The following is a 55,510-nucleotide window of genomic DNA, read 5'->3' as shown; positions in this document are numbered from 1 at the left end:
TGCCGGACTCCCTCACCCAAACACCGTTTTCGTGCGTCCATCCCCGTGGACATGCGCTATTCCAGCCCACCATGCACCGAAATGGACTACGAAATTCTCGTACCACTCCAAAGTTGAAGACCTCAGAACTTAGGTCGGTGATATCAATCGCCAACACAGCACTAGGTGTTTAGTCCTGGCATTTGATGGAGCGGAGCGAGTTTGAAGCGTTTGGGTGAGATAGCCCCCTGAATCTCCGGACACAGTCCATCGCTTATCTTCGAGATAGGCATAGGACTGTGCATATGATTAGGCATACAGAGACGATTGAGGTCATCATCCGAGACCAGCGCAGGCGGCGCTGGTCGGCTGCCGAGAAGGCTGCCTTGGTTCGCAAGACGTATGAACCGGGCATGAGCGTCTCGCTCGTGGCCTGCCAGGAGGGCGTGTCGGCGAGCTTGCTATTCACTTGGCGGCGATTGGATCGCGAAGGCGCACTGGTGGCCGTGAGCGCCGGCGAAGCGGTTGTGCCGGCTTCGGAACTCGCCGCAGCTCGCGCCGAGATCGCCAAGCTGCAACGTGTGCTGGGCAAAAAGACCTTGGAGAACGAGATCCTCAAGGAAGCCGTGGAGCTCGCCGCAGCAAAAAAGTGGATTGCGCGCTCGCCGTTGTTGCCTGGGGACGACCAATGAAGTCGGTCTGCTCGGTGCTGGGCGTGGCGCGCTCGAATCTGCATGTGCGGCATCACCGCTCTGGCGACTGGCAAGACAGCCGCAGAGGCCGCACTCCGACCCAGGATGAGCTCTTGCTGGCCGAGCTGCGGCGCCACATTGCCGAGTTGCCCAGCTATGGCTATCGCCGCGCCGGTGCGCTGCTCAATCGAGAGCGATGTTCGCAAGGTCAACAGGCGCTGAACCACAAGCGCATCTACCGAGTCATGGCGCTGCATCGACTGCTGTTGCCCAAGGTGCCCAAGCGACGGCATTCGAGCCGCATTCACGATGGCCAGGTCAGTGTGCCGATGAGCAACATGCGCTGGTGCTCTGACGGCTTTGAGATCAAGTGCGATTCGGGCGCGTGCCAGCTCCGTTCCTACTGCGCTCGGACAATGGACTGGTCTTCACCAGCAGCAGCTTCACGGCCCTGAGCAGAATGGCTTGGTCGAGCGGGTGATTCGTACGCTCAAGGAGCAATGCGTGCATCGGCACCGGTTCGAATCGCTGCAGCATGCCAGCCGCCTGATTGGAGATTGGATCCACTTTTACAACCACCGGCGCCCGCACCAGGCGCTGAACATGAGAACACCCGCTGAGGCATTTGCATTTGCGGCCTGACCTGTGCAGGTTCTGCTGGGTCAATATAGGATCTTCTTGCGCTTGCGTTTCCTTCTATCTTTGGGATTGGACTCCAGAGTCAGACGCTACTCAAATCCGGGGGGACGTCGGTTTGCAAAACTTAGTAATAGAGCGAGAAAATCATTGTAAATCATTGAGTTACACGAATTCCAGCATGTACCAAAAGTACAAAACTCAATGAGAAAAGTACAAAAATCGACACAAAACTCAGTGAGAAAAGAACAAAACTCAAGAAGAATCGACAGCCTGCGCCGCCAAAAACCAACAAAAGCTGTGGGAACTTTGTCTTTAGCACTCTCTCTAACGGAGTGCTAATATGAAGATCATGGAAGAAAGGAAACCTGCAATGAAAACTGCCTCCGGCGCCATTGCTACTGCCCTGGCGCCCGCGAACCCCTGGGCGCTGGTACCTCCGCTGGGCAACCTGGATGCCTATATCTCGGCGGTCAATCGTATGCCAATGCTCACCCTTGAGGAAGAGCAGGACTACGCTCGCAAGCTCAAAGAACACAATGATCTGGACGCCGCCGGGCGTCTGGTGATGTCCCACCTGCGTCTGGTTGTCTCCATCTCGCGCCAGTACCTGGGCTATGGCCTGCCTCACGGCGACCTGATTCAGGAAGGCAATGTGGGCCTGATGAAGGCTGTCAAACGCTTCGATCCCGATCAAGGCGTGCGTCTGGTCAGCTACGCCATGCACTGGATCAAGGCCGAGATCCACGAATACATCCTGAAGAACTGGCGCATGGTCAAGGTCGCGACGACCAAGGCCCAGCGCAAGCTGTTCTTCAATCTGCGCTCGATGAAGCAGGACCTGAAGTCCGATGCCGCCATGGCCGACGACGATCTGGCCCTGCGCGAGACCCTGACTTCGAACGAAATTGACGCGGTCGCTGCAAAGCTCAACGTCAAGCGTGAAGAGGTCATTGAGATGGAGACCCGTCTGGCCGGTGGCGATGTGCTGCTGGACCCCTCTCCCAGTGATGATGGAGAACAGGCCTTCGGCCCTATCGCCTACTTGGCTGATGCCAGTCACGAACCTACAGCCATGCTCGAATCGCGCCAGCGCGATCATCTGGCAACCGATGGCTTGGTCATGGCTCTGGAAGGCCTGGATGACCGCAGCCGCCGCATCGTTGAAGAGCGCTGGCTCAAGGTCAATGACGACGGCTCTGGCGGCATGACGCTGCATGAGCTGGCTGCCGAATACGGTGTGAGCGCCGAGCGCATTCGCCAAATTGAGGTAGCCGCCATGAAAAAGATGAAAAAAGCGCTGGCCGAGTTTGCGTAAACGCCAACATGCGCTCCAAGCCTTTAAAAGGCTGAAATGCTGAACCTCAAACCCGGATAATTTCCGGGTTTTTTATTTTTCGGCATTGATGCATGTTCTCATGCACACCGATCGCCTATCAAGAATTCAAAAGAGACCTGCCATGCCTATTCGCACTTCGCGCATCTTGAAGAACCTGTCCCGCTGCAGCTTGGTTGCAGCAGGAGTCGCCATGGTGGCGACAGCAATGGCTCCGGCCGTCCTGGCAGCCGACAACTGGCCCGACAAGCCCCTGCACCTGATCGTGGGCTTCCCCGCAGGCTCCTCGCCCGATCTGACGGCCCGCGCGTTGGCCGAGCCATTGGAGAAGAAGCTGGGTCAGACCATCATCGTGGAAAACCGCGTGGGTGCTGGCGGCAATATCGCCGGCGAATATGTCGCCAAGGCTGATGGCTACACCTTCAGCGTGATGATCAACGGCAATATGACCATTGCCAAGATGCTCAACCCTGCCGTGCGCTATGACCCCATCAAGGACCTGCAGCCCGTGAGCCTGATCGGCGTGGCTCCGCTGGTGCTGGTGGCCCCAGCGTCGGCCCCACAAGGCAAGGCCTTTATGGAAGCGGCCGCCAAGGCTGGCGACAAATGGAGCTATGGCTCGCCCGGTGTCGGCACCGTGGGTCATCTGGGCATGGAGTTGCTCAAGAGCCGCTCGGCCATCAAGGCCGTGCATGTGCCCTATACCGGCTACCCCCAGGTGTTCAACGGCATTCAGGGCGGGGACTTGAAGCTGTCCATGCTCCCTCCGGCACTGGCAATGACACAGATTCAGGCCGGCAAGTTGCACGGCATCGGAGTGACCTCTGCAGCACGCAGCCCGCTGGCTCCCGGCCTTCCCAGCCTCAAAGAGCTCGGCGTCAACAACTTTGATCTGGAAATCTGGAACGCAGTGGCTGCACCCAGGTCCATGCCCAAGGCCCATGTGGACAAGCTGGCGGCCGCCGTCAGCGAGATCGTGCGTACGCCCGAGATGCGCCAGAAGCTGTCCATGCAAGGCTGGCAAGCCGTGGGCAGCTCGCCCGAAGGCCTGAGCAACCGCATCCAGCAGGATGTGAAGGCACTGGGCACCATCATTCGCGAGCAGGGCATCACGGCGCAGTAAAAGCCGCCCCCTGAGCCGCTTTGCGTCTTCCTCAGAGGGGGACGACGGCCTTTGCTACGGGGCAGCCCTTGCTGGTCATCTCCCGGTTGGGACATCTCCAGTTTTCCGACATCCCGTGCTCTGAGCGCTACTCCGGGTATCGGTTGAAGCTACTGCGGCGTCCTTTATCATGCGCCCGACAGGCATGGGTTTACGCTATGCCGTTGGGCGCATTGTTGTATCTAGGGCAGCGCCACCGCTTTTGGAGCCTTCATGGACGCTGGTACCTGGTTCACGCAACTCAATGCCTGGCAAGTCATGGCATTGGGCCTGGTTTTTTTCGGGGGGATTTATCTGCTGGGCGGTCTGCTCATGGGTGCTCTGACGGCAACTCTTGCCCGTGCCGGTATCGGCAGGCCGCTGGATATACGTCCGCTCAAGCCCGACCAGTTGCAACGTGAATGGCGCCAGTCCTTTCATTCCATACTGATCTTCGGCATAGGCATGATCGTTCCCTGGGGCTTTCTGCAACTGGGTTGGGCCCAGCTCTCGCCCACAGCCAGTGCTGGACGCATCGCTGTGGAGATCTTTGCGCTGCTGATCTGGAACGATGTGCACTTCTGGATCAACCACCGCCTGCTGCACACACGCCGCCTGGTGCGCTATCACGGCGACCATCATCGTTCCGTGGTGACCACGCCCTGGTCCACCTACAGCTTTCACCCCATCGAGGCGCTGATGCTGGGCAACATCATCTTGCTGCCCATGCTGGTGCATGACTTCTATTTCTGGTCGTTGGCCTCTGTGCCGGTGTTGAGCCTGATCCTGAATCTGATCGGCCATTCCAACTACGATTTTTTCCCCTCAGTCCCCGATACCCATCCACTGGCCGCCAGCCGCCGTCACCATCTGCACCACGCGCGCCCGGCAGGCAACTATGGCTTTGCGCTGTCCTTCATGGACCGGCTCATGCGCACGCGGGCCGCAGACAACACCCCCAAAAGCTCCACTCACTGAATGAGCAGGCACCCAGGCCAGCGCCGGTATCCAGTCCTGCGCCACTGGCGGGACTGGCAATCCGTCTTCTACATGCTCCTGCTGCCGCTGCTCGTGTGGTGGCAATGGAGGCATGGCTTCAGCTTCATTCTCTACAGCATCGAGCTGTTTCTGACCTTGGGCGTAGGCGTGATTCACCACAACCACACCCATGTGCGCATGTGGTGGGGGCGCTGGACCAACCGCTTCACCGATTACTGGCTGACCCTGCTTCAAGGCCACCCCACCTTTGTGTTCTGGCCCGCCCATGTGGCCAATCACCATCGATTTCGCCATGGACCGCGCGATCTGGCTCGCACCTACCGGCCTGAGTGGGGCGGCGACACCAACCATCTGTGGGGCTATCTGCTTCATCCGGTGCAGGCGGCTTTCGTGCTGTATCCGCTGTTCTTTCGCTGGCTGAACAACCTGCGCCGTCGCTGGCCTGGAGCCTTTCGCTACTGCATGGGGCAATACGCGTTGTGGCTGGGCAGCTGGAGCTTTTTTCTCTGGCTGGACTGGCAAAAGGCGTTGATCTTCATCATCGTTCCCCAGTTGCACGGTCTGCACTGGCTGCTGGCCACCAACTATCTGCAGCATGCCCACGCCGATGGCCGACCACTGACCAGAGCGCAGCGCAATACTCCGGGTATCGAGCTGAACTACGCGCGCAACTTTGAAGGCCTGGTCAACCCCCTGCTTTTTAATATTGGCCTGCACACCGCGCACCATGAATGCCCACATGCCCACTGGTCCGACCTGAGCGGGCTGCACGAGCGCATTTACCGCCAACGGGTCACACCTTCATTGAACGAGGGTGGCCTGCTGCCTTATATGGGACGCGTGTTTGTATTGGGTCTGGTCTGGCCCGCGGCAAGAACCCAGCCGCAGATGCCACCCGACTCTGTGAAGTAAAAACCTGTTGAGGATCTATGCCTGTTGCCTATTCCAACGTCTATCTGCAATCTGCCGGCATGTTTCTGCCTGGTGCCCCAGTGGACAATGCTGGCATGGATGCGTTTGTCGCACCGCTGAGCCGCATCTCCGAGCGTATCAAGCGCCGCATCCTGGCCGAGAACGGCATCCAGACTCGCCACTACGCCATCAATGGCGAAGGCCAGACGGTGTTCAGCAACGCCCGCATGGCAGCTGGCGCGATCGAGGAGACCCTGGCTCTGGCTGGCAAAAAGCTCTCTGATATCGGCTTTCTGTCCAGCGGCTCCTCGGGAGGCGATGCGCTGATGCCCGGCTTTGCCAGCATGATTCAGGGCGAGATGGCCGCCCCGCCCATGGAAACGCTGTCCGTGCACGGCGTCTGCGCCGCCAGCGTGGGCGCCATGCAGGCCGCTGCCATGGCCGTGGAAAGCGGCGCCCATGCGCTGGCCCTGTCGGTGGCCAGCGAAATGCCTTCGCGCCTGTTCAAGCGTTCGCGCTTTGCGGCCCAGGGCTATGACGCCGACTTTGACGCCCACTTTCTACGCTGGATGCTGTCCGACGGCGCGGGCGCCGTGCTGCTGGGCGGCCCCAAGGCCTTGCCCCAGGCCAACGGACTGCGCCTCAAGCTCAAGTGGACGCACCAGCGCAGCTTTGCCGGCGACTACCCCGTGTGCATGCAACTGGGCCTGACGGCCGATCGCGGCACAAGCCATCTGGACTTCCCCGCCTGGAGCGATGCCGAGGCCGCAGGCGCTCTGGCGCTGCGCCAGGACATTCGCCTGCTGCCGCATCTGTTCGATGTCTGCATTCACGAATATGCAGCCCTTGCCCACCAGGGCTGGGTGCCCGAACGCGGCATAGACCACTTTCTCTGCCACTACTCGTCGGAGCGCTTCATCCCCGTTGTCGACGAGCTGCTGGGCAAGGCCCAGCTCAGCATTGCACGCGAGCGCTGGTGGAGCAATCTGGCCTGGCGCGGCAACACGGGTGCAGCCTCCATCTTCATCATGCTGTCGGAGTTTCTGCAAAAGCAGGGCCAGCGCCTGAAAGCAGGCGACACCGTGCTCTGCTTCATCCCCGAGTCGGGCCGCTTTACCGCAGGCTACATGCTATGGGAAGTAGAGCCGGATGCGAGTGCAGAGCAAACGCCAGAGGCCGGTTTCCCTCGGAAATCGGCACAGTCGGCACAGTCAGCAGCGCTGCCGGATGATGCTCTTCCCGATGTATCCACCATCGCCGCACCCCATGACCCGGCCGCTGCGCCATCGCAACTGGCACCACTGCTGACCGAGCTGGCCAGCATCTGGCAGGACTACCGCAGCAATGTCTGGCGCACGCCCCTGCTCCAGCGCATGCGCACGCGCCAGTTGCAGATCACCGACTATCTGCGCTGGATGAGCCACTGGATTCCGCAGGTGCGCGAAGGCAGTCTGTGGATGCGCGAAGGCGCGGCCTCGCTGACCGGTGACTACGCCACGCTCGCCTCACTGATCGACCTGCATGCAGGCGAGGAGCAGAACGACTTCAAGATTCTGCACAGCGACTATCTGAAGGCTGGCGGCACCGAGACAGACATCAACCGCCTGCGCCGCAACCCCGGCGGCGAAGCGCTCAATGCCTATCTGCACAACCTGGCTGCCACGCCCAACCCGATCGGCCTGCTGGGTGCCATCTACATCATCGAAGGCACGGGTCAGCGCATCGTTCCCAGCCTGCTGCCCCTGCTGCGCCAGAGCCTGCCGCTGCCTCCCGATGCCTTCCGCTTTCTCGAATACCACGGCGCCAATGACGAGAACCACCTGGAGCGCTGGCTGCTGGCCGTGCAGATGGCCCTGGAGCTGGACAGTGAAGGCACGGCCCAGCAGGCCATCCTGCAGACCGCACGCAACACGGCAGCCATGTACCTGATGCAGTTCCAACATGTGCTGGCCGAGCGATAACGAGAAACCGCAAGAAGCACCGGGAGGATTCATGAAGAACGAGTTCAACGACCATGTCTGGGACGAGCGCGACCCCAGCCCCTGGCTGGCGCTCTACCTCGACCAGAGCACACCTCTGCCCGATGAGGTCAAGGCCGCCTGGCTGCGCGACTGCAGCAGCAGCTCGCGCCAGTTCTTTCTGCCCGCCATGCGGCCGCTGGCGCGGCTGTCCATGATCATCATTCAGGCGCTGAAGATCTTTCTGCCCAAGCGCTGGTCGCACTCCATGCTGCTGCACCGCCTGCTGGCCTTCGGCATGAAGAAATTTCTCTCGCCAGAGGCCAACTGGCTCATCATGCGCCACTTTCACCTGGGCTCCCAGGTACTGGCCTTCGTCGCTGCCAATGCCCCGACCAAGGTCAGCACCGCGCCCTTGATGCCCATGGAAATTGACGATGTGAAGGACGAGCTGTTTCTCAAGCACGACCTCAACCTCTTCAACTTCGTGATCCGCCTGAACAAGGCACTGCGCGAGAACGGGCAGGAGTTGGTGCCCGTGGCCGAGCCCGACTTCTCCATGATCCGCGAGCCCGATCTCAGGCTCGAAGACATGCCGCGCGGTCGCTTCAACGTCATCGACCTGCAAAGCGCCATCGAGCTGTACACGCCCATCTACCAGTTACTGCTGACCGACAACGACTTCTGGCGCGCCAGCAACTCGCTGCAGCTCGACGAAACCGTTGCCATTTACTGCGCCAAGATCCTGGCATCGCCAGAGCATCTGGTGCTGCTCAACAACAAGCATCCCATGGTGCCGCTATCCACCCTGTATGCGGCCTACCGCCTGGTGCTGCACGGCCTCTCCACCGAGATGCTGCACTCGCTGCTGACACGCATGGCCAACGGCGAGCACCCCATTCCCGCGCGCGAGCTGGCCAAGATGCGCCAGGCTGCCGAGACGGTGACGGATCAGACCGCCGCACAAAGCTGAACCATGGATTCACGAAGCAACCGCATCACAGGCGTTCGCATCGACGAGCAGACCATCTGGCTGACACTCGCGGACGGACGTGAACTGGCCGAGCCCATTCAGCGGCATATCCGCCTCGAAAAAGCCACACCCGGGCAAAGGCTGCACTGGGTTCTGAGCGACGAGGATCACGGTCTGAACTGGCCGGCGCTGTGGCCGCCATCGCCCGCAGGCATGGTCAGCGTCTGGGAGCTGGATCAGGACAGTCTCTACAACCAGGCCATGGGCGCGCTGCTCGCCGCCCAATGGGACGTCACCCGGATATCCCCGGTCCAGCATGAGCTGGTGGCTCTATGGCGCATGGAAGCCGATATCAACAACGGCGGCTTTCTGCAGTTTCTGGGCAACTGGGGAGTGGAAAACCATCAGCTCACCCTGCAGGCTCTGCAGGCCATAGGCGCGCCCGTCACGCAGCAATGTCTGCAAGACATGTTTGCGGTGCTCAGGCGCTTCGAAGACATGCCAGAAAATGTGGACTTCTCCGACCTGCCTGCGCTGCTGACGGACGCCGAACATGAGCAGTTGCAGGAACTGGAAGAAGCCTTCTGGGACTACCCGGAGCCCCTGAACAAGCTCGTGGTCATGCACTACGGACCCGCCCAATGAAGTCAGAAAACAAATCCGGCAAGACCTATTCGCTGGCATTTCGCAAGGCCCTGGTGGACGAAGCGCTGAACCGCACACCCGGCGGCGGGTTTGCGGAGCTGGAAAAGCGCCACCGCCTCAAGCCCGGAACCCTGTTCGACTGGGTCGAGGAGTTGGGTCCGACACCACCGCCTGCGCCTTTTTCTGCACTGCATTTCTGGATAGGAAATACGCCATTGGGCGAGCCGGAATTTGCCCGCTACTTTGAACATGCAGACAGTTACTGGGAGCTGGAAGTTGAAGACATTGAAAGCAGCCAGCAAGATGTCACGGGCTGCGGCTTCTGCCAGGATCTGGGCAGACAATTTCTGTTCGACGAAGACCTGCTGCTGATGATCTGGCTGCCAGAGCCTGTCCCTGTCTCTGCCTTGGTGAGCCACAGCACTCTGGACTGCGACACATCGCTCGCGCTCATCGTGCAGGCCTGTGAAACCCAGGGCATTCACACAGCCAACGCCATGTTTGTCTATGCCGACCCCACCGAACCGATCACCGATCCGGACAAGCTCTACAACGGACTGAGCTACATCGGTCTTTTTGACGACTGACGCAGGTCCGACGCTTTTTCCATCTTCTTCATGCAAGACTTCATTGCCCAGATTTCGCAGCAATGGCTGCAACTGCCGGATTGCCAGGCCGAACACAAGGACGCAGCCAGAACACGCATCACCAGCAGCGTGGCAGCCGGCTGCATGGATGTCGAATTCTTTGTGCACCACGGTGGCAACGGCGCTTTCTCGGCCACCAGGTATGAGCAGACCATGCAGTTGGGCGCGGAGCATCGGCTTCATGCCTGGATCACGCTGCGCGATGCGGCCGGTGAAGTCATACACCATGAAGTCAGCTGCAACCCCGGGCGCTTTGCACAGCTGCTGCATGAATGGCGGGCAGCGCCTGATGCAGCACCGGAACAAGTCACCATCCAGGCCATGGCTTGCAGTCCATCTATCGATGAGACTGAGGCCTGTGTCCCTCGGGTGGATCAGGATCTGAACCTCGACCTGCTGGACAAGCTCGCGGATGCTCCACAGGCGCTTGAACGGCTCAAGGCCGATGTGGCCGCTGTCGACCTCATGCGCCTGCTTCAATCCTGGCCGCGAGATGATCGCGGACGACCTGCAGCGCGCACCACTGCCATACTCGCGGCCTATGGCCCTGCCACACGCAAGCGCCAGCCCTGCCTGATGGTTCGATCGGTCATGCAGTCAAAGATGCCGGGATGGCAATTGCTTCTGTCGTCCGAGTTTCTCTACAACTGCCGCCATCAATGGAGCGATGCCCGCTGGCTGTGGTCGCCGGCAGAGCCCCCCAAGGACTCGGCTCTGGAGCGCAAGGCACGCAGTCTGATGGCTCAGGGCAAGGTCAGCGAGGCCTGCGCACTGTATGGCATCGAGCTTCATGAACGCGTGCGAAGACTTGCCGCAGGTCAGTCATTCCAGCGCTTCTCGTCCGCGCCAGAGCCCTGGGTGCGAGAGCTGCGAGCCGCGCTTCTGCAACTGGCTCCGTGGTGCCTCACAGCAGGCCTGCAACGCATACAGGAGCACCTGATTCAGGCCAACCGCAAGCCGCCCAAGCCCGGCAGCTGGGAGCGCAAGCTGTTCTGGTTCTCGGGCCAGCGCCAGCAGGCGCGCTGGGGCCCCGGAGTGCGCTTCGACGAGGAGGGCAAGCCGGTGCTGGACCTGATCGTCACCGCATCCAACGAGCATTTTCCCGAGCCTGACTGGAAGCAGCAGTCACGCTAATCCCGTCAGTCAATATCATCAAACCACTGCCAGCCAGCCCTGCACCTGCTCGGCAGGCATGGCGCGCGAATGCAGCCAGCCCTGGAAAAACTCGCAACCGATGTCGCGCAGCAGTTGCAGCTGATCGAGCTCTTCGACGCCTTCGGCCACGACCTCCAGATCCAGCGCATGGGCCATATGCACAATGCCGCCCATCAGTCTGTCCCGGCAAGGCGAGGGAAACAGAAACTCCCGCCCCAGCTTGACGCGCTGCAGCGGCAGATATTGAAGATAGGCCAACGACGAATGGCCGGTGCCGAAATCATCCAGCGCAATCGTCACTCCCAGCCGCGCCAGAGCCTGTAGCACTTCGCTTCCCTGAGCCGGGTTGATCATGGCCTGGGATTCGGTCACCTCCAGCTCCAGCCATTGCGGCGGAACCTGATAGCGCTGCAAACAGCTGCTGACATGCTCGACAAGATTCACCTGCCGCAGTTGATAGGCAGAAAGATTGACCGCAACCCGCAGCGGCGTACCGGCCTTGAGCCACAAAGCGATCTGCTTGCAGGCTGCGTCGAGCACATAGTTGCCCAGAGCCACGATCTGGCCCGAGGCCTCGGCCACCGGAATAAAGCGTGCCGGGCTGACATTGCCCAGCAAGGGATCATGCCAGCGCAGCAAGGCCTCAACAGCCACCACTGTGTCGCTCTCGACCTTGACCTGAGGCTGGTAGTGCAGCTGCAAACCGCCATAGCTGAGCGCCATGCGCAAGCGCTCGGCCAGTTGCACGCGTTCGGCCATTTCCTTGCCCATGGCGGGTTCGAAAAACACCGCATGGCCGCGCCCCTGGGCCTTGGCGCTGTACATTGCCATATCGGCGAAGCGCATCAGGTCGTCACCGGTCTGCGCATCGTCGGGATAAAAGGCAATGCCCACGCTGGCACCAAAATCCAGCGCCAGCCCGTCATGCTTGAAGGGGATGGAGAGCGCAGCCAGTATCTGCTCGCTCCAGAAGCGGGCTCGGGCCGCATTCTCACCCACCAGCAGCACCATGAATTCGTCGCCACCCAGGCGTGCCAGCACGCCCTCGCTGCGCAGCTGGGACTTCAGCCGCCTGGCGACCTCCCGCAGCAGTTGATCGCCGGCTGCATGTCCGTAGCCGTCATTGATGGCCTTGAAGTTGTCGAGATCCAGCTGCAGCAGGGCCAGTGCTTCGCCGTCGGCCTGCGCCAACTTGAGTCGCTCCTGCAACTCCTGGCCGAATTGCCAGCGATTATTGAGGCCGGTCAGGGTGTCCTTGGTGGCCTGGAACTTCAGGCGTTGCTGCATCTGATGCAGCTCCGTCACATCGCGCACAAAGGCTATGGCCAAGCCCTTGTCGTCATCGCCAAAATAGCCAAGAGCAATGTCCACCGGCACGGCATTGCCCTGCTTGCGCTGCAGCCACAGCACACCGCCAAGCCCCATGGGCCGGCGCGATGGCTGGGCAAAGTAGCTGCGCAGGTAATGACCATGCCCGGCCTGAAACTCGGGCGGCAGCAGCATGTCCAGCGCCTGCCCTTCGAGCTCGCTGCGCCCGTAGCCTGAAATGGCCTGCATGGCGGCATTGGCCGTCACGATGTTCCCGTCCCGGTCCACCAGCAAAATGCCGTCCGGCGCAGCATCCAGCGCCTGCTGCTCACGCCGGCTCAGCATGGCAGAAAGGCTCCCCCCCTCCTGCCAGGCCGACATGGCCAGTCGCAACCGGCGCTGGCAGTCCGCCAGCGCCGGTTCAGACACCGGTTTGAGCATTGAAGAAAAAGGGCACTCGGCCATACACAGACTCCAGATATCCACTCTGGCGTCCCTGCGTGCAGCCACTCCCCATGCTGCATCACCGGCCTGCATGCCCAGCTCTAGGAAGCCGGATCGAGCCTTGCCAAGTGTTTGAAGTCGCTCACTATGCGCGTGACATCGCACGCTCTCATTGCGCTACATCAAACACCAACATGTAACAATAAATTTCAGAACCCGAGACCAATGCTGCTGGTCGCGAACGCTTCAGCCCAGCAGTGCCTTCACGTCCTGAGTCAGCAACTGCGGTCCCGCGCCATAGCGCTCGTACACGCGCAACCGGCCCTGGGGATCGAAAAGATAGGTACCGGCCGAATGATCGAGTGTGTAAGTTCCTTCGACCTTGCCTGGCACCTTCTTGAAAAATATCTTGAAGTCCTTGGCCACGGCAGCAATCTCGTCGGCCGTACCGCTGAGCCCCACAAAGCTCTCGTCGAAGTTGGCCAGATAGGCCTTGAGTACCTCCGGCGTATCACGCTCGGGGTCCAGCGACACAAAAACGGCCTGCAGCTTGTCGCCATCGGCGCCCAGCGCCTGCTTGACTTCAAGCAGCTCCTGCAGCGTGGTGGGGCAGACATCGGGGCACTGGGTGTAACCGAAGAACACGGCCACCACCTTGCCCGAGAAATCCTTGAGACTGCGCTTTTTCCCGTGGACATCGGTCAGCGGAATGTCCTTGGCATAGTCTGCGCCCGTCACATCCACGCCCTGAAATTTGGGCTTGCTGTCGTCCTTGCAGGCAGTCAATGTCAATGTGGCCGCACCGGCCAGTGTTGCGGCGCCTAAAGCGCCGAGTACGCGCAGCACAGCTCGTTTATCCATGGTCTGTCAGGCTAGGTAATGATCCACCAGCAGCGCTGCAAACAGCAGGCTCAGATGGATCAGGGAAAAGCGGAAGGTCTTGCGTGCCAGCGCATCCGAGTAGTTGCGCAGCAGTGCCCAACCATAACCGCAAAAGCCCAACCCCAGAATCACTGCGGCAAAAAGGTAGAAATAGCCGCTCATTCCCACCACAAAAGGCAGCAGACAGCCGGCAAACAGCACCAGGGTATAGAGAAACACCTGCAGTCGCGTGAAGGCATTGCCATGCGTGACCGGCAGCATGGGCAGGCCGGCGCGGCGGTAGTCCTCGACACGGTACAGCGCCAGCGCCCAGAAATGCGGCGGCGTCCAGAGAAAGATGATGAGAAAAAGCAGCAGGGCTTCATGCCCTACCTGCCCCGTCATCGCGGCCCAGCCCAGCACGGGCGGCATGGCACCCGATGCCCCGCCGATGACGATGTTCTGCGGCGTCAAAGGTTTGAGCACCAGGGTATAAATCACTGCGTAACCAATGAAGGTGGCCAGCGTCAGCCACAGCGTGAGAGCATTCACGGCCAGCAGCAAGATGGCGGCCCCTGCTGCGCACAGCAAGGCCGAAAACAGCAAGGCCTGGGAATGCGAGAGCTCGCCGCGCGCCGTGGGCCGCCAGGCCGTGCGCTTCATGCGTGCATCGATGCTGCGCTCGACCAGGCAGTTGAACGCCGCTGCCGCTGCCGCAACCAGCCAGATGCCGGCACAGGCCGCCAGCATGCGGCCCCAATCCTGCCAGCCGGGAACGCCCGGCACGGCCAGCACCATGCCGATGAAGGCACAGAAGACGATGAGCTGCACCACCTTGGGCTTGGTCAGCGCGTGGTACTGTGCCCAGCGCGAAGAAGCCGCCATTGCGTCTGGAACAGCACCTTTCAAATCCGAGATTTCTGCCTGCATGCGGCCCTCCTCGCTGACGATGAACCAGATGGCCGGTAGTGTGCTTTGCGAAAGCAGGCTAAAGCCGGCCTCAACACCTATTTCTTTGCTGCATCGGCCGTAGCTCGCCCGGCCTCGTCCCATGAGGCAGAGGCGCGCAGCAACCGCTCCAGATCGCGCTTGGCCTTGCCGGCCGCGGCTTTGTCCATGCCTGCAGGAAAGCGCATCATCCAGTGGCCCTGCGGATCGACCACATACAGATGCTCGTCCAGTGCATGCCCGGCCGCGGGCTTGAGCCAGTTGCCGATGACTGCAGCGGGCACACGTACTGTTATGGCTTGCTCGGCAGCAGGCAGGATTTTTTCCGGAACGGGCTGCTGGTCGTTGATGAGCCAGACCCAGTCCAGCCGGTCCTTTTCACGGCCCAGGGTTTCACGCAGCTGGCGCTGAAGGTAGAGATGTTCCTGACAGCGCTGCCCGCAGTCCCCGGCACTGGTGCTGAGCAGCAGCCACTGGCCCTTGAGGCTGTTCAGATTCACGCTGCGCCCGTCCAGCGTCTGCGCCTGCACATCGGGCAGGCCCGGCTGCTCGGCAATCAGCTCGCCATAGCTGCGCTGCTGCGAGGGGCGCAACACGTAGTAGGTGAAGTAGGATGCCAGCACCGGCGCCGCACAGACCAGCAGCACGGCCAGCATCTTCCAGCGACCGCTGCGCGCCAGCAGCGCCTGCTGTGTGCGGCTTTGTGCGGGATCGGGCAGGCTGTGGACAGCAAAGCTCAGCGGTTCATCCCTCGGGCTGCGCTGCACGGCGGCGGGGGTAAAAGCGTCGGACGAGTTGAAACCAGACATAGAGCAACACCACCAAGACACTGAGTCCGAACCACTGAAAAGCATAGCCGTAGTGCTTTTGCACCCCGGCATTGATCTGCGGCCAGTCGCGCAGCAAGCCTTCGCTGGCGCCGCCGCCTTGCACCACGCTCAGGGCCAGCAGCGGCAAGCCGCTTTGCTGCGCCCACAGTGCGATGTCTGCATTCTGTCGGATGCGCGACTTTTGCTCATCAGGGTCTGCCCCGCCATGGGCGGCTTCCAGCTCCATCAGCCTGGAGGGCGGCGCTTCCAGTCGGCCCTCGATACCGACCAGGCCTGCAGGGGTCTGCACCTCGGGCAGAACCGTGCGGTCCATGAAGTTGCGCGGCGCCCAGCCACGCTGCACGATGACCACCGTGTGTTCATGAGGAGCGCTCAGCCTGAAGGGCGTGAGTACATAGAAGCCGGCGCGGCCCTGCATCTGGCGGTTGTCCAGAAAGAGGGTCTGCTCGGCCAGCCACTGGCCTTGCAGTTGCACGGGCCTATGCAGCAGATGCGCCTTGCGCGCTTCGCCGGCGGAGTCTGCCGCCAGAGCCACTTCGGCGGCCAGCTGGGCGTTATGCCAGGGCTGCAGCGCCTGCTGGCGCGTGATGGCATCGAAAACAGCCTGTTTCTGCGCGGCCCGGCCCAGTTGCCAAAAGCCCAGCGACGCAGTGACGGCCACGCAGATCAAGGCCACCGCAGAAATCAGTAGAAACCGCCAGAGGTCTGGAAATCGGGAAATGCGCACCAGATAATCCGTTCATGAAATTCGTGATCATTCTCGCCTTTCTCGCCATTTTGGCGAGCCTTGGCAGTGCGCTGTTCTTCATGATGCGCAGGGGCGATGGCGGCGAAAGCTCGCAGGCCGACGATGCCGAGCGCAGCCGCAAGATGTTCCGCGCCCTGGCCCTTCGCGTGGCTTTGTCGATTGCATTATTTCTCTGCGTTCTGATGGCGGCCAAGCTGGGCTGGATACAGCCCACGGGATGGCAGCCCGGGCAGTAGCCGCTTTCGTGCAGCGCTTTTCAGCGCTCCTAAAACAAAAGCGCCTTGCGCTTTCCATTCAAGGAATTCAGCATTGTTTGATGCTGAAATCCATGCTGACCTTGCGCAAGACGCTTCTATTTTTGAGAGTCCTACATCCAGTACACGAGGATGTAAAGAAAGACCCAGACCACGTCCACAAAGTGCCAGTACCAGGCCGCGCCTTCGAAGCCAAAGTGGTGCTTGTCGGTAAAGTCGCCCTTCATCAGGCGGATGGTGATGAAGAACAGCATCAGCATGCCCACCAGCACGTGGAAGCCGTGAAAGCCCGTCAGCATGTAGAAGGTCGAGCCGAAAACGCCGGAGTTGAGCTTGAGGTTGTAGTCGTTGTAGAGATGGTGGTACTCGTAGCCCTGCACGCACAGGAAGACAAAGCCCAGAATCACCGTCACCCACATGAAGCCGATGCAGCGCGCGCGGTGGTTGACCTGCAGCGCATGGTGGGCGATGGTCAGCGTCACGCCCGAAGTCAGCAGCAGCGCCGTGTTGATGGTGGGCAGCCAGAACGGGCCCACCGTCTTGAAGGGCTCGACAATATTCGCGGGCGACGCCGTGGTACCGGGGGCCACGCTGGGCCACACGGCCTGGAAGTTGGGCCACAGCAGCTCATTGGCCAGACTGCCCAACACCGGCACCGAGTGCGCGCGCGCCCACCACAGCGCGGTGAAGAAGGCCCCGAAAAACATCACCTCCGAGAAGATGAACCAGCTCATGCTCCAGCGATAGGACAGGTCGATCTTGCGGCTGTTGAGCCCGGCCTCGCTTTCGCGCGCTGCATCGCGGAACCAGACGAACAGCACGGACAGCCACCAGACCAGACCGACGAACAGGGAATACATTCCCCATCCGTGACCATTGATCCAGGTGCCTGCACCCAGAATCACAAAGAACAGACCTATGGCAGCCATCACGGGATGGCTGGATTCGGCTGGCACATAGTAGTAAGGGGTTGCGCCCTGCGGGGTTGCACTCATCACTCGGCTCCTGACTCTGTTGATCGTTGTTTTGACCGACGCTCCACTATCACTTGCACTGCATTCGCCACACCTGTTTCAGCCAAGGCTAAACGACCAGGTTAACGATCCATATCAACGCTAATACCAAGGCAAAAATCGCAACCAGCCCCACGGCAATCACATGCAGCGGCGTGATGCTGGCGAAATCCTTTTCGTACTCCTTGCCCTTGCGCACGCCCAGCATGGCCCAGGCGACGGCAACAATGCTGCGCCAAAATCCGGTCTTCTTTGCGTCCTGCGTCATGAGCTGCCTCCTTGTGTGACGGCTGCAGCCGTGCTGCCTTCGGGTGCTGCGGGGGTCTTGCCTCCCACCTCGAAGAATGTGTAGGACAGCGTGATGGTCTTCACGTCCTTGGAGATGCGCGGATCGATGACAAAGGCCACCGGCCATTCACGCTTTTCACCAGGCTCCAACGTGTATTGCGAAAAGCAGAAACACTCCATCTTGTTGAAGAAAGCCGTAGCCTGGCGTGGTGCGTAACTAGGGATCGCCTGGGCCGCCATGCGACGGTTCTGCACGTTCTGAAACTCATACATCACCGTGGCGAGCTCGCCGGGGTGTACCTGCACCGAACGCTTGGCCGGCTTGAAGTCCCAGGGCCCGCGTGCATTGGCATCGAACTCCACGGTGATGGTGCGGCTGGTGTCGATCTGGCTGTTGGGCGGAAGCTTCACGTCGCGGCCCGCCACGCCGGCACCGGGCACCTGTTTTTCGGACAGCGACAGGATGTTGATGCCCGTCAGCTCGCAGATATGCTTGTAGATGGGAATGAGCACATAGCCGAACGCAAACATGCCCAGGGCAACGATCGCCAGCTTGCCCACCATCTTCGCGTTTTCCTTGGCTATGCTCACCTCAAGCTCCTCCACTCAGTTGCCATCGGGCTGGCTCAATGCAGCCAGGCCATCTTCACCACAAAGCCGATAAAGAACACGGCAGCCGTGGAGGCAAGGATCAGTCCCAGCCTCAGGTTCGCCTTGCGTTGCTCCTGTGTCGTCATGCGCGCCTCCTCAGCCGATCACCTTGGTGGCGGTTTCATCGAGCTTGGGTGGCGTCTCGAAGGTGTGGAACGGAGCGGGCGAAGGCACTTCCCATTCCAGGCCTTCGGCCGCTTCCCAGGGCTTTTGCGGCGCTTTTTCGCCGTGACCGCGCATCGCGGGCCAGACGACGAACACGAAGAAATAGACCTGCATCAGGCCGAAGCCAAAACCGCCCAGGGAGGCAATCATGTTGAAGTCGGCGAACTGCATGGGGTAGTCGGCATAGCGACGCGGCATGCCGGCCAGACCCAGGAAGTGCATGGGGAAGAAAGTGATGTTGAAGAAGATCAGCGAGCCCCAGAAATGAATGCGGCCGCGCGTTTCGGAATACATCACGCCCGTCCACTTAGGCGACCAGTAGTAATAGCCGGCAAACATGGAGAACAGCGAACCGGCCACCAGCACATAGTGAAAGTGGGCCACCACGTAATAGGTGTCCTGCAGCTGGATGTCGATGGGCGCCATGGACAGTATCAGTCCCGTGAAGCCGCCCATGGTGAACACGAAGATGAAGCCCACGGCGAACAGCATCGGGGTTTCAAAGCTCATGGAGCCGCGCCACATGGTGGCTGTCCAGTTGAACACCTTCACGGCCGTGGGCACGGAGATCAGCATGGTCGCATACATGAAGAACAGCTGCCCCGTGACCGGCATGCCCGTGGTGAACATGTGGTGCGCCCAGACGATGAAGGACAGGATGGCAATGGCCGCCACGGCATAAACCATGGAGGTGTAGCCAAACAGCTTCTTGCGGCTGAAGGCGGGCACGATCTGGCTGACGATGCCGAAGGCCGGCAAGATCATGATGTAGACCTCGGGGTGGCCGAAGAACCAGAAGATGTGCTGGTACATCACCGGATCGCCGCCACCCGCAGGATTGAAGAAGCTGGTGCCGAAGTGGCGGTCGGTCAGCGTCATGGTGATGGCGCCGGCCAGCACCGGCATCACGGCGATCAGCAGATAGGCGGTGATCAGCCAGGTCCAGGCAAACAGCGGCATCTTCATCAGCGTCATGCCGGGCGCACGCATGTTCAGAATGGTGACGATGATGTTGATCGCGCCCATGATGGAGCTGGCGCCCATGATGTGCATGGCAAAGATGCTGGTGTCCATGGACGGACCCATCTGCAGCGTCAGCGGCGCATAAAGCGTCCAGCCAGCCGCCGGCGCACCACCGGGCATGAAGAACGAGCCCACCAGCATGATGCCGGCAGGAATCAGCAGCCAGAAGCTGAAGTTGTTCATGCGCGCAAACGCCATGTCGGACGCACCGATCTGCAGCGGCAGCATCCAGTTCGCGAAGCCCACGAAGGCCGGCATGATGGCGCCGAACACCATGATCAGGCCGTGCATGGTGGTGAGCTGGTTGAACAGCTCGGGATTGACGATCTGCAGACCGGGCTCGAACAGCTCGGCACGGATCAACATGGCCAGAATGCCTCCCACCATCAGCATGGTGAAGGAGAACAGCAAGTACATCGTGCCGATGTCCTTGTGATTGGTGGCAAACAGCCAACGGCGCCAGCCCGACGGCATGGCGTGGTGATGGTCGTCATGCCCATGGTCGTGACCATGGCCCTCGTGGGTGTGGACGGGAGGAACTACGGCGCTCATATTCTTTTCTCCAATCGATCTCTATACCCGGGGCTTACTTCGCGGCCGTGATGTCAACACGGCGTGCCTGCTGGTCCGCGCCTGCCGCAGCCGTGATGGTCTCGGGCTTGCGCAGCTCGATGCGGTCACCGGCAATGCCGCTGTCCTCCAGCAGCTTGGCCACCGCCTTGGCTCGCTCCTTGGCCAGCTCCGCGTTCTTGTCGGCGTTGCCGGTGGAGTCCACAAAGCCCGACAGAGCAATCTTGCCGTCCTTGTGGGCACTCCAGTACTCGGCCGCCTTCTTCACCGCAACCTGAGCCTTGTCGTCCAGCACGCTCTTGCCGGTCTCGAAAAAGACTTGATAAGGGCCGGCGTCGCTGGCAACAGCGGCTGCACCTTGCGCAGGGGCGGCAGAGTCGGCAGCAGGAGCTGCGGGGGCAGCACTACCCCCGCCTTCAGGGAACTTGCCGCCACGCGCAGCCACGAACTGGGCGGGCTGCACCAGCTGGCCGGTCTGGTTGCTCCAATGGTTCTTGGCAAAGGTCACCACTGCGGCCAGTTCGGTGTCGCTCAGTTGCTTCCAGGCCGGCATGGCACCGTTGGCGCGGCCTTCGAGCACGGCGTGCATCATGTCGGCCGTGGGGCCCAGCACCACGGGACTGCCGTCCAGCGGCTTGATGGGACCGGCTCCCTTGCCATTGGCCTGGTGGCAGGCAGCGCAGTTGGCGGCATAGACTTTTTCGCCACGCGCCACCAGATCGGCCAGCACCCAGACCTTGTTCGGATCATCGGCCTTGGCGGCCAGCTTCTTCTTTGCTTCGGCCACCCAGGCGCTGTAGGCTTCGGCAGACAGCACCTTCACATGGATGGGCATGTAGGCATGCTCCTTGCCACACAGCTCGGCACACTGGCCGTAGTAGTCGCCGGTCTTCTCGGCCTTGAACCAGGTATCGCGCACAAAGCCGGGAATCGCGTCCTGCTTGATGCCAAAGGCCGGCACCATGAAGGAGTGGATCACATCGTTGGCCGTGGTGATGATGCGCACCTTCTTGCCCACGGGCACGACCAGCGGGTTGTCGACCCTGAGCAGGTAGTCGTTGGGCGCCTTGCTCACATCGCCGCTGTTGGACATCTGGCGCTGGGCGTTGTCCAGCGTGGACACAAAGCCCAGGCCTTCGCCCTCGCCGCTCAGATAGTCATAGCCCCACTTCCACTGATAGCCGGTGGCCTTGATGGTGAGGTCGGCATTGGTCGTGTCCTTCTGTGCCACCAGCACCTTGGTGGCGGGCAACGCCATCAGAATCACGATGATGAAGGGAGCCACCGTCCAGGCCACTTCCACCTTGACCGATTCATGGAAGTTCGCGGCCTTGGCACCCTGGGATTTGCGGTGCTTCCAGATGGAATAGAACATCACCCCAAACACCGCGATGAAGATCACCGTGCAGATGATGAGCATCATCCAGTGCAGCCAGTGCTGTTCCACGGCAATGCGTGTCACAGGCGGATGCAGATTGAGCTGGTTGACGGCAGGGCCTCCCGGCAGATCCTGCGCCGCATAGGCCATGGAACTACCCCACGCCGCCAAGGCCATACTCCAGGGAACCAGCTTGGTGGAAATGTTTTTCATCGTTTTCACTTACCTCTAAGCCTCAGTTGTCCACTCGCTCACACCGCTTCTGCCTTGGCTGGCCAGAAGGCTGTGACACTCACACTACCTCGCGAACTTCAACGCAGCATGCCCCAGAATTTGATAGCACTGTCTGCGCGCATTCACTAATGCATGTACCGGAAACCCATGCCAATCGACCTTGCGCAAGCGGGCCTGACCGGACTTGAAACTCGTACTGGCAAGCGCATCTCACGGCAAGTGCCGGACATGGCTGCAACTGGCCTGGCAGCCAAGACAGAAGGGGAGCAGATGGGACGCCCCGGCACCGCGACAACCGCCGGGCACAGGGATGCATCAGCGCAGCAAAAGGCTGGCTTGTGGTGATGATGAAATGCGAAAACCGGCCGCTGTCGAACCCGCTGGCCAGTCCCCTTGGCAAAGCGAAACACCCGATATCTCCCCTGGCGGCTTGGACCGCACTGTCTGTTTTCCTTCAGGCAGGAGAGAAGCCCGAAGGATTGCTGCTATCTATGAAATAACTTGGGGAAATTGTAGGCAGCTTTGTGTCGAATCAAAGACCGGAAAACGACAGATGTGCTATCGCAAACCCGTGTTGCGCGGTTGCTTGAGCATGGCCTTCATGTCTTGCAGCGACACGGCGCTGTTGGCTTCCAGACGCAGCTTGGGCTGCGGTTTGTAGGCGTGGCCATAGACGATCTCGAAGGTCAGCGAGAGCTGGCCATCGGGCTGCTTGTCGGCCCAGCGCTCCGCCATTTTCTGCAGCAGCTCGGCCTTCCAGCCACGGCCGCGCAGGCCGGCAAAACGCCCAGGGTGCAGATTGCGGCCCAGTTCGCGCAGCTCCTGCAACAGACGCTGCGGCGTGGCAAAGGTCAGGGTGATGCGCTCCATGTCCATCACCGGTTCGGCAAAGCCGGAATGCACCAGCATGTCGCCCCAATCATGCATATCGGTAAACGTATGACCTGCCGGGCCCCAGCCCAGTTCAGCGTAGAGCCGATGCAGTTGCTGCACCGTATCCGGCCCGAGGCAGGAGAACATGACATAGCCGTCGACCTTGAGCGCCTTGTGCCAGCGCTCGATCAGGGTCTGCGGGTCGGCGGCCGTATGCAGCAGCATATTGGCCCAGAGCATGTCCATGCTGGCATCTGCAGGCGCCCCCATCTGCACGGCAGCCCCCTTCCAGCGCGAGAGCTGCCACCAGCGGCTGCCAAGCTTTTCCTGGGCCACGGCCTCGCGGCGGGCTACGGGTTCATAGAACGTGCATTCGGCCTGCGGATAGCGCTCGCGCAGCAGATGGTGAGCCTGCATGCCGCCGCGAACCGGCTCCCAGTGGCACCATTTCTCAGGCGGCTTCACTATCCAGTCCAGGCGCTGCTGCATGCGACTGGCCACTTCTTCGTGCAACCAGGGGGATTCGGCCGGAGCGGCCATTTGCCAATGGTTTGCAGCTGCAGAATCAATTGTTGGAGGCAGGACGTGGGACATGGGCAGACAAAAGCAGGCAGAGAGTCGAGCAAGCGGGCCGCTCACCAACTGCCGGAGTGAAGATCAATGCGGCGCGAGTATATTGATTCCATGCCCGACCTTCATGCGACATGGCTTTCAAACCTTCGCCGCCAGCAGCAGCGTTGGCTGGATACCTTGCCCAGCCAGTGCGCAGTCTGTGGACGCTGGCCGGGGCCACGCATCTGCCGCGACTGCCATGCACGCTGGGCTCAGCACAAGCACCGCTGCCACAGCTGTGCCCTGCCGCTGCCCGCTCTGGTCAGCCTCTGCGGCAACTGCCTCAAGCAACCACCCCGACTCAAGCGCTGCACCGCCGCGCTGGACTATGCCTACCCCTGGCAAAACCTCATCACACGCTACAAATTTCAGGCCGATCTGGGGTTGGTGCGCAGTCTGGGCAGGCTGATGGCCAGTCACCCCGAAGTCAGGGAGCAGTTGCGGGCCTGCGATGCCTTGCTGCCCATGCCGACCTCCGCACAGCGCGTGCGCGAGCGCGGCTTTGACCACAGCCTGCTGCTGGCACGCTCCCTCTCGGAGCAATACGACAGGCCCCTACCCTTGCTGAGCGGGGCTGTGCAACGCCAACATCTGGAGCTGCCCCAACATGCCTCCAGCCGGGAACAAAGACTGCGCCAGCTACGCGGCATTTTCAGCCTCGCCCCGGCTCGACAGGCTCTGGTGAAAGGACGGGAGATTTTGCTGCTCGACGACGTGATGACCACCGGTGCCACGCTGGATGCGCTGGCAGGCAGCTTGCTGTCGGCTGGCGCGGCATCGGTCAGCGCCATCGTGCTGGCACGCACGCCTTGACCCATATTCGCCAGTCTGGAACTGCGGAGGCGGCAGCGTGGGTAAAAGCCGGGCTGCACAATAGCGCCCCATGTTTCATATCGTTCTTGTGGCGCCCGAGATCCCTCCCAACACGGGCAATGTCATCCGTCTGGCCGCCAATACGGGCTGCAGCCTGCATCTGATCGAGCCGCTGGGCTTTTCCATGGAAGACCGGCATATGCGCCGCGCCGGACTGGACTATCACGAGTACGCCAATGTGGCCCGCCACGCCAGTTGGGACGTTTTCCTCGAAACCTGTCAGCCGCAGCGCGAGCGCATGTTTGCCATGACCACGCACAGCAGCAGTCCGGCCCATGCCATGGAATTCAAGGCGGGCGACTGGCTGGTCTTTGGTTCTGAAAGCAAGGGGCTGCCACCCGAGGTGCGCGCCCAGTTCCCCAACGAGCAGCGACTGCGCCTGCCCATGCTGGCATCTCAGCGCAGCCTGAACCTCTCCAATGCCGTGGCCGTGACGGTGTTTGAAGCCTGGCGCCAGCAGGGCTTCGCGGGGGCTGCCCTTGCAGAGCCCAAGACGGCTCTTTAAGTTCCCGCTTATTGTCTCTATTTTCGGAACAATAAGTTGCGCAACAAGGGGTTTTTCTCTCGATTAGATCGTCCTAAAGTACGACTCATGGACTTGCAGCCGACCGACGATATCCGCCAGGACTGCAGGCCCGATGTACCCAAAGGACGAATCATGAAATACGCCAACCGCCTCGCCATCGTTGCCACCCTGGCCATGTCCGCCGCCGCTGCACAGGCCGCAGGCTTTGAATTCACCGGCGATCACTATCCTCTCGAAGTGGCCTCTCAGTCCACCCTGACCCGTGCCCAGGTCAAGGCCCAGGTGCAGGACGCCATGGCCAGGGGTCAGCTGCAGCCCGTTGGCGATGCCTATCTGCCTCTGTCCCAGCAACAGCAATCGAGCAACCTCAGCCGTGAGCAAGTGCGCCAGGAAACCATTGCCGCAGGCAAGGCCGGTTTGCTGGACAACTATGGCGAATGACGGCCTCTGCGCAGCACCCTGCTGAGCAAGGTGCGGCTCAATAACAAAGCCCCAAGGTCGAGCCAAGGGGCTTTTTTCATGGCTTGAAAATTAAGCCGCGAATCAGCCCGCAGCACCAAAGCTGCGCGCCAGCGACTCAGCCACGCACACAGGCTTGTCGCTGCCCTCGCGCTCCACCGTCACCTGCCAGGTCATCTGGATGCCGGCCGGCTCGATGCGCTCCGCCGCCTGCAATGTCATGCGGGCCCGCAAGCGGCTGTTGACGGGCACCGGGGCCATGAAGCGCACACGGTTGAGCCCGTAGTTCACCCCCATCTTGGCGCCTTCGATCTTGAAAGTACCTTCGAAAAACTGAGGCAGCAGGGACAGCGTGAGAAAGCCATGGGCAATCGGCGCGCCGAACGGCCCCTGTGCTGCGCGCTCGGGATCGGTATGAATCCATTGCTGATCGCCCGTGGCATCAGCAAACATTTGAATCTGGGCCTGTGTGATGGTGATCCAGTCGCTGACGGCGACTTCCTGCCCAATCGAGGCCAGCACTTCGGAGTAGGAGCGAAAGGTTTTCATGCCCCCAATGTAGAAGCCCCCTGCCCTGCGCCATGTCTGACGCGGGACAAGGGGCTTACCCTAGATGAGTCGATCAAATATGCCGCTGGCTCAATGTATTCATATGCTGGCAGCTATGCTTTTCAAAGCAGCTCAGGCTTCGCTGGAGCGCTGAACAAAAAACAGGCCTGTGCCCACGGCCATCAGCAGGCCGCCGAACACGCGGTTCTGATTGCGCATGGCGCGTGCGCTGCGCATCAGGCCACGCAAGGCGCTGGCACCTGCGGCATAGCTATGCATCACCGTGGTGTCCACGGCCAGCATGGTCACGGCCAGAATGGCCAACTGAGGGGCCAGAGGACGGCTGGTGGTCATGAACTGGGGCAGCACGGCGACCATGAAGATGATGCCCTTGGGATTGGTGGCATTGGTCAGAAAGCCCGTCAGCACGCGCTTTTTGAGACTGGCCTCGGGCACCGCCTCTTGCGCAGCCAGCGGCGAGCCGCCCGAACGCCACTGGCTGATGCCCAGATAGATCAGATAGCCAGCGCCCACGATCTTGACGGCATTGAAGGCCCACTCGGACGCCATGAGCAGCGAGCCCACGCCGGCACCTGCTATCAACAAGATGAGCAGCAGCCCGAGTTGCAGACCCATGATGGTGGCGCTGGTCTTGCGCACACCGTAGGACAGGCCATGACTCATGGACAGCACAGCCCCCGACCCCGGGGAGACCGCGATGATCCAGGAGGCCACAAAAAAAGCAAACCAGGTGTGCAGATCCATACTCACTCCAAACGCCGATCTTCAGCGCCAGTCACAAAGCACCTATCTTAAAAGTTGCGCTGTCAACTTGCAGACGCATGGTTGACCAGGCGCTATAAGCACGAGATAACCATTCGTGCCTTTTTTCTTTCTGTCAAAAATCTGACGCCTGGCTGCGGGTGCCAAAATGGAATCTTTCTAGGGTTAACACCACATAACATTCCCATGGAACACGGCTCTCCCATCTGGCTGACTTACGGCTTCATCTATCTTACGGCGGCGGTTCTGGCCGTCCCCATCGCCAGAGCCCTGGGCCTGGGAGCCATCATCGGCTACCTGGGCGCCGGCATTGCCATGGGCCCCTGGGGTTTTGGCCTGGTGCGCAATGTGGACGACATCCTGCACTTTGCCGAATTTGGCGTGGTGCTGATGCTGTTCGTGATCGGACTTGAGTTGCAGCCCAAGCGCCTCTGGGAGCTGCGGCGACCGATCTTTGGCTGGGGCATGGCGCAAATGGTGGTCTGCACCGGCATTCTGTTTCTGGCCGCCTGGGCCTTCGGTCTGTCCTGGCGCGTCAGCCTGATTGCGGGCATGGGCCTGGCACTGTCGTCTACCGCTGTCTGCCTGCAGATCATGGCCGAGCGCAATCTGATGCGTACTCCCAGCGGACAGGCCGCCTTCTCCATCTTGCTGTTCCAGGACGTGGCGGCCATCCCCATCCTGGCGCTGATTCCGATTCTCGGCGCTTACAAGGCCGCCCATGCAAGCCACGGTGACAGCCATGTCTGGCTGGCCATTCTCAAGACCGTGGGCACGATTGGCGCCGTCATCATCGGCGGCCGCCTGCTGCTGCAACCTCTGCTACGCTGGATTGCGCGCAGCAAGACCCCCGAGATCTTTACCGCCACTTCCTTGTTGTTGGTCGTAGGCATTGCCATGCTGATGACACAGGTGGGCCTGTCCATGGCGCTGGGTGCCTTCCTTGCCGGCGTGCTGCTGGCCGACAGCGAATACCGCAGCGAGCTGGAAACCAATATCGAGCCGTTCAAAGGGCTGCTGCTGGGCCTGTTCTTCATGGCTGTGGGCATGAGCATTGACTTTGGCGTCATCCTCCAGTCTCCCTGGGCCATGGCCGCCATGGTGACGGGCTTTATTGCACTGAAGGCAGTGATGATCTTCGGCTTGGCCAAATTCATGCAGATTCCCTGGCGCGAACGCCCGGTGTTCACGCTGATGCTGGCACAAGGCGGGGAATTCGCCTTTGTGGTGTTTCAGACGGCGGCGCAGTACAAGGTGTTTCGCCACAGCGTCTCGTCCATGCTGGTTGCGGCCGTGGCTCTGTCGATGCTGTTGGGCCCGCTGCTGCTGGTGCTGCTGGACAAACTGCTGCTGCGCCGCTTTTCCACCATCACGGATGAGGAATGCGGCTCCGACAAGGCCGAAGAGATCTCCGAGCCTCAGGACTCGCCCATCATCATTGCCGGCTTCGGCCGCTACGGCCAGATCGTGGCTCGCGTGTTGCTGGCTCAGGGCATACGCCCGACCATCCTGGACCATAGCGTGGAAATGCTGGAGGCCGCGCAGATCTATGGCCACCGGGTGTTTTACGGCGATGCCACTCGCATGGATCTGCTGCGCATTGCAGGCGCAGCCAAGGCTCATGTGCTGGTGATTGCCGTCGACACTCCCGAGCAGTCCCTCAAGATAGCCAGCCAGGTACGCAAGCATTTCCCCAACCTGGAGATCGTGGCCCGCACCCGGGATCTCAATCACTGGTTCCAACTGCGCGACCTGGGTGTGGCGCATGCCCAGCGTGAAGTGTTCGAGTCCAGCCTGATCTCGGCCCAGTCGGTGCTGGAGCTGTTAGGTCAGAGTCCGGCCGAGGCCAAACGCATCACGGCACGCTTCAGGGAGCACAATCTGGCACTGGCCGAGCGCATGTACCCGCACTACAAGGACAAGAACCAGCTGATTGCGGTGGCCAAGCAAGGCCGCCAGCAACTGGTGGAGCAAATGGCCAAGGAGCGTGCCGACCTCCTGGCTGGCAACGCAGAGACACCGGATACCATCCCGGCCAGCGAGCAAGACCACAGTCCGGCTGATGCCCGGCAGCCGTGATACGCTGCGCGCCATCATGTTCAACCCGAGTCAAGCCGACGTACGGCGATTTTTTTGCAGTGTGCGCGCCAAGATGATCAGCGGCGCGCCCATGGAGGCCATCGAGACGCTGGCCAGCCTGTGGATAGACGAGCACCCCGAGTACTTCGACGAGCTCTCCGACGTGGATGCCGCCGTGGCGCGTAACTACGACGCGGAGACCGAGCGTACCAACCCGTTTCTGCACCTGTCCATGCATCTGTCCATCAGCGAGCAGTGCAGCGTGGACTCGCCACGCGGCATACGCCAGGCCGTGGAACTGTTGACCAGAAAGCGTGATCTGCATGACGCCCATCACGCCGCCATGGAATGTCTGGGCCAGATGCTCTGGGAAAGCCAACGCTCGGGACGCCCGCCCGATGGTGAGGCGTATGTCGCCGGAGTTCAGCGTCTGGCCACCACCGACGGCAGTTTTAAAAGTACCCCCTGATGTGCTGTGCAGCCTCCGGCGGGGAGATGACACAATCGCTGCAGGTGGGTTCCTGCTCTGTATCCTCCAAGCCCCGGGTACAGGGCCCCTGAGCTACCTCCAGTTGAGAAAAAGCAAAAGCCCGTCTTCACGGGCTTTTGCTTTTTCTGAAACAAGGTCTATTTCTGGCCCAGGCGGAAGTGCGGCTGCGCCACTACCTGCATCTCGCTGTCCAGGCTACCGATGTACTTGGCGAGCTGCTGCAGTTCGTCACTCTTGAACTGCTTGGCAATGCCGGCCATCACGCCATTGCTGCGCCCGATGAGCGGATTGCCATCGGTTCTATAGGACTGCAACGCGCGGAAAACATAGTCCGAATACTGCCCTGCCACCTTGGGATAGGACGGGTCAATGGGTTTTGAAAATCCTTCACCGTGACAGGAGAAGCAGGCACCTTTTTGCAGCAGCGCCGTGACAGCAGGGTTCGCCTCCTTGGCCTTGCCATCCTTGGCCTTGCCATGACCTGCATAGAAGGCCGCCACATCGGCCATGTCCTGCTCGCTCAGCGAGTCGGCAATGCCACGCATGGTAGGGTGTTTTCGTTCGCCTTTTTTATAGGCATTCAGAGCCGAGACGATATAGGCCTCGTTCTGCCCGCCGATCATCGGCACCTTGTAAACCTCAGGGAAGCTGGCCTGATAACCGGCGATGCCATGACAGCCTATGCACATGGCGATCTTGCCTTCGCCGGCCTTTGCATCGCCCTTGACAGCCTGGGCGTTTGCCGCGCCGGTCACTGATGCGACAACTACTGCCAATACCGTGGTCCAAGTTTTTATCATTTTGCGCGCACAATCCTTCAAGAGTTCAGACGGGTGCTCAAATGCCTTGCTGCAGTGCAAACGATTATGGCAGTGAGAATTTCGCACGCTTATCAATACTTACGCTGATACCGCCCATGAAGTTTCAAGGTTCCGACAAATACGTGGCCACGCAAGATCTGATGCTGGCCGTCAACGCTGCCGCTACCCTGCAGCGCCCTCTGCTCATCAAGGGCGAGCCCGGCACGGGCAAGACCATGCTGGCCGAGGAAGTGGCTCAGGCGCTGGACATGCCACTGCTGCAGTGGCACATCAAGTCGACCACCAAGGCCCAGCAAGGCCTTTACGAGTACGACGCCGTGAGCCGTCTGCGCGACTCACAGCTGGGAGACGAGCGCGTCAAGGACATTCACAACTACATCGTCAAGGGCGTGCTCTGGCAGGCTTTCACTGCGGAACGCCCTGTGGCCCTGCTGATCGACGAGATCGACAAGGCCGACATCGAGTTCCCCAACGACTTGCTGCGCGAGATCGATCGCATGGAGTTCTATTGCTACGAGACCCACGAGATGATCCGCGCCAAGCACCGCCCGCTGGTCTTCATCACCTCGAACAACGAAAAGGAACTGCCTGACGCATTTTTGCGCCGCTGCTTTTTCCACTACATCAAGTTCCCCGATGCCGACACCATGCGCCAGATCGTGGCCGTGCACTTCCCCAAGCTGCAGGGCGAGTTGCTGAACGCGGCCATGAAGGTCTTCTACGATGTGCGCAATCTGCCCGGCCTCAAGAAAAAGCCTTCGACCAGCGAGCTGATCGACTGGCTCAAGCTGCTGGTCGCCGAGGAAATTCCTGCATCGGCCCTGCAATCCGAGGAAGGCAAGGTCAGCGTGCCCCCCCTGGTTGGCGCCTTGCTCAAGAACGAACAGGATATGAGCCTGTTTGAAAAGCTGGTCTTCATGAACCAGCGCAATCGCTGAGCCGACATCAAAAACCGAGGAGACACAGCCCATGAGCACCGCACAACAACTGCTGCTGGAAGGCGGCTCCGACGCCGTCGGCTTTGTGGGCGGCGCCCTGCTGGGCTGGGGCCTGTCCAATGTACTGGGCTTGGATCTGTTCGCCCAGGGTTATGGCGCTGGCAGCATTGCCGCCATCGCCATGGTGGGTCTGGGTGGAGGACTGGGTCTCAAGCTGGCCCGATTCTGGCGCAGCAAGCGCAAACCTCTTTGAGTGAGCAAGCCATGACTTTTGTAGAAACCGTGACTTTGCGCGACCGCGGCGTGCGGCTGGAGCCGCTGGACCTGAGCCATGAGACGGGCCTCGCCGCAGCCGCTGCCGATGGAGAGCTGTGGAAGATTCGCGTGACTTCCGTGCCCGAACCTGGCGAGGTGCGCAGCTATATCGAGACCGCGCTGCTGGGCCGCGACCAAGGCCACCGCTTTGCATTCGCCGTGCTTGACGATGCCAGCGGCAAGGTGCTGGGAACCACCAGCTATCACGACATCGTGCCCGCCATTCGCCGTGTGGAGATTGGCTACACCTGGTATGCCAAAAGCGTGCAGCGCACCCATGTCAACACCTCGGCCAAGCTGCTGCTGCTGGCCCATGCCTTCGGTACGCTGGGCTGCCATGTGGTGGGCTGGCGCACAGACAACTTCAACTTCGCCAGCCAGCGCGCCATCGAGCGGCTGGGAGCCAAGAAGGATGGCGTGATTCGCGGCCATGCGCTGCGCCGCGACGGCACGATTCGCGACACCGTGATGTACAGCATGCGCAGCGGCGAATGGCCTGAAGCCCGTGCACAACTGCTCTACCTGCTGGAGCAGCATGCACCCGCTGCATAAGCGCTGGAGGCATTTTTCATGCTGATCGATTTCTTCTATACCCTGCGTGCCGCCAAACTGCCTGTGTCGGTCAAGGAGTTTCTGGCTCTGCTGGAAGCACTGGACGCGGGCATCATCGGCCCCAAGAGCGAGGATCGCTGGAGCCTGGACGACTTCTATCACCTGGGCCGAACCATTCTGGTCAAGGACGAGAAGCACTACGACAAGTACGACCGCGCTTTTTCCGCCTATTTCAAGGGCGTGGAGATGCTGGCCGACTTGAGCAAGGAAATTCCGCAGGACTGGCTGCAAAAGCTTCTGGAGCGCGAGCTCAGCCCCGAGGACAAGGCCAAGATCGAAGCCATGGGCTGGGACGAGCTGATGGAGACGCTCAAGAAGCGTCTGGAGGAGCAAAAGGAGCGCCACGAAGGCGGCAACAAATGGATTGGTACGGGCGGCACCAGCCCCTTCGGTCATGGCGGCTACAACCCGGCGGGCATCCGCATTGGCGGGCCGGGCCGCAACAAGAGCGCCGTCAAGGTCTGGGAGCAGCGAGCCTACCGCGACTATGACGACACCCAGGAGCTGGGCACGCGCAACATCAAGGTCGCTCTGCGCCGCCTGCGCAAGTTTGCGCGCCAGGGCAGCGAGCTGGAGCTGGATCTGCCGGACACCATCCGCTCCACGGCCGCCAATGCGGGTTATCTCGACATCAAGATGATTCCCGAGCGGCATAACAATGTGAAAGTGCTGCTGCTCATGGACGTGGGCGGCACCATGGACGAGCATATCCAGCGCGTGGAGGAGCTGTTCTCGGCCGTGAAGAGCGAGCTCAAGCATCTGGAGTTCTATTACTTCCACAACTGTGTCTACGACTTCATGTGGAAGAACAACCGCCGCCGCTTTGCCGAAAAATTTCCGACCTGGGACATCATTCGCAAGTACAACAAGGACTACAAGCTGATCTTTGTCGGCGACGCGACCATGAGCCCCTATGAAATCCTGCAGCCCGGCGGCTCGGTCGAGTACATGAACGAGGAGCCCGGTGCCGAGTGGCTGCAGCGCCTGACGAATGCCTTCCCGCACTTTGCCTGGATCAATCCGGAGCCACAGGGCGTATGGCAGTACCGCCAGAGCATCAGCATCATTCAGCAGTTGATGGGAGACCGCATGTACCCTTTGTCGCTCAAAGGCTTGGAAGACGCCATGCGCATGCTGTCAAAATAGGGGCATGCCCCAGACCTTGCCCTTGAAAAAGCCGGCCTTGAGGCCGGCTTTGCTTTTGGGAGCCGCCTTGCTCCTCAGCGGCTGCAGCCTGCTTTCCCCCAAAGACAAAGAAGCCGAAGCCATGGGCATCGATACCAGCGGCCCGCCGGCCTTCACGCTGGAAGTCGATGCCCCAAAACAAGTCCGTGCGCTGCTGGAGCAGCATCTTGAGCTCAAGCGTTTTCGCCACCAACCCGATCTGCAGCGCCGCGAGCTGACGCGCCTGCTGGGCGCGACCGATGCCAACGTGCGCGAGCTGATAGGCACCCTGGGCTATTTCAGCCCTACGGTGACTGTCGAGCTGACCGATACCCCCGAGGAGGAAGCGCCGCGCAAAGTGGTGGTCAAGGTCGATCCGGGCCCACCCACCATCATTGAGAAATCCGAAGTGCGTTTTGCCGGCATCAATGCCAGCGACGAGCTGGGAACCTCACAGCGCCTGCATATCGAGGAAACCTGGCCGCTGCAGGCCGGCGAACAGTTCTCGCAATCGGCCTGGAGCAGCGCCAAGAGCGGTGGTCTCAAGGAGCTGCAAAAGCGCCGCTACCCGCTGGCACGCATCGATAGCAGTCTGGCCGATGTAGATGCAGACACCAACCAGGCCCAAGTCAGCGTGAGCTATGCCCCCGGCCCTGCCTATACGTTCGGTCCGCTGCAGATCGATGGTGCCGAGCGTTACGACCCGGTGCGCACGGCCCGTATCGCGCGCCTGCCGGAAGGTCAGGAATATGACTTGCAAAGCATGCTCGATGCGCAGCAGCGCCTGGTCAGCAGCGGCTATTACGACTCGGTATTTCTCTCCCTGGCCGATTCGCCGCAACAGGCCGCGACCGAAGCAGAGCGCGACGAGCAGCGCAAGAATCAGGGGGCAGCCATCACCTCGCCCGTGATTGCCAAGGTGCGCGAAGCCAAGCTGCAGAAATGGGTGTTCGGTGTGGGCCTGAGCACGGACACCGGACCGCGCCTGTCCATCGATCACACTTACAACAAGGTGCCCGGTCTGAACTGGCGTGCCGTCAGCAAGCTACAGCTGGACAGGAAAAACCCGCTGATCTCCACGCAACTGGTCGGCCTTCCCGGAGAGGATCTCTGGCGCTGGTTTGCCAGCGGCAAGCTCGAGCGTGCGCCTGCAGGCGACTTCTACACCAACAGTGCGCAGATGCGCTTTGGCCGCTCCAAGGCCGAAGACCGCATAGAGCGCAATATGTACCTGCAGTACGACTACGCCAAGACCCAGGGAGCAGGCGCGCCGCCCGGTGCCTCCTCGTTGCTGGCCAACTATGGCTGGACGGCTCGCTATTTCGACAACAATCTGCTGCCTACCTCGGGCTTCGGCCTGGCCCTGGAGGCTGGTGCCGGCACCACGCTGACGCCGCAGCGCTCGCCGTTCGGGCGCCTGACTGGGCGCTGGCTCAGCCTGATACCGCTGGGCGAGCGTGACGAGGAAACCAGGCGCCACAGCCGCCTGCAGCTCAAGGCGGGAATCGGCGCCGTCATGGCCAAGAAAGATGTGGATCTGCCCACCACCATCATGTTTCTGACGGGTGGCGACAACACGGTGCGCGGCTACGGCTATCAATCGATTGGCGCTCGCACCGACAACGGCCGTGTGATTGCGGGCCGCTATCTGGCCATGGGCAGCGTGGAGTGGCAACGGCCCATCACCATCAAGGGCAATACGCAGGACTTCGAGCACGCCGTCTTCATCGATGCCGGCACCGTGGGCGATGACATCAACCGCATCTACACCCGCGTCGGTTTTGGCACCGGCATTCGCTGGAAAAGCCCGGTCGGCCCAATTCAAGCAGATCTCGCCTGGGGCGCACAGGAGCAGCAGTTGCGCCTGCACCTGCGTCTGGGCTTCACGTTTTAAGCATGGCAGAACAAAACACCTCCCCTCCCACCAAGGCCTCCTCTTCGCCTCTCAAACGCCGCCGCTGGCTACGTGCGCTGGGCTGGACCTTTGCAGCGACCCTGCTCGCCCTGGTGCTGGCGCTTGGCAGCCTGCTGTGGTGGATTGGCAAGGACGACTCGCTCAACCAAACGCTGCAGCGTGTGGCCGGCTGGATGCCCGCAGACCAGTCCCTGGTCGCCAAAGAGGTCACTGGCAGCGTCAAGAACGGCGGCCGCATCGGATGGCTGCAATGGCAAAGCCCGACCATGAAGGTCGAAGTGAGGGAAGCTCAGATCGGCTGGCAGTTCAGGCCTTTGCTGCTGTCGCGCACACTCAAGCTGGGCGAGGTTCATATTGCCGAGTTGCACATTTCCAGCACCCCCGACCCCGACAAACCCGCCAGCGAACCGCTGAAGTCGCTGACCCTGCCGGTGAAGATAGAGCTGCCCTTCAAGGTCGATCAGATCATCTGGCAAGGCCCGCCCGAAGCCGTGGTGCAGGACCTGCGCGGTCGCTATGAATACACGGGCACAGACCATGAACTCAAAGTCAGCAGCCTGCGCTTTGCCCAGGGAGCCTACCAGGCGCAGCTGAAGTTGCAGGGCGCTGCACCCATGGCCTTGCAGGCCGAAGCAACAGGCGATGTGCAAGTGCCCAACCCGCTGGACAAAAGCGATGAGACCCCCAGCACCATCGCCGTGCAGGCCAGGGTGACAGCCGAAGGCACGCTGGCCACCGAAGCGGCCAGGCTTGAGATCAAAGCCAACGCCAATGCCAGCGCCGAGACCTCCGGCTCCGGCGCAGACCGTCAAGGCAACACAGATCTTGCCCCCGAGCAGAACAGCAATCGGCAGCCCTCAGGCTCGAATTCCGGGCCAGCTGCAGATCCCCTCCCCATGCAGGCGGATGTGGCGGCCAGCATCATGCCCTGGCGCAGTCAGCCGCTGCTGGCTGCCAAGGCCCAGCTCCGCAATCTCGATATCTCGGCATTCTGGCCTCAAGGACCGCGCACCCTGTTGACCGGCCAATTGCAGGCCGGCCCCGACGAAACGGTAGCTGCAGCTGCGAACCTGGAGGCTCAGCCCTGGAACCTGAGCACCAGCTTCAGCAACGCGCTGCCCGGCCCCTGGGACCGGCAACGCCTGCCCGTGGCCGAGCTGATGGCCAGAGTCCATTTCGACGGCCAGCAATGGCAGGTGAACGACTCCCGTATCCAGATCGGCAAGGGCCACATCGCACTCGGCGGTCAGTTCACACCGAGCACCCGGTTGTTTGAAGGTCTGGCCACCGTGGAACAGCTCAACCCGGCCGATCTCTACAGCACGATGGAAGCCGCCCCTGTGGAAGGCGAAATCAGAGCAAAGGCTGTTCAAGCCGAGCCTGGCAGCGGCGATGCCGCTGCCAGCAAGATTGTGTTTGCCGCCAATCTGAAGGCGGCGAGCGCCAAGCGCGACAGCAAGGCGCTGCGCATTCAGACACTGGCCGCCAAAGGCCAGTGGCAGGCCCCGCTGCTGCAGCTGGAAAAGCTGCAGCTGGAAGCCCTGCAGGCCAGCATCGATGCCACGTCTGTGGAATTCAACACAGAAACCCAGCAGGCCAGGGCTCGACTCAAGGCCGCTGCACCCGGTGCGCAGCTGAGCATTGAAGGACAGATGGGTCCTGCCAGCGGCGTTGTCCAAAGCCAGCTGCAGCTCAGCTCCATGAGCACGCTCACGCAATGGCTGCGCAAGCTGCCGGGCGTCCAGGATCCGCTGGGCGGCGCGCAACTCGATGGCAGCGCAGATCTGCAACTGGCCTTGAAGGGCGGTTGGGAAAATCTGCTCAAGCGCCTGAGCGCTCCCCATGGCGCGGCCATTCCCGCCAGTGGCTTGCAGATTCAGGCCAAGCTGCGCGCCGAGAAAATTCGCTATCTGCCCGCCGGCACCGCAGCCGAACAGAGCGCCGTCCTGCCTGCGCTGGCATTGAGCATTGACGGCAGCCCCGAAAATGCCAGGGTCGGCCTGACCGCACAGGCCCAGCAAGCAGGCAAGAGCATTCAGCTCGACACCGCTTTGCAGGCCGGCCTGGCCGGCGGCAAGGGCATGGCACCGCTGGACTGGCAGGCCAGTCTGGAAAAGCTGCAAGCCCAGCTCACTCCCGACAAGAACAAGCCCGGCCCCTGGGTCGTACAGCTGCAAGCTGGCGCTCCCGTTCAGATCAAGCAGCGCACCAGCGGCAGCACGGTGCTCAGCACCGTCTATCAACTCAGCGCCGGCAAGCTGCAGATCACGCCCCCGAAATTGGGCCTCAGACGTACCAGCAGCGAGCCGCTGCCCCCCGCCCAGCTGGCATGGGAAGCGAGCTCCGTCACCCGTTCCACCAGCGGCCAATGGGGTGTGCGCAGCTCAGGACAGGCGCTTGGAATTCCACTGGCCTGGGTCGATGCCTTCAGCCTTGGCGATGACGATCCGCCACTGGAGGCCGCAGGGATTTCCGGCGACCTGAGCTTCAACGCGCGCTGGAACCTAGACACCTTGGGCAAGGATCTCAAGGCCGATCTCACGGTCGAGCGCGCCGCAGGTGATCTGCGGCTGGCGGTGGACGATGGCTCCAGCACCACCGTCATCCAGACCACCGGCCCCACTGCCAAACGCGCTGGCGGCACACGCACGCGCCAGATCGGCGGCGCAGGCATGCGCTCGCGCATCAAGGACATACGCCTCAACGTGCAGGCTCAGGGCAGCCAGGTCAACGCCAAACTGCTCTGGGACAGCGAGCGCGCAGGCAAGCTCAGTGCCGACCTGCGCACCCAGCTCAGCTACCAGAAAGACGGCTGGTCGCTGCCCGCCACGGCGCCTCTGTCCGGTCAGTTGCACGCCAATATGCCCGATATGGGACTGTGGTCCTTGTTTGCGCCACCAGGCTGGCGCATTCAGGGCAGCTTGGCGGCGGATGCCAGCATCAGCGGCACTTTGCAGGACCCAAAGTGGCAGGGCGATATCAAGGCCGATGGGCTCAACATCGCGTCCTTGCTCGATGGCGTGGACCTGCGCGACGGCATTCTGCGCGCCAAGCTGCAAGGCACCAGGCTGGACATCACCGAACTGCGCCTCAAGGGCGGCAAGGGCAGCCAGGCGCGCATTCTGGGCTATAGCGGCAATCTGACCCGAGCTCCCGAAGACGGCGGCCAGCTTACCGGCTCGGGCTATGCCCAGTTCACACCACCGGGTGCGGGAGGCGAATCAGGTCTGAGCATGAATCTGCAGGCCAGGGCCAGCAAGCTGCAGGTCCTGGTGCGCGCCGATCGTCAGGTCAGCGTCTCCGGCGATCTGCAGGCCCGACTGGAGCGAGGCCAGTTCACGCTGCGCGGCGACCTGACGGTCGACAGAGCCTCCATCATCCTGCCCGAGGAATCCGCACCATCGCTGGACAAGGATGTGGTCGTGCGCTCGGCGGCATCGCGCAAGGCCGAAGAGGAAGAACGCCGACGTAGCGAGCAACAGGCCCGCAAGGAGCAGGCCCGCGCCACTCCGCGCAAGGTGCCCGACATTCTCGTCAAGCTCGACATGGGCCGTGACTTTGCGCTGCAAGGATTTGGCATCACCACGCGGCTGCTGGGCCAGCTCGAAGTGCGAGGTGCCAGCTACATCGGCGGCCCGCCCAGCGTGACTGGCGAAATCCGTACCGAGCAAGGTCGCTACCGCGCCTGGGGCCAGTCGCTGAATGTGGAAACCGGCCTGATTCGCTTCAACGGTCCCTATAACAACCCCTCGCTGGACATACTGGCGCTGCGCCCGAATATTGCCGTCAAGGCCGGCGTGCAAGTACTAGGCACGGCCAGTTCGCCACGCGTGCTGCTGTACTCGGACCCAGCCCTGCCTGACGCGGAAAAGCTCTCCTGGGTAGTCATGGGCCGCGACCCTGCCTCCGGCGGGGCCAGCAGCGCCTTGCTCCAGCAGGCCGCCATGGCCCTGCTGGCTGGCGGCAACAGCTCCAGCGGCAAGATTGCGGGCAGCCTGGGGCTCGATGAAGTCGGATTCAAGGGCGGCGGCGATGGCACGGATGCAGCAGGTGCGGCGCTGACCATGGGCAAGCGCATCTCGGACAAGCTCTACCTGACCTACGAGCAGAGCCTGTCGGGAGCCATGGGCATCATCTACATCTTCTACGACCTGTCGCGCAGCGTCACTTTGCGCGCACAGACCGGCATGACCAGCGCCATGGACATCGTCTATACCGTTCGCAAGGACTAAGCATGAGAGCTGCCTTCATCCCCTTGCTGGCATGCGATAACAGCTATCAATCCTGCGATGCCACGCAGCCGCACAGCGCTTGAGCAAGCCGCAGGCAAGCTCATACTCCGCATCCAGCAGGAATGGATGCTGGAACTGGGTGAGCCTGCGGCCGCAGACAGCGAGCAGGTCATGAACCGCGCTCATGACTTGCTTGTGGCCGCATCGGCTGGCCGGCCCGGCCTCGGGCTGCAGCAGCAGTCGATCGAAGAATTTCTGGGCAGGGAATGGCTACGCAAGCATCCTGGGATACAGCCATTCATCAATGATCTGGTTGCGCAGTTACGGTCTTGATCCACTTTATTCAGGCCCTCAGCGGCCTGCTGCCACGCCTTATTTGACGTAGGAACGCAGCACCTTCACGACCAGCTCCAGATCCTGTTCACGCTGCTCGGCCGTCGCGGCCTCGGCCCCCAGATGCTCGCGCACATGGCCTTCGAGCAGCTCCAGCATCAAACCATTGACGGCCCCGCGCACAGCCGCCAGTTGCTGCAGCACCACGGCACAGTCCTGCCCTTCTTCCAGAGCTCGCTCAAGAGCCTGTGTCTGCCCCTTGATACGGCGAATGCGCGCGAGCAATGGCTTTTGATTCGAAACGGTATGCGACATAGGTAGGAATTGTAGTCCTCATGTCGGTATGGAAAATATACTGGGGTAGAGTATATGAAAACACGCCAATCATGACCTCATACACCGACTCCCCCCTGACCCGGCAACACTCCCACCGCTTTGACCAAGGCAATCAGCTGGGTGAAAAAAACGCCAAGCTGACCATGTTGCTGACGCTGGCCATGATGGTGCTGGAAATCACTGCCGGCTATTACTTCAACTCCATGGCCCTGCTGGCCGATGGCTGGCATATGAGTTCACACGCGCTGGCGTTGGGTCTGTCCGTCAGCGCCTATGCCGGTGCGCGCAAACTGGCCAATGACAGACGTTTCAGCTTCGGTACCTGGAAGATAGAAATCCTGGCGGGCTACACCAGCGCCATCTTCCTGCTGCTGGTTGCCGCCCTGATGGCTTTTGAATCCATACAACGTCTGCTCTCTCCTGCCGCCATTCACTATCAGCAGGCCATCGGCGTGGCAACTCTTGGCCTGCTGGTCAACCTGGCGTGTGCCTGGCTGCTCAAGGACGGGCACCGCCATCACCAAGGCCATGAGCACCACAGCGATCATCACCATGGACACAACCATGCGCATGGCGACCTGAACCTGCGCTCGGCCTATCTGCACGTGATTGCAGACGCAGCCACATCGGTCATGGCCATCGCAGCGTTGCTGGGCGGCATGCTCCTGGGCTTTGTCTGGCTGGATTCGGTCATGGGCCTGGTCGGCTCCGCGATGGTGGCAATATGGGCCTTAGGCCTGCTGCGCGATAGCTGCCGCGTGCTGCTCGATGCCGAAATGGATGCTCCCGTCGTGGAAGAAGTGCGTGAAGCCATTGCACAAGGTCCACAACCCGTCAACATCACAGACCTGCATGTCTGGCGCGTGGGCAAGAACCACTATGCCTGCATCATCGCAGTCGAGGTCGAGGGCGCAGCCACGGTCACACCCGACTACATCCGCCAGTTGCTGTCGGTACACGAAGAACTCTCCCACGTCTCTGTCGAAGTCAACAGTACTGAGCCGGCATAAATAAGTCGGTTGGATTCCACAGGCTGGCAACACAGGTAGAATCCAGCGTCCCTCCCCGTAGTTCAATGGATAGAACGGTCGCCTCCTAAGCGACAGATACAGGTTCGATTCCTGTCGGGGGGACCATTTTCTAGTCCGGTAGCTTCCAAAGGCTTCCGGACTTTTTTATTTCTCCTCTGAAAACGGCATTTTTCTTTCCACTGAAGTCCATCAGAGTCCAATGGCATCCACGCATATGTGGGGCACATTTCATTTGTGCCCCCAAGGCACTCGGCAGGATGTGCCCCCAGATCCTGCCGATGTACCCCCCAAGGATCCGGGCAAGATACCCCCACAGGCCAGGTTCACTTAACCCCCTGCGGTTGCCATCTCAAAACTTACGACTGCACTACTCTGCTGATTCGTAGAGTTCAGATCTTCACTTAACCCCCCTTAGCAACCCGCTGAAAAGTCCGACAACGCGGCTCGAATTACCCGCATCCAAGCTATGCGGGAAGGACCCGTGGCCGGTCGTACAACACAACCCCCTATAGAGGGCCGTAGAACAGCGGGCACATGCGGCTCGGGGCATCCGCGTCATAGAGAAGTGTTTTTAGGCATGCCCTGCAGGCCGTGGCCACAGCCATGCTGGTCCCTATCGGCTCCAGAAGGCGGCCCGAGCACTGTCTTCTCTGGTGCCATGCCTGCCTCACTGCTACCCGTTGCAGCGCACAAAAGGCCTTGCCCAGCCCCCTCCGGGGCCGCCACTAAAACTGCATTCGCTCGGTCAAAACTCGTTAAACAGGCGCGGCAACTGCTTGCACTCATGCAACTTCCTTCGGGGTATGACTCTTTTTTAGTGGGAACGTGGGAACAAACTCAAAAAATGATTTCAAGTCTTTGAATTCATTCAATAAAAGTGTTCCACCGGCAGTGGGAACAGATTGCAGCTCAAGGCACACATGCAACCGCACTTCCTTCGGGGTATGTCTTTTTTTAGTGGGAACGCGGGAACAAACGCGAAAAACGCTTGTAAACCTTTGAATTTATTAAATAAAAGTGTTCCCACTCGCAGTGGGAACAGGCAAATTCGCAGTGAGAACGTAGGAACAGATCCACCTCGCTTAACATCTTCGACAGCAAGGCAGCTTGATACGGTTCATCGTTCCTTACGACGCGCAACGAAAGCCGGATAGTGGCGCGTCGCCTACTCAAACCGGCCAGGAGACAGCAATGAGCAAAGGTGGCATGAGCGGTGGTGGCGGTCGCAGCGGCGGCTCACAAGGTGGGGGCGGGTCTCAAGGTGGCGGCAGCAAAGGAGGCAGCTCCGGCTCCAGCGGCGGCCGTGGCCAGGGCAATGCCGGTGGCTGGCCAAGCACCACAGGCAACGTTTCGGGCGGTGGCCGTAGCAATGCACCAGCCGGGGGTGGCAAGAAGTAGACTTGACGCTCTTCCGAGAAAATAGCTACTCAACATCCGCTGTGTGTCGAGCCGTCGGCCACAGCGGGCAAGCGAAGTCACAAATCCACAGAAAATCGGCGCTTAGCTCAATGAGCCACGACCCACAGAGCCAATCTTTACTAACAGACATTCACTGCTTGCTGGGCCGTGCACTTCTGCGGTGCCAGCACCTAGAACTAATGCTCAAGGGTCTTGTTGTAGGCCGATTCGTTTCGCTGGCCCCGAAGGATATGAAAGCTAGCTATGAGGCTCGTCAGAAGCTAGTCAAAGAATCACCTCTCGGCTGGCTCAAAGAAGAGCTGCTGGCCAAATATTTGAGCGTTGAGGGATCGGCAGAAGATGACCGTGAAATCAATAAAGCAGAGGACAAGGGACACTTTGCCTTCCGCTTGAACATAAAAGTCCCACCTGAAATGCATGCAGCCCTCTCGCGTGACCTGACGGTCGTGCATGAGCGCCGAAACTTACTGGTGCATCACTTCCTCGACAGCTTCGACTTGCAGACTGCTGAAGGCTGTGAGGCTTCGCTGACTTATCTCAACGAAACACACCAGCTTCTGGACACCCACCTGGGCAACATTTGGGAGTTCGCCAAGCGGGCCTACGAAGGGCATCAAATGGTGGCAGCTCATTTGCAGAGTCCCGAGTTCCAGGCTGCATTGCATGCAAAGCCACCAGCACCGAAGAAGAAGCGACGCAAGCGCAAGCCTTCAGCCGCATAGATCTGCTGGATCTTTTGCTGCTCTTGGCCCTTGACCGCCTCAACAAAAAAGGACTCCCGAAGGAGTCCTTGAAGCCTCTGTCACAAGGCAATGACAGCCGCAGCTCTGTCATGTCAGCCATTCACGCTTGCAGGCCCATGGTGGTCATTTCGTGGGCCAAGGAGTAAAGCCCGTCACCGCAGACCTGCAAGCGCTCTCGCTCTAAGGCGCGGCTGGGTTCGATGTGGGGGCGCTGCTGCTGACGCTCACCATCCGTGCACCTTGTGCCCCCATGTCTCCGTCCGGGTCGTAGGCCAGCACCACGGCGGGGTCGGCGTCGGCCCGACGGTAGATCGGCAGGTGGGCCAGCTCGGCTTCACAGATCAGCTCTTCTTCTTTTTCCTCCAGCGTACGCAGCTGCGTTGTCAGCTGTTCGCGGCGTGTGGTGCGTTCGGTCAGTGGCAGGCCGGGCACATAGTCCATGGCGTCCACCTTGGCCAGAAATACCTTTTTGATGGTGTCGCCAAACAGCCAGATCAGCTGCGGTGCGATCGAGATATTTAGCATCCCCGAAGCATTGCTTTGCCCCACTGGCAAATTCACTCCCTGCGTCACGCTCAAGGGGTTCACCTCGGTGATAGATGCCCCCGGATTGCGCAGGCTCAGGAACTTGTTGTTGACCTCTGCGGCATCGCTCGACATGCGATCGAACCACGCGGACACACGGGCCTTGAGGTCTTCGCGGGACAGCGGTGCTTGCACCAGCCAATCAATCTCTTCCTTGATTTGCGCGATTTGCTCGCGCAGCTTGTCGATTTTTTGAATCAGTTCCATGCTCAACCTCACAGCTCGTGCTCGGGGGAGTTGAAGCCCCATTGAATGACGGCTTTTACCAGCGGATCGACGCATGCAAATTGCTCGCTCTGGGCCGCTTTCACGCGCTCTTTTTCAGCTTCCAGGCGCTGCTGACGCTCCAGCAATTGCAGGTACTCGCCCCACAGGCCATAGCTGATGCCGGTTGGTGCCTCGTCGTATTGGGTGCCCGAGCCGGTGTATGTGGGGCGCTGGAATTTCTCGACCTGCTCTCGCGTCAAAGCACGGGCCTTGTCCAGCGGCAACTCAAGCATGGACTCCACCTGATCCCGGCTCTCGTACATGTTGGCGTTGCTGCGCATGAAGGTGCGCTTGCCGCCAATGTGCTCTCTCAGCTCCCGCAGGTGGTGGTAGAAATCATTCGAGGTCAGATGGATGGCCCGCTTTGCCTCCAGCAGCCGCATCATCTTTGCCTTGTCATAGCTTGCCGCAGCTCAGAACGCCAAAGTAAGCGCAGCCTGTGTGCATGCAATCCTCAAACCCAAGGCCCGCAGGCTGGATGTCGTCGCAAGCACTGCTGCGGATGCAAAGCTTGTGCTTTAAACCTCGTAATTTCCCGTAATACAAAATGCAGCCCAAATGCCATGCATTGAGTGCATTGGCGCAGCTTAGCGGTGGGTCGACCCGGTAGTAATTTGCGCCCCACGAAGCGGGCGGGCGCGTCGTGGGCGTCGTGGCGCGCCTCGGGGTTGAGGGCAGAGTCTGGATCAGCCTCTAGTTGTCAACCAAGCTTCCACTCAAAGCGCGAGAATCAGGAGTAGTTCAACGTTTTGAACGGTGAGGAGCCAGAGACATGAAGTGGGATATTCCGTTTCGTGACCGGGCAGAGGCTGGTCAAACTCTGGCTGCGACTTTGAGAGAGTTTCGTGAGCAAGCCGATGTGCTAGTGCTTGCCTTGCCACGGGGCGGTGTTCCTGTCGCCTATGAAGTTGCCAATGCGCTGGCCCTGCGGCTGGATTTGATCCTAGTGCGCAAGCTGGGCATACCCGGTCACAAAGAGGTGGCGATGGGAGCCATTGCCAGTGGCGGCGTACAGGTGTTTAACGATGACGCCATCCGTGACCTGCACATCTCCCCAATGACCATCAACGCAGCAATTCACGAGGAAACCCTGGAGTTGCAGCGACGAGACCAGGTCTATAGAGGCAAACGTCCTGCGCCAATCATGGTCGGGCAACGGGTGATATTGGTCGATGACGGGATAGCGACGGGTGCCACCATGCGTGCGGCGATTGTGGCGGTGCGCCAGCAGGCACCGGCGCGCATCGTCGTCGCCGTGCCGGTCGCCCCCGTTGAGACACTGGCGATGCTGCGCCCTCTTGTCGATCAACTGATCTGTCAGCTCACCCCGAAGCCCTTCCACTCCGTTGGTCAGTACTACCGAGATTTCGCACAGACCACGGATAAAGAGGTGAAAACGCTGCTTCGCCTTGCTTGGCGGAGGGAAACGCGACAAGCAGGCACCCTTCCCTGAACGGCAGGTGACAGTACGTGACGCGTGAAAAACGGCACTCAAAACAAGTTGCGAAATTCGCAGATCGGCCAGAAGCAGACGCTCGAGTGACGAGCACGAAGACAGGGCTCGCCACCCGATATTGATTATTTGCTCATCCCGTCCTTAGACATGGAGTCTTTCGACATCCCTTCCTTGTCCATGGCCCCCTTGGACATCTTGTCCTTACCCATGTGATCCATGGCGGACTTGTCGCTCTTGCTCATCGCGCCTTTGCCCATTCCTTTTTCCATGCCCATGGCATCTTTGTGCTTGGAGTCCTTGCCCATGCCAGGCTTCTCCATTGCCATTTGATCTTTGCCCATGGAATCCTTGCTCATAGCATCGGCTGCAAAAACCGAAGTAGCGCTCAGTGCCAGACACATGGAGAGCGCGGTGGTGGTGAATGCGTGTTTCATGATGGTACTTTCTTGGCTCAGGTGGAATAGACGGCATACGCCGCGGTGGAGATCGGAGAGGAAAACGTCGTCAGCTGCCGCCGAACCAGTTGTAGCCCTGGTCTTCCCAGTAGCCTCGGTTGAAGGTATTGCTCACGAAGATGGCCTGTATGTGTTTAGGATTCTTGTAGCCAAGCTTGGTGGGCATGCGCAGCTTCATTGGGAAGCCGTACTTGGGTGGCAGGGGCTGCCCATCCCAGTCGAGGGCGAGCAGTGTCTGCGGATGCAAGGCCGTCGCCATGTCAATGCTGGTGTAGTAGTCGTCGGCACATTGAAAGCCTACATAGCGAGCGTTGAGGTCTGCCCCCACGGCGCGTAGAAAGTCGCCAAAACGTGGTCCACCCCATTTGCCGATGGCGCTCCAGCCTTCCACACAGATGTGGCGCGTAACCTGCGCGTACTGCGGCAAGGCACGCAGCTCATCCAGTGTCCAGCGGCGCTTGTTGGCCACCAGGCCTGTAACCTCCAAAAGAAAGCTGGACGCCTCGACCTCTGGCACCTTGCTTTCGTCGTAGAAAGCATTGAAGGGAAACGGCCGGGTGATCATGGAGTCGGGGTAAGTGGGAGCAAGGCGTGAGGAGTCGAACAACCACCCCTGCACCCGATCGTTGAAATGCGAGATACGCGTCAACGCTGCTTCGGCAGTGGGGCTGTCGTCGATGCTGCACCCACTGAGCAAGCCCAAGCCGCCCAGGGTGAGCCCGCGCGCCAGAAACTGCCTGCGCGATGCTTGCGGCAGTTGCTTTTTGATCAGATTGCGAGCTTCCGCGACGACGGCTTCGGCATTGTCCCTGTGCCAGATAGATGTGTTCATGATGAGCTCTCTTTGTCGGTGCTGCGGAATGTCGCGCGCCCCAGCAGCATGGCCAGCAGTGAGCGTGGAACCAGTACGACCATCAGGAGGTGTACGGCGACAAAGCAGACGATGGCCGTCATGCAGAAGAAATGAATGCGCCGGGCCATGTCGTAGCCACCCATCAGCTCACGCAGTAGCGGAAATTGCACCGACTTCCAGATAACAAGGCCGCTGAGCACCAGCAAGATCATGTCCGCGACGGCGAAGAGGTAGGCAGCACGCTGCACCTGGTTGTAATGACCTAGATCCGCATGGGACAGGCGAGCCGTCAGCGCGAGCCAAGCGTCCCGCAACATGCCCCGAGCAGAGACTGGCAGCATGCGGCGTCCAAACCTGCCGGTGATCAGGTTCAGCAACAGATAAGCCAGCCCGTTGAGCACAAACAGCCACATACCTGCGAAGTGCCATTGCAGCGCACCGCCCAACCAGCCACCCAAGGTGATGCCGTTTGGGAAGGTGAAGTCAAAAATAGGCGAAGCGTTATAGATGCGCCAACCACTCATCACCATGATCAGCACAGCCACGGCATTTAGCCAGTGGGTGATGCGTAGCCACAGCGGCTGCAGAGAGGCACTGCGTTTGGGTGGTTGATGTGTGAGGGACGGCATAAGTGCATTGTTCAGCGCACCTAGTCTCAAAGTCCTCACGGAAAGCTCAATAAATCGTGATACTTTAGTAACAGCGGTTGAAGGCCTGGATCGGCCAACTATGCAGGGAGAGGTTTAAGAGTCGATGGTCGTGTCAGCAACGCTGTTGGGCCGCACTGAACGGCTGCAATGTGCGGCCGACGTCCCTCCGGAATTGAGTAGCAGGGGAGCTTGGAGTCCAATCCCATGCAACAGCACCTTGCACCTGGAGAAGTCCAACCAGAATCGCAGGCCACTGGATCTTCAATCTGCGTTTGCATCACTTTTTGCTGATTCTATGGAGGTGACAGTGGCGTACTGCACTGACGCCACTTTGCAGAAATAAGGTTGGCAAACTAATGTTGTTAGCCAACATCCCTTATCCAGGTTCCTCTAAGAAGCCTCTGAGCCATAGGCAATAGCACGGTTTTCCTTCCTCCAACGCTGCTCTTCTGGGGTGTTGGGCAATGGAGGTTTCAGGCCATTGACAGTCCACAACTCAAACGGCGTTTCATCGACGTGTAGCTCCCAGCGAAGTCCACGTGCAGCGACAAACGGCTCCAAGATCTTGGAGCAACCTTGCAGAAATCTTTGTTGAGCCTCTGCATCTTTCATTGAGCGGGCTAGATGCGCGATGGTCACTCTAACGAAATCATCTGTGGGCTCGCCTCCAATATAGAAGCTGGACTTGGATAGTTCGTGGAAGAACACATTGACATAGAAGCGTGGGAGAAAGCTTTCATACATGCCAGTGATGCGCTGTGCAATGGATTGCTTGTCTTCTTCTGAGAACGCTTTTGCGGGATGGTAAATTTTCCAGAGGGGCATAGTGAACTTTCAGTGAATTGAACAAGCTCAGTGGCTATAGCGTTCTGCGGAGGCGCCACTTTGAGTGACACCGTGGACCATGACGGAGCGAGCCTGCTCGAACGCATTCCATGAATCCATGCTGCCCAAATTGGGGAAAGTCACCACCTCGTCCTGGTCATAAGCCGCCAAAGCCGTATCAACCAGTGTTTCGGGACTCATGAAAAGTTGATCTGGAAACGGGGCAGGTGTGTCTCCGAAGAACTCGGAGCGAATGGGCCCCGGCATCACCGCTTGAACTCTGACCCCGCTGTTTTGAAGTTCGCTTTGCAATGCACGTGAAAAATTGAGCACATAGGCTTTGGAGCCGCTGTAGCTGCTCGCACCTGGTGCAGGCATCAACGCCAGGATGGACCCAATGTTGATGATGCTGCCGCTCTTGGCGGCAGCGAAACGCTTTGCTGCAGCCATCGACAGACGTGTCAGCGCGATCACATTCACCTTCAGCATAGCGGCGACCGCGCTTGTGGGAACCTGAGCAGCCATACCCAAGGCTCCCGAGCCAGCGCAGTTGATCAGAAAACTTACGTCAGCGGCATCAGAGACCAATGCTTCGACGCGAATCAGATCTGCTTCATTTGCGAGATCTGCTTGCACAACCTCGATATGCCGACGGTATTTTATACGCAATGCAACGGCCAGCTTTTCCAGCCGCTCACGTCGACGCGCAATGAGCACGAGGTCATATCCACGTGCGGCAAGCCGGTCCGCGTAGACAGCACCAATGCCTGAGGAGGCACCAGTGACTATGGCAGTTCCCAAATTCTTTTCCACGATCGATCTCCAGGTATGTTGCGAAACATTAACTCTAATTATTAGAGCAACTTCATGCTAACTCCAATAACTAGAGTTAAGCAAGCAGAAGATCTACAATCAATGCCTTCTTGCGGATCGCGTTGGGTCCATATCTAGAGAATTGGAGTGAGCAATGCGAGCTAAAGGGTTTGAGGGAATGACATGCTCAGTCGCCGATGTGATGGGCGCTTTAGGCGATCGCTGGGGGGTGCTGATCATGCGAGACCTCCTGCTAGGACTCGCCCGCTATGACGATTTAAAGCAATCGACGGGCGTGACCAATGCGACCTTGTCAGATCGACTGAGATCTCTGGAAGCTGCCGGTCTGATTGAACGCAGGAAATATCAATCCAAACCTGACCGCTACGAGTATGTTCTTACAGAACGTGGTCAGGACATCAGCTTGGTAATGCAGGCATTCGTTCAAGTGGGTGACCACTGGAACGTGGGCAACTTGGCGGGTCCACCTCTGCAATTTGTGAACAAGCAAACTGGCCACCCCGTGAAACTTGCAGTGATCGACAGTCAACTAGGTCAGCCTGTAGAGGCCCGCGACATCACTGTGATTGCAGGCCCTGGGGCTGATGAGCGGGTGAAATGGCGTTTAGAACGACACGCTGGCTCACCAACATAGCCTCATCGAACTCGTGACAAAGGCAGGAGTTGCGCTGCTGCCTAACCGAGCAATGTCTGGTTTTGGCTGTGGATTCAACCGGTCAATGCAACACATGCGCTGAACATCTCAGCGGGTGTATGGAAGCCGAGCGTCTTGCGCGGCCTCTCGTTTAATTGTCTCGCTATCGCGTTGAGTTGATGCTGGGACAGCCCCGATAGGTTCATGCCCTTGGGCATGTACTGCCTGAGCAACCCATTCATGTTCTCGTGACTTCCCCGCTGCCATGGGCTTTGTGGGTCGCAAAAGTAGACTTGGATGTCCGTGACCAAGGTGAATTGCTTATGGGCATGCGTCTTGGTGCCCCTGTCCCAGGTTAGCGATTTGTAGAGTTCCTGCGGCAGTTTGCGAGCATGCTTAATGAGCGCGTTGACGACTGTCTGCGAGTCTTTGCCCCCAGGCTTCATCTCCCCACCCGTCACCCAACCCTTTCCCTCGTCAGCGTGAATATCGACCCGCCCTTCTCTGGCGCTGGTATATGAGTCATGCTTTTCGCCACAGGCAACCAGACAGCAACAGGAACACGGGCCGCTCAATGCAAAATAATGCCCATACGCGTGCGAACTTCGCAATCAAGCCTTGGCACGGGGCCTGAAGAGATGGATGGTTTCGCCGCGGGCAAGCATTCCCACCAACTGAGCGATGCGCCTGGCACGCGTCTCGGCTCTCGCAGCCGTCTGGATACGCCACAGTATCGCGTAGCGATTGGAGGCATTGATGCTGGCAAAGAAGGTCTTGGCCGCCGGCTCGGCCTCCAGTGCAGCCTGCAGATCCTCAGGCACCGTGGACGTACGCGCACCGTCGTAGGCCCGCGCCCAGCGCCCGTCAGCCTTGGCTGCCTCTACCTGAGCCTCACCCGGGGCCTGCATGCGGCCCGCGTCAATGAGTGCCTGCACCTTGTTGACATTGATTCTCGACCAGACGCTGCGCGCGCGCCTCGGCGTAAAGCGCTGAAGATAGTGTTGATCGTCAAGGCTTTTCTTCTGTCCATCGATCCAGCCCCAACACAGCGCAATCTCCACCGCTTCGGGGTAGGTGACACTTGTCTCGTTGGAGCCTCGCTTGGCGATCTTGAGCCAGAGGCCATCGGAAGTCGCGTGATTCTTCTTCAGCCAGGCCTCGAAGGCTTTGGCGCTCTTGAACAGGGTTGGAGCAAGTTCGAGCGGGATGATGGATTTGACGGTAGGCATCACCTGGACCTATGCGACATGAGCATCAGCGCGGCTCGTGGCATAGAGACAGGAGCCTGATTGATGGCAGGGAAAGACAAGTTCAACCAGAGCGCCCGACCTGTGGCAGTCGCAAAACGCCCCACGACTCGCCCCCAGACCAGGGGCTCGAGCGATCACCACAACTGCGCAAGCAATCCTGTCAGCCCTGCCGCCACAATGACGTAGATGACATTGATCTTGAAGCGGAGCAACGCAATGCCTGCTGCCAGCCCAATGGCAATCGACGGCCACTCCATGTGTCCTGCAAAGCCTTGGGGCCAAACGACATGGTAGGCAAAGAAGACCGCCAGATTCAGAATGACACCCACGACCGCAGCGGTGATTCCGACCAATGGCGCGGTGAATTTAAGCTTGCCGTGGGTGGACTCGATAAAGGGGCCACCCAGGAAAATGAAAAAGAACGACGGCAGAAAAGTGAAGAAGGTCACGATCACTGCTGCGACGACTCCAGCGAGCAGCAGCGAATCCACACCGAAGATCGCCTTTGTCCAGCCTCCTACAAAGGCCACAAAGGACACCACCATGATGAGCGGGCCCGGAGTGGTCTCCCCCAAAGCCAGGCCATCGATCATTTGTGTTGCAGTCAACCAATGGAAGTTCTCCACCGCGCCCTGGTACACATAGGGAAGCACCGCATAGGCGCCACCAAAAGTCATCAGCGCGGCCTTGGTGAAGAACCACCCCATTTGTACCAAGGCAGACTCCAGACCAAACGCCATGGCGAGCGCGCCCATCACGCTGGCCCACAGCGTCAGGCAGACCAGCGACACCCTCCAGAATCCTCGCCAGGAAAATAGGGCATGCGCAGGAGTGGGAGTGTCGTCGTCGATCAATGCAGCCCCGAGTGACTGACGCGCATTGCCTTTTTCATGACTGGAGCCACCAAAGGCCTCGGGGCGCAATTTACCGCCGATGAAACCGATGGCTGCAGCCGCAATGACAATGAGCGGGAACGGAACATTGAGGGCAAAAATGGCGAGAAACGCAGCAGCCGCAATTCCCCAATGCCAGCTACTCTTGAGCGACCTGGTGCCCACCCGGTAGGCCGCCTGTGCCACAAGCGCCGTCACAGCGGGCTTGATGCCATAGAAAATGCCTGTAATGACCGGCATGTCGCCATGGGCCATATACAGCCAGGCCAGAGCCATGATGATGAACAGCGATGGCAGGACAAAGAGAACCCCTGCCAGAATGCCGCCCCATGTCCGGTGCAGCAACCATCCCAGGTAGGTGGCAAGCTGCTGAGCCTCGGGCCCCGGCAGCAGCATGCAGTAGTTCAGGGCGTGGAGAAATCGCTTCTCGGAAATCCATCGGCGGCGGTCTACAAGCTCCTCATGCATGAGTGCTATCTGACCTGCGGGGCCGCCAAAGCTGATGAATCCCAGCTTCAACCAGAAGCGCAGCGCTTCTGAAAGCGAAAGAGAGGCTGGCGCAACCGGGTCGGTGGGCCTGGGCAAAGCGGTGTCCATAAAAACTCCATAGAGAATATCCAGCTCTTGGACGGGACACCGTCTACCCTTGCGGGACGGGAGGCTGCGTTCCCGATGCAGAAATTCTAGCCCAATCGCCCGGGGCTCTCGTACACGCAGAAGACAAAGTCTGCAGCGACCGAGAGCAGCGCCAGCATATGGAACACAGCCGCACTTGCCGTGTTCCACAAGAGCATGCATTTCATGCCTCTGACGCCCAGTGCTCCTTCGCGGCAGATCTCTCGCGCAGATGAAGGCGCCGAGCGCCGAAGTTCCCCCTTGAAGCACAGCGCAGCTCGGATCACTAGAACCGCATCACCGATGGAACTGCTTTCAATATTCAGGCTGCTTCCACAATCGACGAGACATCCAGCACATACATCTGGCGCAGGCCCTCATGTACCGAGTCAATGCAGACCTGCTTTCCATCCCGGCTCCAGCGCGGGTGCAGGTCACACCGGTTTTCCTTGCTCAGTTCCGGAGTGGCATAGAAGCTGCCGAGATTGTGGCGCTCACCGGTCTGCATATCGAACAGGAACAGAAAGCGCTCGTGCGTGCTGTCGTCGGGATACGTATCACTCAGCATCCAGCGTGTGCTCACCGGCGAGAACGTCATATGCCCGTTTTCCACCAGCACATCGCGGCCAACCACCTGCACCTCGCCTCCTTCAACGTCGTGATAGAGGTGGTAGTGGATCTCGCCGGCATGCGGCCCCCAGACAATGATGTGCTCGTTGTCCTGCCACAGGGGATGAGAGATCTGGTACTCCGACTTTTCATAGTCAAACGTGCCTACGGCACTGGGGTCGAAGTCGTCGGCCAGCTGCGGCAGCGGATGATCCGAGCACTCCAGCAAGCGCATGTCCGATCCGTCCGGATTCATGGTTATCAGGCGGTGCAGAAAGCAGGTCTCATCTTTCACACGCTCTGTCCAGCGATGCAGAAAAAGTATGCGTGAGGAAGCCGGGTTGATCTCGATATGGCTTACCCAGTGGATGGCCTTGTCCATCGACGACACATGATGGAATGCCTTTAGTTGCGCATAGCTGACCAGCAACCGGGCATCGCCTGTCGCCAGCTCCATGCGCCAGATGCCGTCATCGGGGGGCGCCAGAGGCAATTCAAAAGGCTGGCCCGGCTCGCTGTAACCAATGGTCTCGTGCGTGATGTACAGACGCCGGTAGTTGACCGACAGCGCCCAGGCACTGCTGGGTGCCACCACATACACGGGCATGGGCATAACGCGGCGCTCTTGCGAATCTACATCCACCACCACGGCACCCAAGCCCGGGTAACGAGCGGACATATCGCCCGTGCGATCGTTATAGATCAGCTTGCGGCCCGGTGCGCCGTCAAGCCATTGCAGCTGGCTGCCCATCTGGAAGTTCCAGGCACCGGTCTCGCCCACTGCGTGAAAGCGGTCACCGTCCTGCGTGTCGAAATAGCCAATCGTGGCCTTGACCTCTGGCGTCAGATAGATGTCCATCCAGGGCGTTTGCTGGGCTGCCAGTAGGCGATTGCTTTTGTCCCAGTTGGACTTGTTGTAGTAGCCAAAGAAGTGATGAAGGCTGCCGTTACCCACGCGTCGGCAGGGAGCAAAAGAAGAATGAGAAGAGGTCGTCATTGGATGTCAAGCAGTAGCGTCGCAGCTCAGGCTGCGACTCGAAAGCGATGCAGGGCATGAAGAAGCCCGGCCCTGATTAGTTCGCCGTAATCTTTCCGGCAGCGATCACCTGATCCCAGCGCTGCTTTTCCCTGGCCACAAAGCTCTGCGCCTCTGCCGGGGTATTGGCCACGGCACTCATCCCTTGATCCTGCAGACCCTTGCGGAACTCGGGCGAATTGACCACCTTGCGGATGTCTTCACTGAGCTTGTGCACCACTGCCTGAGGCACCTTGGAAGACACGGCGACCGTGGTCCATGATGTGGCCACATAGTCCTTCATTCCGGCCTCGCTGGCCGTCGGCACATCCGGCAATGCCGCCAGGCGTTCATTGCCTGTGACCGCCAGTGCCTTGAGCTTGCCGCCCTTGACGTGCGCCAGCACTGTCGGTGGGTTCTCGAACATCAGCTGAATCTGGCCGCCAAGCAAATCGTTGAGCGCGGCAGAACTGCCACGATAAGGAACATGAACAATAGGTGCACCGGACTGCAGCTTGTACAGCTCCCCCATCATATGAACCGACGAGCCCACGCCAGCAGAGCCAAAATTGATGCTGCCTGACTCCTGCTTGGCAAGCGCGGTCAGCTCCTGCAGATTCCTGACCGGCAGATTGGGGGTTGCGACCACGACATGGGGCATCTCCGCCAGCACGGTGACAACGCGCAACTCTTTGGCAGGGTCGTAAGGCAGCTTTTTGTAGACCGCGTAAGCAGCATGCAATCCGATCGATCCCACCATCAACGTGTAGCCGTCTGCCGGCTGATCGGACACGTATTTCCCACCCAGATGGCCACCTGCACCGGGCTTATTCTCAACCACCACGGCTTGATTCCACATACGGCCGAGCCTGTCGGCAAGCATACGGGCCTGCACGTCCGAGCTGCCACCCGCAGTGAACGGCACGATGATGCGAATTTGACGAGCAGGATTGGGATATGCGGAGCTGCCTTCAGCCCAGGCTGAGCCCACATTCGCCAACGTTGCGGCAGCCAGCATTCCCATACACAGAGAGCGACGAGCGCGAATGCAAACCATCTAATGACTCCTTGGATTTGATGCGCCCTCAATTCCTGAAAACGCATGCACTTATTCGTATGGAAGTCAGTGTAGAAAGCCTAACCTAATCGGAAAAATTCATTTTTCAAACTCATCTATACGCGGCTGGTATACCCTTGCCTCTCAGCATCCAACCGATTGCGCCATGCCACGCCCTTTGAGTTTTAAAGAAATTGAAGCATTTCGTGCCGTGATGCAAACCGGCACCACGATCGCCGCTGCGCAGCTGCTGCACACCACCCAACCATCCATCAGCCGTCTGCTGGCTCAGATGCAGACGGGCGCGGACCTGAAGCTGTTTGATATGTATAAAGGGCGGCTGCGCCCGACTGCAGAGGCGCGGGAGCTCTTTTCGACGGTGCAGCAACATTTCGTCGGTCTGGACCGCATTGAGCGCGACCTTCAGGGGTTGCGGCAGTTCGGTGCAGGCACTCTGCGCATAGGCTGCACCCCGGCGCTGGGCTTGTCCATCGTTCCTGCGGCCCTGCACAATTTTCTGCGGCACTACCCGGGCACGCACATCAGTCTGCAGACGCTAGGCACTACACATCTTCGGCAAGGACTGCTGCACGGCCAGTTTGACCTGGTGGTCAGCACCAT

Annotated in this window: 56 protein-coding genes, 1 tRNA gene and 2 pseudogenes (1 of these 59 only partly in view); 31 read left to right on the top strand and 28 right to left on the bottom strand. The window is 60.1% G+C overall.

From position 1 onward, the window contains the following. Positions 1-284: 284 nt before the first annotated feature. The 11 genes and pseudogenes from QYQ99_RS16890 to QYQ99_RS16845 all read left to right on the top strand — a co-directional run. Positions 285-1,054, top strand: a pseudogene (locus QYQ99_RS16890) (transposase); the annotation flags it as partial. Between the two features lie 94 nt (positions 1,055-1,148). Then, on the top strand, positions 1,149-1,313 hold the full coding sequence (locus QYQ99_RS28480) for an integrase core domain-containing protein (protein ID WP_437439079.1): 165 nt from the start codon (positions 1,149-1,151) through the stop codon (positions 1,311-1,313). Positions 1,314-1,680: 367 nt separating this feature from the next. Further along, complete coding sequence (rpoH, locus tag QYQ99_RS16885; RefSeq protein WP_302089221.1) at positions 1,681-2,625, top strand: RNA polymerase sigma factor RpoH; 945 nt, start codon at positions 1,681-1,683, stop codon at positions 2,623-2,625. A 142-nt stretch (positions 2,626-2,767) separates the two neighbouring features. Further along, the gene (locus QYQ99_RS16880; protein ID WP_302089220.1) at positions 2,768-3,766 is read left to right on the top strand and encodes a Bug family tripartite tricarboxylate transporter substrate binding protein; all 999 of its coding nucleotides are present in this window, start codon (positions 2,768-2,770) and stop codon (positions 3,764-3,766) included. Positions 3,767-4,018: 252 nt separating this feature from the next. Continuing rightward, a complete protein-coding gene (locus QYQ99_RS16875; protein ID WP_302089219.1) occupies positions 4,019-4,762 on the top strand; it encodes a sterol desaturase family protein in 744 nt (247 codons plus the stop codon). Beyond that, positions 4,763-5,695: a fatty acid desaturase gene (locus tag QYQ99_RS16870; RefSeq protein WP_302089218.1), complete on the top strand. Its 933-nt coding sequence runs from the start codon at positions 4,763-4,765 to the stop codon at positions 5,693-5,695. It abuts the gene before it with no gap. A gap of 17 nt (positions 5,696-5,712) precedes the next feature. Further along, positions 5,713-7,656, top strand: coding sequence for an iron-containing redox enzyme family protein (locus QYQ99_RS16865; RefSeq protein WP_302089217.1), 1,944 nt, complete (start codon positions 5,713-5,715; stop codon positions 7,654-7,656). A gap of 31 nt (positions 7,657-7,687) precedes the next feature. Further along, complete coding sequence (locus QYQ99_RS16860) at positions 7,688-8,626, top strand: DUF6999 family protein (RefSeq protein WP_302089216.1); 939 nt, start codon at positions 7,688-7,690, stop codon at positions 8,624-8,626. Between the two features lie 3 nt (positions 8,627-8,629). Continuing rightward, positions 8,630-9,271: a DMP19 family protein gene (locus QYQ99_RS16855; RefSeq protein ID WP_302089215.1), complete on the top strand. Its 642-nt coding sequence runs from the start codon at positions 8,630-8,632 to the stop codon at positions 9,269-9,271. Further along, positions 9,268-9,858, top strand: coding sequence for an immunity 22 family protein (locus tag QYQ99_RS16850; RefSeq protein WP_302089214.1), 591 nt, complete (start codon positions 9,268-9,270; stop codon positions 9,856-9,858). The genes QYQ99_RS16855 and QYQ99_RS16850 overlap by 4 nt, the downstream gene beginning before the upstream one ends. Before the next feature lie 30 nt (positions 9,859-9,888). Then, entirely contained in the window at positions 9,889-11,052 is a 1,164-nt protein-coding gene (locus QYQ99_RS16845; protein ID WP_302089213.1) for a hypothetical protein, read from the top strand. 18 nt (positions 11,053-11,070) lie between these two features. Here QYQ99_RS16845 and QYQ99_RS16840 read toward each other — a convergent pair whose 3' ends face one another. The 5 genes from QYQ99_RS16840 to QYQ99_RS16820 form a co-directional block, all read right to left on the bottom strand. Continuing rightward, complete coding sequence (locus tag QYQ99_RS16840) at positions 11,071-12,846, bottom strand: putative bifunctional diguanylate cyclase/phosphodiesterase (protein ID WP_302089212.1); 1,776 nt, start codon at positions 12,844-12,846, stop codon at positions 11,071-11,073. 225 nt (positions 12,847-13,071) lie between these two features. Next, positions 13,072-13,686 carry an SCO family protein gene (locus QYQ99_RS16835; RefSeq protein ID WP_302089211.1) on the bottom strand — a complete coding sequence of 205 codons (615 nt, stop codon included), beginning with the start codon at positions 13,684-13,686 and terminating at the stop codon, positions 13,072-13,074. A gap of 6 nt (positions 13,687-13,692) precedes the next feature. Continuing rightward, positions 13,693-14,616: a heme o synthase gene (gene cyoE / locus QYQ99_RS16830; protein ID WP_302089210.1), complete on the bottom strand. Its 924-nt coding sequence runs from the start codon at positions 14,614-14,616 to the stop codon at positions 13,693-13,695. Positions 14,617-14,693: 77 nt separating this feature from the next. Next, a complete protein-coding gene (locus tag QYQ99_RS16825) occupies positions 14,694-15,443 on the bottom strand; it encodes a hypothetical protein (protein WP_302089209.1) in 750 nt (249 codons plus the stop codon). Then, a complete protein-coding gene (locus QYQ99_RS16820) occupies positions 15,379-16,191 on the bottom strand; it encodes an SURF1 family protein (protein WP_302089208.1) in 813 nt (270 codons plus the stop codon). Before QYQ99_RS16820 ends, QYQ99_RS16825 begins: the two co-directional genes overlap by 65 nt. Before the next feature lie 14 nt (positions 16,192-16,205). On the opposite strand from QYQ99_RS16820, the gene QYQ99_RS16815 reads away from it, so the two are divergent. After that, positions 16,206-16,448 carry a twin transmembrane helix small protein gene (locus QYQ99_RS16815; protein ID WP_302089207.1) on the top strand — a complete coding sequence of 81 codons (243 nt, stop codon included), beginning with the start codon at positions 16,206-16,208 and terminating at the stop codon, positions 16,446-16,448. Positions 16,449-16,579: 131 nt separating this feature from the next. On the opposite strand, the gene QYQ99_RS16810 is transcribed toward QYQ99_RS16815, so the two are convergent. From QYQ99_RS16810 to QYQ99_RS16780, 7 genes are all read right to left on the bottom strand, one after another. Next, the gene (locus QYQ99_RS16810; RefSeq protein WP_302089206.1) at positions 16,580-17,461 is read right to left on the bottom strand and encodes a cytochrome c oxidase subunit 3; all 882 of its coding nucleotides are present in this window, start codon (positions 17,459-17,461) and stop codon (positions 16,580-16,582) included. Positions 17,462-17,549: 88 nt separating this feature from the next. After that, entirely contained in the window at positions 17,550-17,747 is a 198-nt protein-coding gene (locus QYQ99_RS16805; protein ID WP_003051791.1) for a DUF2970 domain-containing protein, read from the bottom strand. Beyond that, positions 17,744-18,358 carry a cytochrome c oxidase assembly protein gene (locus QYQ99_RS16800; RefSeq protein ID WP_302089205.1) on the bottom strand — a complete coding sequence of 205 codons (615 nt, stop codon included), beginning with the start codon at positions 18,356-18,358 and terminating at the stop codon, positions 17,744-17,746. Before QYQ99_RS16800 ends, QYQ99_RS16805 begins: the two co-directional genes overlap by 4 nt. 35 nt (positions 18,359-18,393) lie before the next feature. Further along, positions 18,394-18,504, bottom strand: coding sequence for a cytochrome oxidase small assembly protein (locus QYQ99_RS16795; protein ID WP_232538029.1), 111 nt, complete (start codon positions 18,502-18,504; stop codon positions 18,394-18,396). A 10-nt stretch (positions 18,505-18,514) separates the two neighbouring features. Beyond that, positions 18,515-20,158: a cytochrome c oxidase subunit I gene (gene ctaD, locus QYQ99_RS16790; RefSeq protein WP_034366217.1), complete on the bottom strand. Its 1,644-nt coding sequence runs from the start codon at positions 20,156-20,158 to the stop codon at positions 18,515-18,517. 34 nt (positions 20,159-20,192) lie between these two features. Then, positions 20,193-21,767 (bottom strand): cytochrome c oxidase subunit II, encoded by a 1,575-nt coding sequence (coxB, locus tag QYQ99_RS16785; RefSeq protein WP_302089204.1) that lies wholly within the window; start codon positions 21,765-21,767, stop codon positions 20,193-20,195. Positions 21,768-22,346: 579 nt separating this feature from the next. Continuing rightward, a complete protein-coding gene (locus QYQ99_RS16780; protein ID WP_302089203.1) occupies positions 22,347-23,255 on the bottom strand; it encodes a class I SAM-dependent methyltransferase in 909 nt (302 codons plus the stop codon). 90 nt (positions 23,256-23,345) lie between these two features. Here QYQ99_RS16780 and QYQ99_RS16775 point away from each other — a divergent pair, with 90 nt between their 5' ends. From QYQ99_RS16775 to QYQ99_RS16765, 3 genes are all read left to right on the top strand, one after another. After that, the gene (locus QYQ99_RS16775; protein WP_302089202.1) at positions 23,346-24,086 is read left to right on the top strand and encodes a ComF family protein; all 741 of its coding nucleotides are present in this window, start codon (positions 23,346-23,348) and stop codon (positions 24,084-24,086) included. A gap of 70 nt (positions 24,087-24,156) precedes the next feature. Then, a complete protein-coding gene (gene trmL, locus QYQ99_RS16770; RefSeq protein ID WP_158393307.1) occupies positions 24,157-24,651 on the top strand; it encodes a tRNA (uridine(34)/cytosine(34)/5-carboxymethylaminomethyluridine(34)-2'-O)-methyltransferase TrmL in 495 nt (164 codons plus the stop codon). An 87-nt stretch (positions 24,652-24,738) separates the two neighbouring features. Continuing rightward, complete coding sequence (locus QYQ99_RS16765; RefSeq protein ID WP_302089201.1) at positions 24,739-25,113, top strand: DUF4148 domain-containing protein; 375 nt, start codon at positions 24,739-24,741, stop codon at positions 25,111-25,113. Between the two features lie 102 nt (positions 25,114-25,215). Here the strand turns inward: QYQ99_RS16765 and QYQ99_RS16760 are convergent, their stop codons facing one another. Both QYQ99_RS16760 and QYQ99_RS16755 read right to left on the bottom strand, forming a co-directional pair. Beyond that, a complete protein-coding gene (locus QYQ99_RS16760; RefSeq protein WP_302089200.1) occupies positions 25,216-25,680 on the bottom strand; it encodes a MaoC family dehydratase in 465 nt (154 codons plus the stop codon). A 132-nt stretch (positions 25,681-25,812) separates the two neighbouring features. Then, a complete protein-coding gene (locus QYQ99_RS16755) occupies positions 25,813-26,445 on the bottom strand; it encodes a LysE family transporter (protein ID WP_034366236.1) in 633 nt (210 codons plus the stop codon). A gap of 204 nt (positions 26,446-26,649) precedes the next feature. Between QYQ99_RS16755 and kefC the strand changes: the two genes are divergently transcribed. Both kefC and QYQ99_RS16745 read left to right on the top strand, forming a co-directional pair. Next, positions 26,650-28,542: a glutathione-regulated potassium-efflux system protein KefC gene (gene kefC, locus QYQ99_RS16750; RefSeq protein WP_302089199.1), complete on the top strand. Its 1,893-nt coding sequence runs from the start codon at positions 26,650-26,652 to the stop codon at positions 28,540-28,542. Positions 28,543-28,558: 16 nt separating this feature from the next. Further along, positions 28,559-29,011, top strand: coding sequence for a DUF1841 family protein (locus tag QYQ99_RS16745; protein WP_302093200.1), 453 nt, complete (start codon positions 28,559-28,561; stop codon positions 29,009-29,011). Between the two features lie 158 nt (positions 29,012-29,169). Here QYQ99_RS16745 and QYQ99_RS16740 read toward each other — a convergent pair whose 3' ends face one another. Continuing rightward, positions 29,170-29,832 (bottom strand): c-type cytochrome, encoded by a 663-nt coding sequence (locus QYQ99_RS16740; protein ID WP_302093199.1) that lies wholly within the window; start codon positions 29,830-29,832, stop codon positions 29,170-29,172. Between the two features lie 116 nt (positions 29,833-29,948). Between QYQ99_RS16740 and QYQ99_RS16735 the strand changes: the two genes are divergently transcribed. From QYQ99_RS16735 to QYQ99_RS16705, 7 genes are read left to right on the top strand one after another with little or no spacing between them, the layout of a single operon-like run. Next, on the top strand, positions 29,949-30,791 hold the full coding sequence (locus QYQ99_RS16735; protein ID WP_034366252.1) for an AAA family ATPase: 843 nt from the start codon (positions 29,949-29,951) through the stop codon (positions 30,789-30,791). Between the two features lie 31 nt (positions 30,792-30,822). Then, positions 30,823-31,044 (top strand): hypothetical protein, encoded by a 222-nt coding sequence (locus tag QYQ99_RS16730; protein ID WP_302089198.1) that lies wholly within the window; start codon positions 30,823-30,825, stop codon positions 31,042-31,044. Between the two features lie 11 nt (positions 31,045-31,055). After that, positions 31,056-31,658, top strand: a complete 603-nt coding sequence (locus QYQ99_RS16725; RefSeq protein ID WP_302089197.1) for a GNAT family N-acetyltransferase — start codon at positions 31,056-31,058, stop codon at positions 31,656-31,658. A gap of 18 nt (positions 31,659-31,676) precedes the next feature. Beyond that, complete coding sequence (locus QYQ99_RS16720; RefSeq protein WP_053281880.1) at positions 31,677-32,864, top strand: vWA domain-containing protein; 1,188 nt, start codon at positions 31,677-31,679, stop codon at positions 32,862-32,864. Between the two features lie 4 nt (positions 32,865-32,868). Next, entirely contained in the window at positions 32,869-34,776 is a 1,908-nt protein-coding gene (locus QYQ99_RS16715; protein ID WP_437439044.1) for an autotransporter assembly complex protein TamA, read from the top strand. A 2-nt stretch (positions 34,777-34,778) separates the two neighbouring features. Continuing rightward, positions 34,779-39,029 (top strand): translocation/assembly module TamB domain-containing protein, encoded by a 4,251-nt coding sequence (locus tag QYQ99_RS16710; protein WP_302089195.1) that lies wholly within the window; start codon positions 34,779-34,781, stop codon positions 39,027-39,029. 57 nt (positions 39,030-39,086) lie between these two features. Continuing rightward, complete coding sequence (locus QYQ99_RS16705) at positions 39,087-39,362, top strand: hypothetical protein (RefSeq protein WP_302089194.1); 276 nt, start codon at positions 39,087-39,089, stop codon at positions 39,360-39,362. 39 nt (positions 39,363-39,401) lie between these two features. On the opposite strand, the gene QYQ99_RS16700 is transcribed toward QYQ99_RS16705, so the two are convergent. Next, positions 39,402-39,677 (bottom strand): metal/formaldehyde-sensitive transcriptional repressor, encoded by a 276-nt coding sequence (locus QYQ99_RS16700; protein WP_003075449.1) that lies wholly within the window; start codon positions 39,675-39,677, stop codon positions 39,402-39,404. A gap of 71 nt (positions 39,678-39,748) precedes the next feature. Between QYQ99_RS16700 and dmeF the strand changes: the two genes are divergently transcribed. The 4 genes from dmeF to QYQ99_RS16680 all read left to right on the top strand — a co-directional run bounded on the left by dmeF (position 39,749) and on the right by QYQ99_RS16680 (position 42,870). Then, a complete protein-coding gene (dmeF, locus tag QYQ99_RS16695; RefSeq protein ID WP_302089193.1) occupies positions 39,749-40,708 on the top strand; it encodes a CDF family Co(II)/Ni(II) efflux transporter DmeF in 960 nt (319 codons plus the stop codon). Positions 40,709-40,759: 51 nt separating this feature from the next. Beyond that, a tRNA-Arg gene (locus QYQ99_RS16690) sits at positions 40,760-40,834 on the top strand. 1,086 nt (positions 40,835-41,920) lie between these two features. Further along, a complete protein-coding gene (locus QYQ99_RS16685; protein WP_167004691.1) occupies positions 41,921-42,127 on the top strand; it encodes a hypothetical protein in 207 nt (68 codons plus the stop codon). Between the two features lie 200 nt (positions 42,128-42,327). After that, positions 42,328-42,870, top strand: coding sequence for a hypothetical protein (locus QYQ99_RS16680; protein WP_302089192.1), 543 nt, complete (start codon positions 42,328-42,330; stop codon positions 42,868-42,870). Positions 42,871-43,071: 201 nt separating this feature from the next. Here QYQ99_RS16680 and QYQ99_RS16675 read toward each other — a convergent pair whose 3' ends face one another. Further along, positions 43,072-43,683: a hypothetical protein gene (locus QYQ99_RS16675; RefSeq protein WP_302089191.1), complete on the bottom strand. Its 612-nt coding sequence runs from the start codon at positions 43,681-43,683 to the stop codon at positions 43,072-43,074. An 8-nt stretch (positions 43,684-43,691) separates the two neighbouring features. Next, positions 43,692-44,129: a hypothetical protein gene (locus QYQ99_RS16670; RefSeq protein WP_302089190.1), complete on the bottom strand. Its 438-nt coding sequence runs from the start codon at positions 44,127-44,129 to the stop codon at positions 43,692-43,694. A 386-nt stretch (positions 44,130-44,515) separates the two neighbouring features. Between QYQ99_RS16670 and QYQ99_RS16665 the strand changes: the two genes are divergently transcribed. Continuing rightward, positions 44,516-45,196, top strand: coding sequence for a phosphoribosyltransferase (locus QYQ99_RS16665; RefSeq protein WP_302089189.1), 681 nt, complete (start codon positions 44,516-44,518; stop codon positions 45,194-45,196). Positions 45,197-45,321: 125 nt separating this feature from the next. Here the strand turns inward: QYQ99_RS16665 and QYQ99_RS16660 are convergent, their stop codons facing one another. From QYQ99_RS16660 to QYQ99_RS16640, 5 genes are all read right to left on the bottom strand, one after another. Next, positions 45,322-45,633, bottom strand: coding sequence for a hypothetical protein (locus QYQ99_RS16660; protein WP_302089188.1), 312 nt, complete (start codon positions 45,631-45,633; stop codon positions 45,322-45,324). 70 nt (positions 45,634-45,703) lie between these two features. Continuing rightward, the gene (locus tag QYQ99_RS16655; RefSeq protein ID WP_302089187.1) at positions 45,704-46,486 is read right to left on the bottom strand and encodes a molybdopterin-dependent oxidoreductase; all 783 of its coding nucleotides are present in this window, start codon (positions 46,484-46,486) and stop codon (positions 45,704-45,706) included. Beyond that, positions 46,483-47,136, bottom strand: a complete 654-nt coding sequence (locus tag QYQ99_RS16650) for a cytochrome b/b6 domain-containing protein (protein WP_302089186.1) — start codon at positions 47,134-47,136, stop codon at positions 46,483-46,485. The genes QYQ99_RS16655 and QYQ99_RS16650 overlap by 4 nt, the downstream gene beginning before the upstream one ends. Positions 47,137-47,547: 411 nt before the next feature. Next, entirely contained in the window at positions 47,548-47,982 is a 435-nt protein-coding gene (locus QYQ99_RS16645) for a tautomerase family protein (protein ID WP_302089185.1), read from the bottom strand. A 27-nt stretch (positions 47,983-48,009) separates the two neighbouring features. Next, the gene (locus QYQ99_RS16640; protein WP_302089184.1) at positions 48,010-48,795 is read right to left on the bottom strand and encodes an SDR family NAD(P)-dependent oxidoreductase; all 786 of its coding nucleotides are present in this window, start codon (positions 48,793-48,795) and stop codon (positions 48,010-48,012) included. Between the two features lie 154 nt (positions 48,796-48,949). On the opposite strand from QYQ99_RS16640, the gene QYQ99_RS16635 reads away from it, so the two are divergent. Beyond that, entirely contained in the window at positions 48,950-49,450 is a 501-nt protein-coding gene (locus QYQ99_RS16635; RefSeq protein WP_302089183.1) for a winged helix-turn-helix transcriptional regulator, read from the top strand. A gap of 74 nt (positions 49,451-49,524) precedes the next feature. Here the strand turns inward: QYQ99_RS16635 and QYQ99_RS16630 are convergent. The 5 genes and pseudogenes from QYQ99_RS16630 to QYQ99_RS16610 form a co-directional block, all read right to left on the bottom strand. Next, positions 49,525-49,881: pseudogene (locus QYQ99_RS16630) on the bottom strand (IS30 family transposase); the annotation flags it as partial. Between the two features lie 180 nt (positions 49,882-50,061). Continuing rightward, positions 50,062-50,679: a YdeI/OmpD-associated family protein gene (locus tag QYQ99_RS16625; RefSeq protein ID WP_302089182.1), complete on the bottom strand. Its 618-nt coding sequence runs from the start codon at positions 50,677-50,679 to the stop codon at positions 50,062-50,064. Between the two features lie 155 nt (positions 50,680-50,834). Beyond that, positions 50,835-52,190: a chromate efflux transporter gene (chrA, locus tag QYQ99_RS16620; protein ID WP_302093198.1), complete on the bottom strand. Its 1,356-nt coding sequence runs from the start codon at positions 52,188-52,190 to the stop codon at positions 50,835-50,837. 340 nt (positions 52,191-52,530) lie between these two features. Next, positions 52,531-53,814 carry a hypothetical protein gene (locus tag QYQ99_RS16615; protein WP_302089181.1) on the bottom strand — a complete coding sequence of 428 codons (1,284 nt, stop codon included), beginning with the start codon at positions 53,812-53,814 and terminating at the stop codon, positions 52,531-52,533. Positions 53,815-53,890: 76 nt separating this feature from the next. After that, positions 53,891-54,889, bottom strand: coding sequence for a Bug family tripartite tricarboxylate transporter substrate binding protein (locus QYQ99_RS16610; RefSeq protein ID WP_302089180.1), 999 nt, complete (start codon positions 54,887-54,889; stop codon positions 53,891-53,893). Between the two features lie 166 nt (positions 54,890-55,055). Between QYQ99_RS16610 and QYQ99_RS16605 the strand changes: the two genes are divergently transcribed. Continuing rightward, positions 55,056-55,510, top strand: partial view of a LysR family transcriptional regulator gene (locus tag QYQ99_RS16605; RefSeq protein WP_302089179.1) — the 5' portion only. It continues 436 nt past the right edge of the window; 455 of the gene's 891 nt are visible here — the first part of the coding sequence; its start codon is at positions 55,056-55,058; its stop codon lies off the right edge, out of view.

It is taken from the genome of Comamonas testosteroni, from assembly GCF_030505195.1.
GTDB lineage: Bacteria > Pseudomonadota > Gammaproteobacteria > Burkholderiales > Burkholderiaceae_C > Comamonas > Comamonas testosteroni_G.
Note: the sequence above shows the minus strand (reverse complement) of the source record. Positions and strands in the feature narration are given on the sequence as shown.

Coding starts and splice junctions, on each gene's coding strand:
- QYQ99_RS16635 (WP_302089183.1), top strand. CDS start 48,950: ATGCGAGCTAAAGGGTTTGAGGGAATGACATGCTCAGTCGCCGATGTG.
- QYQ99_RS16850 (WP_302089214.1), top strand. CDS start 9,268: ATGAAGTCAGAAAACAAATCCGGCAAGACCTATTCGCTGGCATTTCGC.
- QYQ99_RS16670 (WP_302089190.1), bottom strand. CDS start 44,129: ATGATGCGGCTGCTGGAGGCAAAGCGGGCCATCCATCTGACCTCGAAT.
- trmL (WP_158393307.1), top strand. CDS start 24,157: ATGTTTCATATCGTTCTTGTGGCGCCCGAGATCCCTCCCAACACGGGC.
- QYQ99_RS16875 (WP_302089219.1), top strand. CDS start 4,019: ATGGACGCTGGTACCTGGTTCACGCAACTCAATGCCTGGCAAGTCATG.
- kefC (WP_302089199.1), top strand. CDS start 26,650: ATGGAACACGGCTCTCCCATCTGGCTGACTTACGGCTTCATCTATCTT.
- QYQ99_RS16805 (WP_003051791.1), bottom strand. CDS start 17,747: ATGACGCAGGACGCAAAGAAGACCGGATTTTGGCGCAGCATTGTTGCC.
- QYQ99_RS16880 (WP_302089220.1), top strand. CDS start 2,768: ATGCCTATTCGCACTTCGCGCATCTTGAAGAACCTGTCCCGCTGCAGC.
- QYQ99_RS16700 (WP_003075449.1), bottom strand. CDS start 39,677: ATGTCGCATACCGTTTCGAATCAAAAGCCATTGCTCGCGCGCATTCGC.
- QYQ99_RS16610 (WP_302089180.1), bottom strand. CDS start 54,889: ATGGTTTGCATTCGCGCTCGTCGCTCTCTGTGTATGGGAATGCTGGCT.
- QYQ99_RS16835 (WP_302089211.1), bottom strand. CDS start 13,686: ATGGATAAACGAGCTGTGCTGCGCGTACTCGGCGCTTTAGGCGCCGCA.
- QYQ99_RS16725 (WP_302089197.1), top strand. CDS start 31,056: ATGACTTTTGTAGAAACCGTGACTTTGCGCGACCGCGGCGTGCGGCTG.
- QYQ99_RS16675 (WP_302089191.1), bottom strand. CDS start 43,683: ATGGAACTGATTCAAAAAATCGACAAGCTGCGCGAGCAAATCGCGCAA.
- QYQ99_RS16715 (WP_437439044.1), top strand. CDS start 32,869: ATGCCCCAGACCTTGCCCTTGAAAAAGCCGGCCTTGAGGCCGGCTTTG.
- QYQ99_RS16685 (WP_167004691.1), top strand. CDS start 41,921: ATGAGCAAAGGTGGCATGAGCGGTGGTGGCGGTCGCAGCGGCGGCTCA.
- QYQ99_RS16755 (WP_034366236.1), bottom strand. CDS start 26,445: ATGGATCTGCACACCTGGTTTGCTTTTTTTGTGGCCTCCTGGATCATC.
- QYQ99_RS16765 (WP_302089201.1), top strand. CDS start 24,739: ATGGACTTGCAGCCGACCGACGATATCCGCCAGGACTGCAGGCCCGAT.
- QYQ99_RS16660 (WP_302089188.1), bottom strand. CDS start 45,633: ATGAAACACGCATTCACCACCACCGCGCTCTCCATGTGTCTGGCACTG.
- QYQ99_RS16825 (WP_302089209.1), bottom strand. CDS start 15,443: ATGTCTGGTTTCAACTCGTCCGACGCTTTTACCCCCGCCGCCGTGCAG.
- QYQ99_RS16840 (WP_302089212.1), bottom strand. CDS start 12,846: ATGGCCGAGTGCCCTTTTTCTTCAATGCTCAAACCGGTGTCTGAACCG.
- QYQ99_RS16845 (WP_302089213.1), top strand. CDS start 9,889: ATGCAAGACTTCATTGCCCAGATTTCGCAGCAATGGCTGCAACTGCCG.
- ctaD (WP_034366217.1), bottom strand. CDS start 20,158: ATGAGCGCCGTAGTTCCTCCCGTCCACACCCACGAGGGCCATGGTCAC.
- QYQ99_RS16720 (WP_053281880.1), top strand. CDS start 31,677: ATGCTGATCGATTTCTTCTATACCCTGCGTGCCGCCAAACTGCCTGTG.
- QYQ99_RS16775 (WP_302089202.1), top strand. CDS start 23,346: ATGCCCGACCTTCATGCGACATGGCTTTCAAACCTTCGCCGCCAGCAG.
- QYQ99_RS16645 (WP_302089185.1), bottom strand. CDS start 47,982: ATGCCCCTCTGGAAAATTTACCATCCCGCAAAAGCGTTCTCAGAAGAA.
- QYQ99_RS16650 (WP_302089186.1), bottom strand. CDS start 47,136: ATGCCGTCCCTCACACATCAACCACCCAAACGCAGTGCCTCTCTGCAG.
- QYQ99_RS16625 (WP_302089182.1), bottom strand. CDS start 50,679: ATGCCTACCGTCAAATCCATCATCCCGCTCGAACTTGCTCCAACCCTG.
- QYQ99_RS16615 (WP_302089181.1), bottom strand. CDS start 53,814: ATGACGACCTCTTCTCATTCTTCTTTTGCTCCCTGCCGACGCGTGGGT.
- QYQ99_RS16655 (WP_302089187.1), bottom strand. CDS start 46,486: ATGAACACATCTATCTGGCACAGGGACAATGCCGAAGCCGTCGTCGCG.
- QYQ99_RS16740 (WP_302093199.1), bottom strand. CDS start 29,832: ATGATAAAAACTTGGACCACGGTATTGGCAGTAGTTGTCGCATCAGTG.
- QYQ99_RS16860 (WP_302089216.1), top strand. CDS start 7,688: ATGAAGAACGAGTTCAACGACCATGTCTGGGACGAGCGCGACCCCAGC.
- dmeF (WP_302089193.1), top strand. CDS start 39,749: ATGACCTCATACACCGACTCCCCCCTGACCCGGCAACACTCCCACCGC.
- coxB (WP_302089204.1), bottom strand. CDS start 21,767: ATGAAAAACATTTCCACCAAGCTGGTTCCCTGGAGTATGGCCTTGGCG.
- cyoE (WP_302089210.1), bottom strand. CDS start 14,616: ATGCAGGCAGAAATCTCGGATTTGAAAGGTGCTGTTCCAGACGCAATG.
- rpoH (WP_302089221.1), top strand. CDS start 1,681: ATGAAAACTGCCTCCGGCGCCATTGCTACTGCCCTGGCGCCCGCGAAC.
- QYQ99_RS16760 (WP_302089200.1), bottom strand. CDS start 25,680: ATGAAAACCTTTCGCTCCTACTCCGAAGTGCTGGCCTCGATTGGGCAG.
- QYQ99_RS16815 (WP_302089207.1), top strand. CDS start 16,206: ATGAAATTCGTGATCATTCTCGCCTTTCTCGCCATTTTGGCGAGCCTT.
- QYQ99_RS16855 (WP_302089215.1), top strand. CDS start 8,630: ATGGATTCACGAAGCAACCGCATCACAGGCGTTCGCATCGACGAGCAG.
- QYQ99_RS16865 (WP_302089217.1), top strand. CDS start 5,713: ATGCCTGTTGCCTATTCCAACGTCTATCTGCAATCTGCCGGCATGTTT.
- QYQ99_RS16680 (WP_302089192.1), top strand. CDS start 42,328: ATGCTCAAGGGTCTTGTTGTAGGCCGATTCGTTTCGCTGGCCCCGAAG.
- QYQ99_RS16735 (WP_034366252.1), top strand. CDS start 29,949: ATGAAGTTTCAAGGTTCCGACAAATACGTGGCCACGCAAGATCTGATG.
- chrA (WP_302093198.1), bottom strand. CDS start 52,190: ATGGACACCGCTTTGCCCAGGCCCACCGACCCGGTTGCGCCAGCCTCT.
- QYQ99_RS16730 (WP_302089198.1), top strand. CDS start 30,823: ATGAGCACCGCACAACAACTGCTGCTGGAAGGCGGCTCCGACGCCGTC.
- QYQ99_RS16810 (WP_302089206.1), bottom strand. CDS start 17,461: ATGAGTGCAACCCCGCAGGGCGCAACCCCTTACTACTATGTGCCAGCC.
- QYQ99_RS16705 (WP_302089194.1), top strand. CDS start 39,087: ATGCCACGCAGCCGCACAGCGCTTGAGCAAGCCGCAGGCAAGCTCATA.
- QYQ99_RS16710 (WP_302089195.1), top strand. CDS start 34,779: ATGGCAGAACAAAACACCTCCCCTCCCACCAAGGCCTCCTCTTCGCCT.
- QYQ99_RS16745 (WP_302093200.1), top strand. CDS start 28,559: ATGTTCAACCCGAGTCAAGCCGACGTACGGCGATTTTTTTGCAGTGTG.
- QYQ99_RS16780 (WP_302089203.1), bottom strand. CDS start 23,255: ATGTCCCACGTCCTGCCTCCAACAATTGATTCTGCAGCTGCAAACCAT.
- QYQ99_RS16870 (WP_302089218.1), top strand. CDS start 4,763: ATGAGCAGGCACCCAGGCCAGCGCCGGTATCCAGTCCTGCGCCACTGG.
- QYQ99_RS16665 (WP_302089189.1), top strand. CDS start 44,516: ATGAAGTGGGATATTCCGTTTCGTGACCGGGCAGAGGCTGGTCAAACT.
- QYQ99_RS16795 (WP_232538029.1), bottom strand. CDS start 18,504: ATGACGACACAGGAGCAACGCAAGGCGAACCTGAGGCTGGGACTGATC.